The organism is Flammeovirga sp. EKP202, assembly GCF_014534745.1.
GTDB lineage: Bacteria > Bacteroidota > Bacteroidia > Cytophagales > Flammeovirgaceae > Flammeovirga.
On sequence record NZ_JACVVP010000045.1, the window covers coordinates 1 to 57,671 of the forward strand.

44 protein-coding genes (1 of these 44 running past the window's edge) are annotated in these 57,671 nt (G+C 36.2%); 17 read left to right on the top strand and 27 right to left on the bottom strand.

Translation table 11 applies throughout. The features are described from left to right. Positions 1-242 precede the first annotated feature (242 nt). The 8 genes from IC221_RS21945 to IC221_RS29780 all read right to left on the bottom strand — a co-directional run bounded on the left by IC221_RS21945 (position 243) and on the right by IC221_RS29780 (position 9,410). On the bottom strand, positions 243-1,223 hold the full coding sequence (locus IC221_RS21945; protein ID WP_188171014.1) for a pyruvate dehydrogenase complex E1 component subunit beta: 981 nt from the start codon (positions 1,221-1,223) through the stop codon (positions 243-245). 297 nt (positions 1,224-1,520) lie between these two features. Then, a complete protein-coding gene (locus tag IC221_RS21950) occupies positions 1,521-3,311 on the bottom strand; it encodes a hypothetical protein (RefSeq protein ID WP_188171015.1) in 1,791 nt (596 codons plus the stop codon). A gap of 279 nt (positions 3,312-3,590) precedes the next feature. After that, complete coding sequence (locus IC221_RS21955) at positions 3,591-4,637, bottom strand: glycosyltransferase family 2 protein (RefSeq protein ID WP_188171016.1); 1,047 nt, start codon at positions 4,635-4,637, stop codon at positions 3,591-3,593. Positions 4,638-4,728: 91 nt separating this feature from the next. Beyond that, positions 4,729-5,058, bottom strand: coding sequence for a YbaB/EbfC family nucleoid-associated protein (locus tag IC221_RS21960; protein ID WP_044206572.1), 330 nt, complete (start codon positions 5,056-5,058; stop codon positions 4,729-4,731). Between the two features lie 94 nt (positions 5,059-5,152). Then, on the bottom strand, positions 5,153-6,388 hold the full coding sequence (clpX, locus tag IC221_RS21965; protein WP_044206575.1) for an ATP-dependent Clp protease ATP-binding subunit ClpX: 1,236 nt from the start codon (positions 6,386-6,388) through the stop codon (positions 5,153-5,155). Between the two features lie 291 nt (positions 6,389-6,679). Then, a complete protein-coding gene (locus IC221_RS21970) occupies positions 6,680-7,360 on the bottom strand; it encodes a ClpP family protease (protein WP_044206578.1) in 681 nt (226 codons plus the stop codon). A gap of 193 nt (positions 7,361-7,553) precedes the next feature. Next, positions 7,554-8,696, bottom strand: coding sequence for an ATP-binding protein (locus IC221_RS21975; RefSeq protein ID WP_188171017.1), 1,143 nt, complete (start codon positions 8,694-8,696; stop codon positions 7,554-7,556). Between the two features lie 579 nt (positions 8,697-9,275). Next, positions 9,276-9,410 (bottom strand): hypothetical protein, encoded by a 135-nt coding sequence (locus IC221_RS29780; RefSeq protein ID WP_255516165.1) that lies wholly within the window; start codon positions 9,408-9,410, stop codon positions 9,276-9,278. Positions 9,411-9,605: 195 nt separating this feature from the next. On the opposite strand from IC221_RS29780, the gene trmD reads away from it, so the two are divergent. Continuing rightward, the gene (trmD, locus tag IC221_RS21980; protein ID WP_188171018.1) at positions 9,606-10,331 is read left to right on the top strand and encodes a tRNA (guanosine(37)-N1)-methyltransferase TrmD; all 726 of its coding nucleotides are present in this window, start codon (positions 9,606-9,608) and stop codon (positions 10,329-10,331) included. A gap of 76 nt (positions 10,332-10,407) precedes the next feature. Here the strand turns inward: trmD and IC221_RS21985 are convergent, their stop codons facing one another. Continuing rightward, on the bottom strand, positions 10,408-11,484 hold the full coding sequence (locus tag IC221_RS21985) for a branched-chain amino acid aminotransferase (RefSeq protein WP_188171019.1): 1,077 nt from the start codon (positions 11,482-11,484) through the stop codon (positions 10,408-10,410). Positions 11,485-11,624: 140 nt separating this feature from the next. Here IC221_RS21985 and IC221_RS21990 point away from each other — a divergent pair, with 140 nt between their 5' ends. Then, positions 11,625-12,944 (top strand): hemolysin family protein, encoded by a 1,320-nt coding sequence (locus tag IC221_RS21990; RefSeq protein WP_188171020.1) that lies wholly within the window; start codon positions 11,625-11,627, stop codon positions 12,942-12,944. 158 nt (positions 12,945-13,102) lie between these two features. Here the strand turns inward: IC221_RS21990 and tpx are convergent, their stop codons facing one another. Beyond that, positions 13,103-13,600, bottom strand: coding sequence for a thiol peroxidase (gene tpx / locus IC221_RS21995; protein WP_044206590.1), 498 nt, complete (start codon positions 13,598-13,600; stop codon positions 13,103-13,105). 151 nt (positions 13,601-13,751) lie between these two features. On the opposite strand from tpx, the gene IC221_RS22000 reads away from it, so the two are divergent. The 3 genes from IC221_RS22000 to IC221_RS22010 all read left to right on the top strand — a co-directional run bounded on the left by IC221_RS22000 (position 13,752) and on the right by IC221_RS22010 (position 15,979). Beyond that, a complete protein-coding gene (locus IC221_RS22000; protein WP_044206592.1) occupies positions 13,752-14,411 on the top strand; it encodes an HD domain-containing protein in 660 nt (219 codons plus the stop codon). 100 nt (positions 14,412-14,511) lie between these two features. After that, a complete protein-coding gene (locus IC221_RS22005) occupies positions 14,512-15,120 on the top strand; it encodes a TetR/AcrR family transcriptional regulator (RefSeq protein ID WP_188171021.1) in 609 nt (202 codons plus the stop codon). Between the two features lie 103 nt (positions 15,121-15,223). Further along, positions 15,224-15,979, top strand: a complete 756-nt coding sequence (locus IC221_RS22010; RefSeq protein WP_188171022.1) for a haloacid dehalogenase type II — start codon at positions 15,224-15,226, stop codon at positions 15,977-15,979. Positions 15,980-16,179: 200 nt separating this feature from the next. Here IC221_RS22010 and IC221_RS22015 read toward each other — a convergent pair whose 3' ends face one another. From IC221_RS22015 to IC221_RS22070, 12 genes are all read right to left on the bottom strand, one after another. Further along, entirely contained in the window at positions 16,180-17,163 is a 984-nt protein-coding gene (locus tag IC221_RS22015; RefSeq protein ID WP_188171023.1) for a helix-turn-helix transcriptional regulator, read from the bottom strand. Between the two features lie 213 nt (positions 17,164-17,376). Beyond that, positions 17,377-18,159 carry a methyltransferase domain-containing protein gene (locus tag IC221_RS22020; protein WP_188171024.1) on the bottom strand — a complete coding sequence of 261 codons (783 nt, stop codon included), beginning with the start codon at positions 18,157-18,159 and terminating at the stop codon, positions 17,377-17,379. 230 nt (positions 18,160-18,389) lie between these two features. Then, the gene (locus tag IC221_RS22025; protein WP_188171025.1) at positions 18,390-18,806 is read right to left on the bottom strand and encodes a cyclic nucleotide-binding domain-containing protein; all 417 of its coding nucleotides are present in this window, start codon (positions 18,804-18,806) and stop codon (positions 18,390-18,392) included. Positions 18,807-18,893: 87 nt separating this feature from the next. Further along, positions 18,894-19,295: a hypothetical protein gene (locus tag IC221_RS22030; protein ID WP_052444427.1), complete on the bottom strand. Its 402-nt coding sequence runs from the start codon at positions 19,293-19,295 to the stop codon at positions 18,894-18,896. A gap of 339 nt (positions 19,296-19,634) precedes the next feature. Further along, a complete protein-coding gene (locus IC221_RS22035; protein WP_188171026.1) occupies positions 19,635-23,621 on the bottom strand; it encodes a starch-binding protein in 3,987 nt (1,328 codons plus the stop codon). Positions 23,622-24,091: 470 nt separating this feature from the next. Further along, positions 24,092-25,675: an aldehyde dehydrogenase (NADP(+)) gene (locus tag IC221_RS22040; RefSeq protein WP_188171027.1), complete on the bottom strand. Its 1,584-nt coding sequence runs from the start codon at positions 25,673-25,675 to the stop codon at positions 24,092-24,094. Continuing rightward, positions 25,668-27,284, bottom strand: a complete 1,617-nt coding sequence (locus tag IC221_RS22045; protein WP_223241456.1) for a glycoside hydrolase family 43 protein — start codon at positions 27,282-27,284, stop codon at positions 25,668-25,670. Before IC221_RS22045 ends, IC221_RS22040 begins: the two co-directional genes overlap by 8 nt. 87 nt (positions 27,285-27,371) lie before the next feature. Continuing rightward, positions 27,372-28,322 carry a C-terminal binding protein gene (locus tag IC221_RS22050; protein WP_188171028.1) on the bottom strand — a complete coding sequence of 317 codons (951 nt, stop codon included), beginning with the start codon at positions 28,320-28,322 and terminating at the stop codon, positions 27,372-27,374. Positions 28,323-28,389: 67 nt separating this feature from the next. Further along, complete coding sequence (locus IC221_RS22055) at positions 28,390-29,562, bottom strand: fumarylacetoacetate hydrolase family protein (RefSeq protein ID WP_188171029.1); 1,173 nt, start codon at positions 29,560-29,562, stop codon at positions 28,390-28,392. A gap of 15 nt (positions 29,563-29,577) precedes the next feature. Then, entirely contained in the window at positions 29,578-30,468 is an 891-nt protein-coding gene (locus tag IC221_RS22060) for an SMP-30/gluconolactonase/LRE family protein (RefSeq protein ID WP_188171030.1), read from the bottom strand. Then, positions 30,452-31,252: an SDR family NAD(P)-dependent oxidoreductase gene (locus tag IC221_RS22065; RefSeq protein ID WP_188171031.1), complete on the bottom strand. Its 801-nt coding sequence runs from the start codon at positions 31,250-31,252 to the stop codon at positions 30,452-30,454. Before IC221_RS22065 ends, IC221_RS22060 begins: the two co-directional genes overlap by 17 nt. A 19-nt stretch (positions 31,253-31,271) precedes the next feature. Next, positions 31,272-32,963, bottom strand: a complete 1,692-nt coding sequence (locus IC221_RS22070) for a DUF5107 domain-containing protein (protein ID WP_188171032.1) — start codon at positions 32,961-32,963, stop codon at positions 31,272-31,274. Between the two features lie 254 nt (positions 32,964-33,217). On the opposite strand from IC221_RS22070, the gene IC221_RS22075 reads away from it, so the two are divergent. From IC221_RS22075 to IC221_RS22115, 9 genes are all read left to right on the top strand, one after another. Continuing rightward, on the top strand, positions 33,218-33,865 hold the full coding sequence (locus IC221_RS22075) for an acetate uptake transporter (protein WP_223241457.1): 648 nt from the start codon (positions 33,218-33,220) through the stop codon (positions 33,863-33,865). Between the two features lie 856 nt (positions 33,866-34,721). Next, positions 34,722-35,180 (top strand): hypothetical protein, encoded by a 459-nt coding sequence (locus IC221_RS22080; RefSeq protein ID WP_188171033.1) that lies wholly within the window; start codon positions 34,722-34,724, stop codon positions 35,178-35,180. Between the two features lie 80 nt (positions 35,181-35,260). Next, a complete protein-coding gene (locus tag IC221_RS22085; RefSeq protein WP_188171034.1) occupies positions 35,261-36,445 on the top strand; it encodes a TolC family protein in 1,185 nt (394 codons plus the stop codon). Positions 36,446-36,459: 14 nt separating this feature from the next. Then, positions 36,460-36,747, top strand: coding sequence for a hypothetical protein (locus IC221_RS29610; protein WP_223241458.1), 288 nt, complete (start codon positions 36,460-36,462; stop codon positions 36,745-36,747). Between the two features lie 152 nt (positions 36,748-36,899). Continuing rightward, positions 36,900-38,279, top strand: a complete 1,380-nt coding sequence (locus IC221_RS22095) for an efflux RND transporter periplasmic adaptor subunit (protein ID WP_367397783.1) — start codon at positions 36,900-36,902, stop codon at positions 38,277-38,279. Positions 38,280-38,296: 17 nt separating this feature from the next. Then, positions 38,297-41,377 (top strand): efflux RND transporter permease subunit, encoded by a 3,081-nt coding sequence (locus IC221_RS22100; protein WP_188171036.1) that lies wholly within the window; start codon positions 38,297-38,299, stop codon positions 41,375-41,377. A gap of 420 nt (positions 41,378-41,797) precedes the next feature. After that, positions 41,798-42,409 (top strand): hypothetical protein, encoded by a 612-nt coding sequence (locus IC221_RS22105; RefSeq protein WP_188171037.1) that lies wholly within the window; start codon positions 41,798-41,800, stop codon positions 42,407-42,409. A gap of 129 nt (positions 42,410-42,538) precedes the next feature. Then, entirely contained in the window at positions 42,539-43,528 is a 990-nt protein-coding gene (locus IC221_RS22110; protein ID WP_188171038.1) for a YhcG family protein, read from the top strand. Positions 43,529-43,625: 97 nt separating this feature from the next. Next, on the top strand, positions 43,626-44,435 hold the full coding sequence (locus tag IC221_RS22115; RefSeq protein WP_188171039.1) for a DUF5677 domain-containing protein: 810 nt from the start codon (positions 43,626-43,628) through the stop codon (positions 44,433-44,435). Between the two features lie 489 nt (positions 44,436-44,924). On the opposite strand, the gene IC221_RS22120 is transcribed toward IC221_RS22115, so the two are convergent. Continuing rightward, positions 44,925-46,358, bottom strand: coding sequence for a hypothetical protein (locus tag IC221_RS22120; RefSeq protein WP_188171040.1), 1,434 nt, complete (start codon positions 46,356-46,358; stop codon positions 44,925-44,927). 453 nt (positions 46,359-46,811) lie between these two features. Continuing rightward, a complete protein-coding gene (locus IC221_RS22125; protein WP_188171041.1) occupies positions 46,812-47,381 on the bottom strand; it encodes a Crp/Fnr family transcriptional regulator in 570 nt (189 codons plus the stop codon). A gap of 72 nt (positions 47,382-47,453) precedes the next feature. Here IC221_RS22125 and IC221_RS22130 point away from each other — a divergent pair, with 72 nt between their 5' ends. Together IC221_RS22130 and IC221_RS22135 are read left to right on the top strand one after the other, a co-directional pair. Further along, on the top strand, positions 47,454-48,251 hold the full coding sequence (locus IC221_RS22130; protein ID WP_188171042.1) for an SDR family NAD(P)-dependent oxidoreductase: 798 nt from the start codon (positions 47,454-47,456) through the stop codon (positions 48,249-48,251). Between the two features lie 361 nt (positions 48,252-48,612). Further along, the gene (locus IC221_RS22135) at positions 48,613-51,288 is read left to right on the top strand and encodes an alpha-amylase family glycosyl hydrolase (RefSeq protein WP_188171043.1); all 2,676 of its coding nucleotides are present in this window, start codon (positions 48,613-48,615) and stop codon (positions 51,286-51,288) included. Positions 51,289-51,412: 124 nt separating this feature from the next. Here IC221_RS22135 and IC221_RS22140 read toward each other — a convergent pair whose 3' ends face one another. Further along, the gene (locus IC221_RS22140) at positions 51,413-52,381 is read right to left on the bottom strand and encodes an AraC family transcriptional regulator (protein ID WP_188171044.1); all 969 of its coding nucleotides are present in this window, start codon (positions 52,379-52,381) and stop codon (positions 51,413-51,415) included. A gap of 348 nt (positions 52,382-52,729) precedes the next feature. Between IC221_RS22140 and katG the strand changes: the two genes are divergently transcribed. Beyond that, on the top strand, positions 52,730-55,009 hold the full coding sequence (gene katG, locus IC221_RS22145) for a catalase/peroxidase HPI (protein WP_188171045.1): 2,280 nt from the start codon (positions 52,730-52,732) through the stop codon (positions 55,007-55,009). Positions 55,010-55,103: 94 nt separating this feature from the next. Here the strand turns inward: katG and IC221_RS22150 are convergent, their stop codons facing one another. Next, on the bottom strand, positions 55,104-56,387 hold the full coding sequence (locus IC221_RS22150; RefSeq protein WP_188171046.1) for a carbohydrate porin: 1,284 nt from the start codon (positions 56,385-56,387) through the stop codon (positions 55,104-55,106). Positions 56,388-56,430: 43 nt separating this feature from the next. Further along, on the bottom strand, positions 56,431-57,671 hold the 3' portion of the coding sequence (locus tag IC221_RS22155) for an aminoacylase (protein ID WP_188171047.1). 454 nt of this gene lie beyond the right edge of the window; the window shows 1,241 of its 1,695 coding nt (coding positions 455-1,695); its start codon lies beyond the right edge, outside the window; it ends in the stop codon at positions 56,431-56,433.

Below are 57,671 nucleotides of genomic sequence, written 5' to 3' on the forward strand. Positions count from 1 at the left end.
AATCATTATGTTATAAGTTAAACATAATGATTATTTATTCAAATCTTAGTTTTGCGACAGCCCCTCGCGAACCACAACACACTACCATTAATCCTTCATAAAAGGAGTTATATTAATTAATGATAATTTAGTTTACAAAGTAATTAATCAATGGGTAAATAAGAAATCATATTAAAAACAAAACCTCTAATGTCAGATCAACTAACATTAGAGGTTTATTTATGCTTTAGGTAATCCTAAGATTACTTTCTGTACATTACTTTTTTCACTGCTTCAACAGTACGCTCAACGTTTGGTAAGATCTCTTCGATCAATGTTGGTGCGTATGGAAGAGGAACATCTTTAGAAGCTACTCTTACTACTGGAGAATCTAAGTGATCAAATGCGTGAAGTTGTACGTGGTGAGAAATCTCAGATGAGATTGACGCTAATGGCCAAGCTTCCTCAACTACAACTAAACGGTTTGTTTTCTTCACTGACTTTAAGATCGCATCAAAGTCGATTGGTCTTACAGTACGCAAGTCAATTACATCACAAGAAATACCTGCTTTCTCTAACTCTTCAGCCGCTTTAGTGATTACATGAACCATTTTACCGAATGAAACTAAAGTTACATCAGTACCTTCAGAAATAACATTGGCAACACCTAAAGGAATGATATATTCGCTCTCTGGCACTTCACCTTTATCAGCATACATTACTTCTGATTCCATAAAGATAACAGGATCGTTATCTCTGATCGATGCTTTTAATAAACCTTTTGCATCATATGGATTAGAAGGAACAACCACTTTAAGACCTGGAGTATTAGCATACCAGTTTTCAAAGTTTTGTGAGTGCTGAGCACCTAATTGTCCAGCATTACCTGTTGGCCCACGGAATACCATTGGTGCAGAGTATTGTCCACCTGACATCGAAAGGATTTTCGCTGCACTGTTGATTACTTGGTCTATAGCTACCAACGAGAAGTTGAATGTCATAAACTCTACAATCGGACGAGTACCATTCATTGCTGCACCTACACCGATACCAGCAAATCCAAGTTCTGCAATTGGCGTATCGATCACTCTATCTGGACCGAATTCGTCTAACATTCCTTGTGTTACTTTGTATGCTCCGTTGTATTCTGCAACTTCCTCACCCATGATGAAGACATCCTTATCACGACGCATTTCCTCTTGCATCGCCTCTCTAAGAGCTTCTCTGAATTGAATTTCTCTCATTACTTATTAAAAGTTCTGCTAATAATATATATCAGTATTTTCGTTTTCGGATGCCAAGATAAGAAGATTTACGCTATTTTTTAAGCTTATCAATAAAAGGTTTTCATAAAAAAAGAACATTTATCATTAAGCTTTGGTAAGGAAGGTGAACTTTCATCACCTCTTCCTCTTTTTAATACACTAGCACAAAAATAATTGAGGTCTACTCTCATCTACTTTTGAAGCCTCAAAACACAAAAAGCCTATCCTTAATGAAAAGGATAGGCTCTTCTATTTTAAAACTACTTCTAAATCTAATTATTTAGTAGCAGCTTGGAAATCTGCGTTTTCGAATAAAGCGAAGAACTCAAGATCTTGAGCCGCTTTAGTTTTCAACTCACCTGCAGCTTTGATTTCGCTGATAGCTGTAGCAGCATCAGATTTTCTAGCAGCAACGATTGCTAAACCGTAGTGAGCCCACTCAGTACCTGACTCATTGAAAGCACCTTGAGCTTGTGAGAAATCACTAGCACCTGATTTTTCAGCTTTTAATAAGTAAGCTAAACCTTTGTTGTAAACAACTGTAGCGTCATCTCCAGCAGAAGATAAGTACTGGATAGCACCGTCGTAATCACCATCAGTGATTGCTACATAACCTTTAACAGCGTTTGCAGTAGCAGCTACTGAAGGGTTGCTAGAGTTTGCTTTCTCTAAGTCAGCTTGAGCACCAGCAACATCACCTTTCATTAACTTCGCACCAGCAAGGTTAGCGTAAGCTTCAGGAACGTTGTTTGATTTAGCAGCTGTCTCGAAGTGAGGGATAGCTTTTTCAACTAATGCCATAACATCGCCACCTTGTTTCGCTTGAGCGAATAAAGTTGCACCTAAGTTGTTATGAGCGATTGCTGAATCATCTTTACGGATAGCAGCTTCGTAAATTTTTACTTTTGCAGCTAAATCCGAAGATAAGTGAGCAGCATATAATAATTCCTCAGAAGATAGTGAATCTAATGCCATTTGACCTTCTGCAATGCTAGCTGCACGAGCTGAGATTTCAGCGTCAGTAAGCTTTTCTTTGATCTGTAAGATCTCAGATTTAGCATTACGTAATGGAGGGTAAACGTAACGGAATAATTTTTTGTAAGAAGCAAGTGATTGTAACTTTAATTGCTTAGATACGAAGTCACCTGATCCGTTTACTACTGACATGATTTCATCTTTCTCAGCGTCAGTAAATTTATCTGAATCTTTTAAGATTGCTTTGAACGCTGTCCAGTTTTCAACTACTGGCTTTGTTACAAATTGAGGAGCATTTTCCTCTTCAACCTTATTTTTCTTTAACAAGTACTCGTAATACTTTTGTACAGCCTCAGGACGCTTGTTCGCTAATTTTGTATTTGCTTCTGTAGAACCTTCTGGTGAGTGAGAACCAGTAATTGTTACTGTTCTTGTAGGGTTCTGAGCAGAAACATAATTAGATAACTCTTTACCTTCAGCACCTCTCTTCTCAGAAGAACGTAATACTGATGATCCTTGTAAGAAGAAGAAATCCACGTTATTTGGGATATACTCTTCAGCGTTGTTATAACCGTGATCAGCAAAGTTTGCGATAAAAGTAGGCTGAACGTTTTGGGCTGTAGTGATAACACCTTGACCTTGGTTGTTTGGCATTGCTGCGAAAGCACCTTCGTTAGACTCTTTTACTTTACCGTTTTTGTCCTTAGTCGCACGACCTAAGTATTCTAATTGACCTCTTTCAAACTTATCCTCATAAGCAAAAGCCATACGCTTATGTAAAGCTGGAGTTGCCTCAGGGGAATCAGCATAGTCGTCACCTTTGAAAGTAACAACACCAACTTCGATAGGTTCAGCATCATTAGGGTTATAATTTACTATAACGTCATAAGTAAAACCTTTCTTTAATAATTTTGGAGGAAGTTTTGTGTCAATTTCGAAAACAACCGAATCACCATGTAATTCTAATGGTGAAGGATTAATTGTCATTCCTTGCTCTTGAGCCATTTTATTCACATCTACATTACCGCAGTTTGTGAATAACATTGTTCCAGCAGCAAGTACTGTAGACAAAGCATTAGTGTATTTGTTCATAATCGTCATCCAATTTTTCTATTTCTAGGTTCCGCAATTTAATCGCCTTAACTCAATTGTTCACCTACGCAGTACAAATATTAACTTTTTTTAGAAGTTTGAATTTATAAATAGTATGATATCAAATGAATATAGCATTTTAATTGCGTAATTTTTCAGTTTTCAAAGATAAGTGAATACAATTTACTAACTCTTAATGCTTATTATTATTATAAAAGATTAACAAAAAATAAGATTCAAGAGTTTACATTAATTCATTTTTTTTAAAAGACCCCCAATTTAATTATTAGGAAACCCATTTAAGTCCGTGAATTTCGTTCTTTTTTTCAAAAAAAACTCCTTTACAATCAACTTTTTATAAACTTCGGGAAAGTTAATTTTATGGTTTTTAATTTTTCGCCTTGCTTTCACTAAATATCCTATCGAAAGATAAAAATCTCTATGTGCTTTTAACACTGCCCATAGGTTATTCACCTCTCCTTTTAGTAAAAATCTCACCCCCGCAACACCGTCTAAAACCATTCTCAAAAACAGTACTAAAAGTAACTTTGAAGAAGGTAAATTTTTAAAAAGAAGGAATAGACCATTTCTAAAATTCAAATAAGTCTTTTTGGGGTTTTCTCTACTCAATGTTCCACCGCCAACATGATATACCTCAGAAGTTCCTACCGCTTTGATTTTGTAGCCTTCACTTTTCAATCTCCAACATAAATCTATTTCCTCCATATGAGCAAAGAACTTTTCGTCTAATCCCCCCATCTTGTGATACAATTCTGCTCTTATAAACAAACAGGCACCTGTTGCCCAAAAAACTTCAACGGTATCATCATATTGACCATCATCGTATTCTAGAGCATGCATGATTCTTCCTCGACAAAAAGGATATCCCATATAATCCATAAATCCTCCTGCAGCACCTGCGTGCTCAAAGGATTCTTGATCCGAAAAGAGTTTGATTTTCGGTTGACAAGCTGCAATTTGACTATCGCTTTCCATTAAAGTGAGTAATGGAGTCAACCAGTTTTCAGGACATTGAATATCTGAATTCAAAAGCACATAGTATTTGGCATCTATCTGCTCTAAGGCCTTATTGTAGCCTCCTGTAAACCCAAAGTTTTCAGATAATTCAATTAATCTTACTTTAGGATAATTTTCTTTTAAAAAGGGTATAGAATCATCAGTAGAAGCGTTATCTGCTACTATAACCTTGGCATCACAACTGCTTTGAATTACACTATCTAAAAATTCTTCTAAAAATCTTCTACCGTTATAATTTAAAATAACAATAGCTACTTCATCATAAGGAAGTCCACTTGTTGGCTTCATGTCAACAAAAAAAATGTCTCAATTTATATATAAAAAGGTTGTTGATGTTTTGACCAACAACCCTTATTCAGTTTATCTCAATAAGATTTTATTATCCTAGATTCCCAAAGTCCATACCTGGAATATTTGGCATCATTCCTTTAGTAGTCTTCATCAATCGCTCTTGTCCTTTTTGATCTGCTTCCTTGATGGCTTGGTTTACAGCGGCAACAACAAGATCTTGCAGCATTTCTCTGTCTTCTTCTTTACAAAGCAACGGATCAATTTCTAATTTGATGACCTGTTTTTTACCATTTGCAACGGCTCTTACCATTCCTCCACCTGCATCACCTTCAGCAGTTACATTTACTAGGTCTTCTTGTGCTTGTTTTAATTTTTCTTGGACTTCTTTTAACTGTCCAAACATATTACTAAAATCCATAACGATAGGTTCTTCATTAAATTTGAAACACAAACAGCAAAGCACTTAAGAGTAGTACCTTGCTGTTTGTTAGATTTATTATGTCAATTTGTGCTTATGCAACTTTTAAGTTCTTAGCATGTGATGAGCTTTCAAATTTGATTTTTGCATAAGCTCTATCAATCACAAATTCTTTAATTTTTTCTTCAGAAGAAGGTAATTCATACATAGCATCAAGCATAATCGCTTCTAAAATACTACGTAAACCTCTTGCTCCTAAGTCATATTCCAATGCCTTTTCAACGATATAATCTAAAGCATCATCTTCAAATACCAAATCAATGTCTTCCATTGCAAACAATTTCTTGTACTGCTTTGTCAAAGCATTCTTAGGTTCTGTTAGAATATTTCTTAATGCATCTTTATCCAAAGGCTTTAAGTAAGTCACCAATGGCAAACGACCGATCAATTCTGGAATGATACCAAAACGTTTCAAGTCTTGTGCTGTTACAAACTCTAAAAGCTCTTCTTTATTCAATTCTGGTTGATCTTCTTCTTTACCCGCAAAACCAATTGGTCTTGTATTTAATCGAGAAGCAATCATATCCGCGATACCTGCAAAGGCACCACCACAGATAAATAAGATGTTTTCAGTGTTTACAGAAATCAACTTTTGCTCTGGGTGTTTACGTCCTCCTTGAGGTGGAACATTCACGATAGACCCTTCAAGCAATTTCAATAATGCCTGTTGAACACCTTCACCACTTACATCTCTTGTAATCGAAGGGTTATCAGATTTACGAGCAATTTTATCTATCTCGTCAATATATACGATGCCTCTTTCTGCTTGTTCCACATTGTAATCGGCAGCTTGAAGTAGACGTGTTAGAATTGTTTCTACATCTTCACCTACATAACCTGCTTCAGTAATTACAGTGGCATCAGCAATACAGAAAGGTACTTGTAATGCTTTTGCTAAAGTTTTAGCTAATAATGTTTTTCCAGTACCAGTATTTCCTGTCATGATAATATTTGATTTTTCAATCACAATATCATCAGAAGACTGTTTTTGGTTTAAACGCTTATAATGATTATAAACAGCAACCGAGAGCACTCGTTTTGCTTTTTCCTGCCCGATAATATATTCATCAAGATGCTTTTTCATCTCGGCAGGCGTTTTTAAATCAAACGAAGAAGTTTCCATATCCTTTTTACGAGGTTTTCTTTCCTCCATTAGGATTTGATGTACTTGTTCAATACAATTGTTACAGATCTGAGCATTCTGACCTGAAACCATTAATTCCACCGTGTCTTTAGGTGCGCCACAAAACGAACAGAAATTCCCTTTCATTTATTCTCTCCTTGCCTTTACTCTACATTCAAAAATGTATAAAGAAAACTTTCTTTATACCATAATAAACTCAATAATATATTCTAGAGTTTATATTCTTTATGTTGAAAATGCAAGTTACTACAAATTTTACACTTTCTTACAATAGATAAGAGGGAAATATTAGATCATTTCCCTCTCAATACCAATGTTTTACACTTATAACAGCTTTTTTATTGATTTTTCACATAAAGTGATGGTTTGAATCTACTTTTTATGTAAAAAGGAATAAAATTACTATTAAAGTCTAGTTTAATCGTTCTTTGGGTTTCTTGTCAAAACCTCATCAATTAAACCATATTCTTTGGCTTGCTGAGCTCTCATCCAGTAGTCACGATCTGAGTCTTGCCACACTTTATCATAAGGTTGACCTGAATGATTTGCTAGAATTTCATAAAGCTCTTTCTTTAACTTTTGAATTTCTCTTGCTGTAATCTCAATATCAGATGCTTGACCTTGGGCACCACCTAGCGGTTGGTGAATCATGATTCTTGAGTGAGGTAAAGCAGATCTTTTTCCTTCAGCGCCACCTGCTAACAAAACGGCACCCATTGATGCTGCTAAACCAGTACAGATTGTAGCTACGTCAGGACGAACATACTGCATTGTATCATACATACCCAAACCTGCATATACAGATCCTCCTGGGCTATTGATGTACATCAAAATATCTTTTTTAGCATCAATTGATTCTAAAAATAATAACTGTGCGATAACAATATTTGAAATTGCGTCATCCACTTGAGTACCCATGAAGATGATACGGTCAGCAATTAATCTTGAGAATACGTCAATTTCGGCAAATCTACGATCACGCTCTTCAATAACTGTACGTGTCATATTTTCGAAATTACCAATATAGCTATCCATGTGAAGGCTCGAGATCCCCTGATCCTTCATGGCAAATTTTTTAAATTCGTTCTTTAAATCCATAGTTTAATCAATTTTATGAGTTAACGCTTATTAGTACTAGACTATATATAAGCATGTTTGAAACATGCACTTACAAAAGAGAGCAGTGTATTTTCAATCAATCACACTGCTCTCCTATACAAATATAAAATAATACTGTTACGAGAGAAGAAAAATCTTCTCTGTTTTTCGTTTTTTTCTTCAAAAATTGAAATTAATACGTAATACGACCAAATGCCTTTCCTACCTTAATGGATAAGGTTACGAATGTGATTTTAGGGTTCGCATTTCTTTCGATAAAATAAAAGGAGTCATTAAAACTTTTCACCAATTCCGGCAGGTTCTTCTCTGTGAGGACTTTAGAAAAATTATTTACAAATTCCCTCGTCTCCTCGTCCAATCGAATAACGGCTTCTGCATTGTTCTTAATTAGCATTGCTTCTCGAAAAAGCGTCAATCCAAACTTGAAAAAGTTTTTTTGACCTTCTTTCCCTAGTTTATTGAACTCTTCTGACCATTTTCCGGCTATCTCCGTAAAATCACGTTTAAAACAAGAACGCATCCAATTTTTGAATAGCTCTTCGCTTTGGTCAGGTACATCTGAAGCAATTCTTAACGCTTCACGGATATTTCCATCTGCCAAAAAAGCTACTTTTTGTGCTTTGTTGGTCTCTATACCTTGCTCTACTAACAAATTCGATATTTCGTCATCAGAAGGAGATGGCACGTATATTTTTTGAGCCCTTGAAAGGATGGTTACTAAAAGTTTCTCGGGGTCATTACTCACCATAAAAAACAATGTTTTCTCTGGCGGTTCTTCTAATATTTTTAATACTGCATTCGCGGCAGGAGCTTGCATTAATTCAGGCATCCACATCAAAACAATTTTATAACCTCCTTGATGTGCTTTAATAGACATAGATTTAATCACCTCACGACTTTCTTGTCTAGAAATGATCGCTTGTTTGTTTTCTCCTCCTACAAAGTCTACCCAATCACTTACATTCTTATAGGCTCCATTTTCATCTAATAAAAATGATCTCCAATCAGGAAGAAAACGCTCTGTAACGGCGTCTTCCCTTTTACTGACTTTCTTTGTGGTAACCGTAGGAACTACAAAATGTAAATCAGGGTGAAGTAATTTTTGTGCATTTCTACATGATTTACATTCTCCACAAGCGTCTTCTTCTCCAGGGTTTTCGCAGTTCAAGTAATTCGCATAGGCTAATGCCAATGAAAGCTGTACTCCTCCTTCTTTTCCGATAAATAATTGTGCATGTGCAATTTTATTTTGCTGTGCTGCATGGATTAATATTTTCTTTACGTCTGACGCCCCTGGTACTTGTGCAAAAAGCATGTAACTCTGATTAGTTGTTTTTTTAGATTTCCTACCTCCTATAGATAGCACAGCAAATTTCAATTTTTCGAACTTTAATGCAAATACTTTATGCACTACTTCGTCAATTTTTGTTATTAGGTAGGAAGGCATAAAAAAAGAGACCTCAAATTATGAGGCCTCTAAAGGGTAAATACATTTCATATCATACATAGAAAATCTTTATATTTTGACCTATTCATGAACTTTGTGATAAATATTGTTCATGTCATTAGGGTTATAGCCTGATGCAATTGAATCTTTATAAGATACACAACTACTTAAAGATAGCAAAAATGCTCCTATCAATATAAGTTTTAAATATTTCATAGTAGTGTAAGTTTGAGATGGTAATAATGGTAGTGTAAATTTTACATCTTTAAGTTAACATTTATTTACTAGAATCACAAAATATTGCCATATATTATTGACTACTAACAATTTCAATCACTATAAAAAGGTAAAACAAAGCTCAAAAACGTTATTTTATCATACATTTTCAGCACTTATTTATTACTACAATTACTCTAAAACCTTCTAAAAAATAGAAGGCTATCTTCACTATTCATGGACAATGTGGTAAATATTTTCGATATCATCTGGGTTGTATCCCGATACTACTGAGTCTTTGTATGAGATACAGCTACTCATGGCTAATGCAAAAAAGCCAATCAATATTATTTTGAAGTATTTCATGGTTTATGGTTTTAGTTTGTTGTAATATTTATTTATACGTAACAAGTACACTTAAAGATACTTTTTTAGACGTATTTAACAAGAAAAACAAATAGTTGTGAATCAGCAGCTAATTACAAAAAGGATTTCGATACAATGTTTGTATCTTTGTTTTTCAAATTTATTTAGATTTTCAACTCAATCGTTGTCATTATAATGCGTATTGATATTATTTCTTGTGTGCCCAAATTATTGGACAGTCCATTTTCTCACTCTATACTTCAAAGAGCCAATGATAAAGCCCTTTCTGAAGTACACGTTCATGATTTAAGAGAGTATAAAGTGAATAAACATGGTCACATTGACGATTATGCCTATGGACATGGTGCAGGAATGGTATTAATGGCAGATCCTATTTTCAACTGTATTGAAGATTTAAAGAAAGAAAGAGACTATCAAGAGGTAATCTATATGACGCCTGATGGTGAAGTTTTCGATCAACAAATTGCCAATCATCTTTCAATTAGTTGCGAAAATATCATTATACTCTGTGGACATTATAAAGGAATTGATCAAAGAGTAAGAGATGAAGTGATTACGAGAGAAATTTCTATTGGTGATTTTGTACTTTCTGGAGGTGAACTCGCAGCGGCTGTTGTAGCAGATGCTATTATACGTTTAATTCCTGGTGTATTGGGTGATGAAACTTCAGCCTTGACAGATTCTTTCCAAGATGGCCTTTTGGCTCCTCCTGTTTATACTAGACCTAGAGAATGGAAAGGACAAGAAGTACCTGCTATTTTACTTTCTGGTCATGAATCTAAAATCGATGAATGGCGATTGGAACAATCTATGGAACGCACAAAAAAAAGACGTCCTGATTTATGGGAAAAGTATTTGGATGCACACCCAGAGGTAAAGACGAAGAAAAAGAAGAAGTAAGCAGTCGCTAAAAAATAGTCAATAAAAAAGCCACTTTTCGATGTTGAAAAGTGGCTTTTTTATGAAAAAGGAAAACTTAGATTTTATAAGTCCATCCTCTTGTATCTTCTAACTCTCCTTTTTGAATTCCTTGGAATTTTTCTTTTAGCTCTTGAGCAAAAGTATAATCTGCTGGTAATTCATAATCAATACCATCATCGGCAATTGATGCGAAAGGAGCAATTGTTACAGCTGTACCAATACCGAAAGCACCGTTTAATCTACCTTCTTTAATGGCTGTAATTACTTCTTCAACAGAAATGTGACGCTCTTCTACTTTCTTACCCATTTCTTCTAGTAATTCAATTACAGTTAAACGAGTGATAGAACGTAGGATCGTGTCTTCTACTGGAATTGTAGGTGATGTAACGAATGTCCCATCAATATCGAACATTACATTCATTGTACCTGATTCCTCAATATATTTACGCTCTTTGGCATCTGTATACAACAACTGGTCGTATCCTTGCTCTGCCGCTAATTTTGCTGGAAGTAAAGATGCTGCATAGTTACCTGCTACTTTAGCGAAACCTGTTCCACCTGGAGCTGTTCTAGCAAACTCTTTCTCTACTTTAAGCCTTAATGCCTTAGAATAATATTTACCGGCAGGAGCTGTAATGATTGCAAACGTATATGTTTCCGATGGACGCATTCCTAAAAACGCATCTGTTGCAAACATAAATGGGCGGATATAAAGTGAACTATCAGGTGTATTTGGAACCCACTCTCTATCGATTTCTAAAAGTTGATGTAAACCTTCCATAAAGATTTCTTCTGGAATAGTTGGCATACAGATTCTTTCAGCAGAGACGTTTAATCTTTTAGCGTTTTCCTCTGGACGGAAGACTAATACCTCCTTAGAGTTTTGTGCGTTTCTAAAAGCTTTTAATCCTTCAAATATAGACTGCCCATAATGCAATGACGACGTTGCAGGACTTAATTGAAATGAATCGTAAGGGACGACTCTTAAGTCTTGCCATTTACCATCGCGATAGTCAGCTACAAACATATGGTCAGACATAGTCTTTCCAAATGGTATATTATTGAAATCTACTGTACTTAAACGTGAGTTCTCAGTCTTCTCAATTCTGATGTCTAATGTCAAATCCTTCATAATACTGAACTAACAATTTTTTGCGATGTGAAAAATGTGCCATAAATATAGATAGATTTGTACTATTGTGAGTTATTATTTCGAAAATTGTACGACTCTTAAGTAGATTTTTTGATATTTGTTAAAAATTTCGGAGAAAAATGAATGAAAACATAATTTACATCGGTTTATGTCTTTTATTTTCTGCTTTCTTTTCCGCCACTGAAATCGCTTTCGTTTCGGCAAATAGACTGCATATAGAAGTACAAAGACAAAAGGACTCTTTTACGGGTAGGCTGATTGATAAATTTTTTGAAAATAAATCTACTTTTATTACCACGATCTTAATTGGCAATACTTCCGCATTAGTAATGTATGGTGTGTTTGTATCCAATGTATTAGACCCTGTTTTCCAAGAGCTTTTTAAAAATAATTTCCCTGCTTTAGATGCTGGATCTATTGAGGTAGGCGTGTTGATTTCTCAAACGATTGTATCAACAGTTGTGGTATTAATTACAGCGGAGTTTTTACCTAAAAGTTTGACCATGCTCAACCCCGATTTGTTCTTAAATATTGCAGCACCCCCTATGAATATCATTTATACGGTGCTTTATCCTGTCACATGGACTGTTGAAAAACTTTCGCAGTTTTCGATTAAATATTTGATGGGAGTGAGAATGGAAGAACAAGAGACTCCATTTAACTTGACCGATTTAAGTCAATACATCAATGATATTGAATTGGCATCTCAAGATGATGATGACCCAGACAGTGAAAGTTTGGATAAAAAATATTTTGAGAATGCTTTACAATTCAAAGAAGCAAAGGCGAGAGATGTCATGATTCCTCGTAAAGAGATCGTTGCTCTTGACATTGAGGAAGATATTGAAGCATTAAGAAAATTGTTTATTGAAAGTGGACACTCTAAAATTCCTATCTATAGAGATGATTTAGATGATATTGTGGGTTATTGTCACGTTAGGCAGCTTTATAAAAAGCCACAATCTATTCAGGAAATTATACGTGAAATGCCATCTAAACCTGAAACTGCCGCTGCCGATGAGATGATGGCTTATATGATGGCCGAGCAGAAAAGTATGGTATGGATCATCGATGAATATGGAGGTACAGCCGGTATAGCCACTTTGGAAGATATTACGGAAGAAATTGTTGGTGAAATTGAAGATGAACATGATGAAGACGATCTTCCATTCTTCAAAGAGGATGAACATACTTATTTGCTTACCGCTAGGCATGAGATAGATACACTCAACGAAAAACACAACTGGAATATTGAGGAAGGAGAATATGATACCCTAGGTGGATTTATTCTTTATCACCATCGAAATATTCCTCAAGTAGACGAAGATATTGAAGTCGATCATTTACAGTTTAATATTGTCACCATGGATGGTGCAAGAATCGACATGGTTCGATTACATTTTAAACAAGAAGAAGAAGATCAAAAAGAGGAAGATTAAAATTCAGTAACTAATTTTTACATTTTTTTAACCCTAGTTAATGATTTTAAACTGAAAAAGTCTATTATTGTAATACTAAAACAAGAAAACCTTTCCACACAAGCTCTCTCAAACTTTGTGGAAAGGTTTCTTTTTTTAAAGCCTAATCAATTGAAGACTTATAAAGCTGCGATAGCTGCCTCGTAGTTTGGTTCATCTACAGTTTCAGCAACTTGCTCTGTATATTTTACTTTACCTTCTTCGTCAATCACAACGATACATCTTGAACATAATCCTGTCAAAGGACCATCGATAATTTTTAAACCATAAGCATCTTCAAATGAAGTATCTCTGAATGAAGAACCAGTGATTACTTTTTCGATACCTTCAGCACCACAAAAACGTCCAAATGCAAATGGTAAATCTTTAGAAACACATACTACTACAGTATTGTCTAATGATGATGCTTTTTCGTTGAAAGTTCTTGTTGAAGTTGCACAAGTACCTGTATCAACACTTGGGTAGATGTTTAGAATTACTTTTTTACCTTTCAAGTCTTCTAAAGTCACTTCTGAAAGATCTGATTTTACTAATGTAAAAGCTGGAGCAACTGAACCTACTGCTGGTAATTCTCCTGAAGTATGAAAAGGATTTCCTTTTAAAGTAATTTCTGCCATTTTTTTAGCGTTTAAGAGTTTGTAATAAATTCGCTTCTGAGAGCATATTAAAATACTTACTAGATAAATAATTGTTTTAAAATATGCCTTAAATTTGCAAGCTCGTTTGTTGAAAACGTAATGCATCCACAATTTAACAGTTCCATTGAAAATGAATTCACATCAGAAAGAAATAGTTGAAAAAACAGCTCAATTTATTCAAAAAAAATTCGAAGGAGAAGGTACAGGCCACGATTGGCACCATATCTACCGTGTTTGGAAATCGGCTGAGAACATTGCAAAAACGGAAGATTGTGATCCCTACGTTGTCGCATTAGGCGCCCTTCTTCATGATATTGCTGATCATAAATTTTATGATGGAGACTTATTAGAAGGTAGTAGACAAACTGCAGCCTGGCTAAAAGAAATTGGAGCGGATGAAGAAACCATTGAAAAAGTAGCCGACATCGTAAAAAGAGTTTCGTTTAAAGGAGCCAATGTCAAAGACGATATGCCGAGCATAGAAGGACAAGTGGTACAAGATGCCGACCGTTTAGATGCTATTGGTGCCATTGGTATTGCCAGAGCCTTTGCTTATGGAGGTAGCAAACATAGAGCTTTGTATGATCCCTCTGAAAATTATGAAATGCACGAAAGCTTTGATGCTTATCATAAAAGTGAATCTTCGACAATTGCTCACTTCTACGAAAAGCTTCTCTTGCTGAAAGATCGTATCCATACTGACACCGCAAAAAAAATTGCTGAGAAAAGACACCAATATATGGAAGTGTTCCTGGAGCAATTTTATGGTGAATGGGAAGGTAAAAGATAATATTAAGGATGGAAGTAAAACCTAATTTGCTTCCATCCTTTTTTATTTATTCAAAAACATACCACTTGGAATGTTTTTGGATTATATCTATGTTTGTAACATGGAACAGAAATTAAAATCCGAACAGACGCAGCAACTCATTATTGATACTTCTTTCCAACTTTTTTATAGAGATGGCTTTAAATCAACAAGTATTAATCAAATCATGAAGGCTACTTCTTTGACCAAAGGTGCTTTTTACCATCACTTTAAGGATAAGAAAGAGATTGGAGTGGCTGTCATCAATAAGATAATTTTTGACCGAATCCATAAAAACATGATTCTTCCACTTCAAAAAGAAGGAGATGCTATAGAAATATTAAAAGATATATTCTCAAATAAAATTAGAGCATTTACTAATTATGAAAAGGGAAAAGGGTGTCCTGCCAATAACTTGATCAATGAAATTGGGAGTACAGAGGATGGTTATCAAAGTGCTTTAAGGACGATCATTGATCAATGGACCTTAGCGATAGAAAGAGTCATCGAAAAAGAAAAGGAAAAAGGCTCTGTCAAAAAAAATACAGATAGTAAAGCTGTTGCTACTTTTCTAGTCAGTGCCTTTGAAGGCGTACGTGGATTAAGAAAACTATATCATAATGACATTATCCTTGATCAATATTTAGTGGGAGTAACCTCCTATCTTGATCAATTAAAATATTCTAGTTAGACCAATTTATTCACTCATTTATTACCAATTCAATTGGGGGTGCATTTGTAAAAATGTGCTCCCTACTTCCACTTTAAACACTTAAATTATAAATAACAATCAAATGAAAAACCTATTATTAATTCCATTTTTATATCTCCTTTTAGGGTTTAATGTACCTCACAAAGACGAGTATCCTTCTCAAGTAAAAGTCATTTTTCTTGATGTTAATGAGACGATTCTAGACCTCAATAATATGAAAACTTCAGTTGCTGATGCACTAGGAGGAAGAACTGACCTACTTGATATCTGGTTCTCAAAAATGTTACATTATTCTTTAGTCGCTACAGATATTAATAGATATGAGCATTTTGGAAAAATTGGAACGGCGACTTTGCTAATGGTTGCAGAAAACAACGACATACCATTAACCATGGAAGAAGCTAAAAAGGCAATTGTCACACCACTCCGTTCACTTCCTCCTCACCCTGATGTCAAGGAAGGTTTAGAAATTTTGAAAAAGAAGGGGTACAAGGTTATCACATTTACGAACTCTTCTTATGAAGGAGTAAAAATGCAAATGCAAAATGCTCAACTCAATTCCTTTATTGATCAGATGTTGAGCGTTGAAACGATTAAAACCTACAAACCTCATCTAGATAGTTATAATTGGGCTTTAAAAGAGACAGGTTATAAAGCTGAGGAAGTACTTATGGTTGCTGCACATGGTTGGGATGTAGCCGGTGCAAAAGAAGCAGGTTTGAATACCGCCTTTGTTAAAAGAAAAGGAAAAGCGCTTTATCCTTTAGTTGAGAAGCCGGATTTTATGGTCAGTGACCTTATTGAGTTAGCAAATCAGTTGGAAGATTTATTAAAATGAAAAGAAACTATACCACCTAAGTGTGTAAATGGATTTGCAATAAAAGACGGGACAAATAATTAAGCACTGTTCAACATTTTGGGTAGTAAATAAAAATAAGGACTCATGTAGCCCCGTTTTGAATGTGGCCGTTTTCTATTATACCATATTAATATGAACTCGGCCACTTTCAATTTTAGGTCAGAGTTTATACCAAAAGTTTATTTTATTTTATACTTCGTTGAAGCTTCCTTTGGGGTTATATTATAGCTTTTCTTAAAGGCAAAAGAAAATTTAGAGACACTATTGTAGCCTACCAATCTTGCAATCTCAGTAACACTTCTATTTTCATTTTGTAATAACTGCTTTGCTTTTTCAAGCCTTAAATCGGTATGAAACCTTTTAATACTACTTCCGAATACACTCCCAAAATCTCTCTTCAACTTTGACAAAGAATAACCGTATTCATCCGCAATTTCAGAAAGGGCTGGTAAAGGTTCAAAAGGATTGATCAACTTATCTTTCAAATGCATTAGTCTTTGTAGGTCGTCAGGGTGTACAGTACTATGTTCTTGAAAACCTTTATGAAGTAATCGCTCATAAAACACTCCTAAACATTCTATTATGCGGGCCAAGACAATACTATGTGTCATAGGGTTACGCTGATCCAAATCCAAGTCAAAAATATCTTTTAAAAGTAAATGTACTTCTAATGGAGCAATATCATATCTTACCCAATTATGATTATCGGGAAAAAGCCCTTCCAAATACCTTCCAAATTGAGTGAAAATATCTGTCATTTGAGGGATTGCTATACGAAGAGAAATCCATTGTTTTAATCCTCCTCCTTTATTGTGAGTTTTAAAAGAATAGGAAGTATCATAAACTGCCATACCTACCGCCTGTAAATCCATCCCTTCTTCATGATCTTCGGTATTTTTCATAATATCTGTCTTATACTCAAACCTAAAATTTAAGTAACGATCCTCTTTTTCATCTCCTATAATATTATAGTAAATGTCTTTCTCTGATTTGACAGAATGGATTATGATATCAGTTCCTTTTACTAGAGAAAACACCCTAGATATAATATGAAGACCAGGTTTCTTTACCTCATATTTAATTGGTGATAATTCTCCTCCAAGGCATTCATGAACTTGTTTTAATATATGTGCTGCACTTCCTTCTTTTATCTCTATCTCCATTTCAAATTTGATTTAGGCCACATAAGCACTAATATGATAAGTATTCAAAAATAAGTACAAATTCAAAATTATCTTTTGTGAGTACAACGCTAAAAATAAATTAGAATTAACTATGATTTATTTTTGACTTTGTACTTAAAAACTTCTTTACCATTTTCATCGCAAAGAAGTTTTTATAAAAGTCATTTTAAAGCATTTTTTCTGAATTGGTATTTATATCCTTCCCCTCACTTCATTTAGAAACATAGTCATCGATACCGCTTTCTCATCTACCCACTTGTCATAATCTTCAATAGCTCTCAAACGATCACGTTCTGACATATAACCTTCAGTAGTAATTTGTTCTAAGCCTGCGACTTGAGACCAAATCTTGACTCGTTCATAAAAATCTTTTCTTTTATGATCGTACAACTCATGAGATGGCACTACCTGAATATCTTTAAATCCCACCTCTTTCAATAAATGTGGTAAGTCTGTACCAATTGCATTATTAATTCCGGCATCTTTTCTCCAATTTAAAAATGCTTGGTAAAAACGTCTCATGGTCAAAGGAGGCTGAGGAACCCATTCTAATCGGTTATGATTGTAATCTAAAAAGGAAACTTGACCTCCTTCTTTTAAAAGTGATTTTACTTTTTGCAAAGCTTCTTTTACGGTAGTCATCCACTGCAATACCCTTGCCCCTACTATTAAATCAAACTTTTCTTCCGTTTCGAAATTAAACAAGTCTACTGTTTTGAGTTCTAAATTTGAAATATCAGCGTAAACTATATTGCCATGCTCAATCACTTCGTAAGTATTATCAATACCAATTACCTTTCCTGTTGGGCCTACAATTTTAGCGATGTCTTTTGTAATGGCTCCTGTCCCGCAACCAATATCCAATACCGTCATTCCCTCTTTTAAGATAGACTTCAAATGTCTATAATCTACGGCTAAAGACCTTCTATCAAAAACAGTTTTGGCTTCTTCACTCCTTTTAATTGTCTTGTTCATTTTAATAGTAGTTTAAGTCAAGTTTTTTGTAACTCAAATTATAATGAGTCATTATTTACACTTACAAACTTACTATTGAAAAAAAGTAAAATCAGAAGTAATATTTAAAATAAAGATGATTTGAAAACACTAATAACCAAAGAATTAAACATTAATTTAAGACCTTAAAAGAGGATTCAAAATTTATATTACAAATAAATACGACTTCTAAAGAGGTAAAATAAAAGCATTCATTCACTTTTAAAATCTTGAAAAATTCTTTTTCCTTTAAAAAACATAATCTCTGGTAATTTTTTAAATTTTCGATCATACTCACAAAGCTTCAAAAGGTGCTCTAAAGAAATCTCGATGTATTGTACATCTTCCAAAAAAATGATATCAAAAATTTGAGATTTACTTTTCAAAAAATGATAAGTACTAAAAAAGTCCCCTTTTTGAAAAAAATATTCCTCCTCCAAATCAGACGACTTTGATACTAATCGAACGCTACCTTTTTCGATATAATAAAAGCATCTATTGTGCTTTTCATTTTGTAATAAATAGTTGCTTTGTAAAGCTTTTTGGGTCAGAAAAATTTTATTGATCACTGCTACATCCGCTATTGTGATAGGAATGTACTCTGAACAATGAGTAATAAACTGATACATGAAATTGTCAAGAAGTATTGAATCAAAAAAAATCCCCTTTTCAGTAGTTTTAATTACCAAAAAAGGGATTAATATAATACGAAATACTTATTTTAATGATTTAGAAAACACTAATATTTTTCGTTGAAGTCTTGCTCTGCTGTTATAGTCTATTGAGGTAATATCTTTTAAAAGTGCTTTTTCGTATGATGCGTAAGCATTTTTCACATCTCCAACTCTTAAATAATAATCACCTAATACTTCCAATGTATTGTGATTTTCGTCAACAGTTACAGCGTGATCTATCCATTCTTTCGCAAGCTCTAAATCTGCATTCCAGTTGATTGATAATTGTGCAGCTCTTGTGTATGTAGCCCAATCATTAGCTTCAGCTTTTTGAACCATTTTCACTAATTCCGAGTTTTCATTTGACTCTGGATACTCTGGTACTTCAGCTAATAAATTTACAGAACACAACAAGCCGATAAGAGAGATAAGTAAGGTTTTCATGGTATAAAAATAATTAATTTGAACACTAGTTAATATGCCAATAGTAATTCCATAGTTATGCCAATAAATCACAAAACACTGAAATACAGTCATTTAAATACAAATAAACCAACATAACACCATTTACACTTGTTCACTTTTGAACATAAATTACACGTTTTGAACAGATTAGTGTTCGAAATTAAAAAAATAGTCTACCACAAAATGCAGCAGACTATTTCAAACACTATTCGCGTAGAACTAGTGTACTATAATAAATGAATGTAGAAAAAGTATTAAGAGAATGTTAGAACATGTTTGAAACCTCCGTTTGAAGAACTCAAACTTGTTGTACTATCATTATTTTTTGATCACTTTTTTAACTGTTTTTTGGCTGTCAAGATAAATGTTCACCAAATACATTCCCGATTCGAGATTTAATTGATCAAATTTCAATTCATACTTTCCTGCTTCAAATAATTTCCTTGATGTAGCGTAGACTTCTTGTCCACTTAAATTGAAAATCTGAAGGCCTACACTCTTGCTTTCTTTCAGGGTTAACTGAAGGAAGAAGTGATTTGCAACAATAGTTGGGTACAACTTGATTTCCTCTACAGCTTCAATATCAGAAGGGATGTTTCGTGCACTGCTTAATTCAGGATTTTCGTCGTACCATTGTCCGTCTTTATACCACCCCTCATTGTTTCTTGAGAGGTCCAGAGTTTGGTTGCCATTTCCATCATGGAATAATAAACTTGTAGATGATGTGTTTGGAATAGTATAACTAAACCAACCGTCTCCATCGTTGGTCATTGCTACTCCCGGCCAGTTAGAAGTACTTCCATTATCTGTATTCCAATAGTGGAGTAATGGATTGCTCCAAGTCGATTTAAAGTGCACTGTCAATCCTGTTGGTGTTACTGTATTGTCATCAGGATTTTGATCGTACCATTGCCCATTCAAATACCAACCGTCTTTGTTTCTTATCAAGTCAGAAGTTTGTCCACCTCCATTATTACTGAAAATAATACTTGAAGAAGTCACGGCTTCTGGGAATGTGAAAGCGTACCATCCATTCGACTGTGACATACTTACGCCCGGCCATGCTGCATTAGCCAATACTCCCGTCGGAGAGGCATTCCAATGGTAAATATGAGTATAATCTTTAGTGTACACCGTGAAACCACCACTTGGTGCGGTCACTGTAAATGATGCTGTACTTAACGTGGAGGTATTTCCAGCATCATCGACAGCGATAGCAGAGACAGTAGTAGTTTGGGAAATCGACAAAGTGACTTGTCCTTCAGCCGAAGCGGAAGATGTAGTTGGAGTAGACCCGTCTAAAGTATAATAGATCGTTGGTGATGCATCACGATTGTCTGAAGCGGAAATTGTAACATTTCCAGACCCAACAAAAGTACTGCCTAATGGGGAAATAGAAACTGTTGGAGCTTCTGTATCTGGTGTAGTAATTGGTTCACTTACCCACCCGTTATCATACCAAACGTTACCACAAATATTCATTTCATCTCCAGTGATTTTTGTATCACCGCAGAGTAATATCAAATTAGTACAAGTGCCATCAATTGTGTACTCATAGAATCCAGAGTAATCTGTTGAAGCCAACATATTTTCTCCCGGCCATGCTGTTGTCATGGTTCCACCTGTTACACCCCAGAAATAGATTCTTGGTGTTGAACAATCCGTTTTGAAATAGACTGTCATTCCTCCTTCTATTGGTTCAGGAACTGTATATGTCACTGTTTCAATGGCTGAACTTCCAACGCTATTGATTGCGATAGCTTTGAAAGTAATCACATCACCTGCGTTTCCAGACAACACTACTTCTCCATTGTATTGAGAAGATGAAGCAGTTGGAGTACTTCCATCCAATGTATAATAAATTACTCCGTTTTCAGTGACTGATGCACTTACTCTATTGCTATTTTGAGTGAGTATTAAAGTTGGTACTTGAGGTGTTACAACCGAGCAGTCAGGGCATTCATTGTGCCATATATTTCCATCATACCAACCATTTGAGTTTCTTGAAAGATCAATGGTTTTGTTACTTCCATTGTCACTGAATAATAGATTGACACTTTCCGTATTTTCAAATACATATTTATACCAATCGCCTTCATGTTGTGTCATATTTGGCCCTGGCCAATTACTTGCAGGAAGTGAACCTACAGGTGTTTCTTCCCAATAATGCACATTGACATTGTTCCAATTTGATGGCTTTTTGAAATACACTTCCAATCCTTCAATCTCACCAATTCTATATGATAAAGTTGTGACAGATGAAGAGTTTCCTTCCGAATCCACTGCAAATGCTTTGATGTCCATATCCGCATCAACTGCTATTTTAGTATTCGTATATTGGCTGCTTGAAAATGAAGGCTGAGAGCCGTCTGTTGTATAATAGATAGTATAAGGACCTCCAGCTCCTAATGAAGCGGAAAGACTTACTTCTACAGGGTTGTCATATCTTTGAGGTGCTGGTGATGCACTTACAAATGGTAAGCTTGGTCCGCCTTCTCCTGGCTGGAAGAAACCCACGCCATTGCCACCGATCATACCAGGACCATTTAAAACATAAACTGCCGCCGAACCTGATTCTACAGTACAATTCAATGTTCCATTAGAAACCACTGTTTCTGCTCCTGTTACGGCATCTCTGTAAACACCATTAGTCAAACCTGTAAAGTTGAATGATGCTGATCCATCTTTTGCCAGACCAACGGCCACTTCACTGTTTCCATGTACACGAACATAACCAACGCCGTTTCCGCCATTGTCACCATTCCAACGCCATTCTCCTTTTTGAAGTGCTGGCACTGCTGATCGCATCGCATTCAGTTTTTTGATGTGCTGATAAATCTTGTGACTTGGTGCTTGATCCATCACATCACCATAGTATGCTCTACCTGTTTCATTAATGGATTTTTTAATTCCTTCTGCATCATGAATATCCGCAAAAGCCCCTGCCATAAATCGCATTTCCGTACCATAATACACAATCGGAATACCTCTCCAAGTAAACATAAAATTCAAACAAGCAGCAAGGTTTTCATCCGTTCCACCATAACGCTTATTCCAGTCGTTATTCGGACCAAAATCATGGTTATCTAACCATAATAAGTTGGTTGACGGATCTGCATATAAGTGATCATAACGTGATGCCGCTTTTACTCCACCAAAGCCTTCTCCATATTCAAAAGGACCATGAAAACTTGCTTCCGCATAGAAATCAATCACTGCCATTCCTGAGGGTTCAGAAGCATTCGTTGCTCCTCTCCAAGTATACCAGTGTGGATTAATTTCTTCGATACTGTGTAATTCGTGACGCTTCTGTGCTACTTCACCAAAAACAAAAAGGTCTGGGTTGATCGCCTTAAAAGCATCCAAGAAATACAGTACATCTTCTTTAGACATGTGCTTGATGGTATCCCATCGGAATGCATCCACGCCCATTTCAATAAATGTCTTATAAGCATTGACTAAATACTCTCTTACAACTGGGCTTGATGTATTCAAATCAGGTGTATCTCCAGCTAATGCTCTATTGTAAAGGTTTTCTGTATCATCCCAACCTTGAGCAAAACCGTTTCCACTTTGATGATACCAATCTGGATCTGTGGTATTGACATAAGAAACAGTAGACGGCCAATTGTAGTTGGCGAGGTCTTCATTATAAGGTGCTGGTAATTCAGGAAGATTTGCTCTACTCCAAATCAAACCATCATCTGGGTTCGGAGTCATACCGTCGTACTCCCAATTAGGATTGGGTTGTAGTGGGTTCCCATTTAGATCTTGTCCCCATACTTCTGAAGTATCAGTGTTGTATTTGATTTCTGCTAAACCTTTGATACCAAAACGTCCGGCGTGATTGGTCACCACATCCAAAACGATTTTCATATCTCTGGCATGCACTTCATTAATTAGATCCTGGAAGGTAGCTCCTGGAGACTCTAACCTTGGGTCTACTTTCGTAAAATCATACGCATGATAGCCATGGTAATCCAATGGACTCCAGTTTTGAACAATTGGAGTGATCCAAATCGATGTAAAACCAAGGTCTTTGATATAATCTAGTTTTTGGATTAGACCTTTAAAGTCCCCTTTCCAAGTGACATCATTAGGATCTGTAATAGCGGGGTTAATTTCTGGATCTGGATTGTAAGAGCTCCATTCATTGGGGACGTTATTCCCCGGATCTCCATCAAAGAAGCGGGTCGTCATTAAGAAGTAAATAGTTTCTTCGCGAAAATCAGTTTGTGCGAAGAGCATATTGGCTCCAACACTCAAACATAGAGAGAGCGACAATAGCCATTTTGTAAATTTCATTTTCATACTTTTAGTTGTTTACCAAGTAGAGGACCATGCATCTTAGGGTTTCATTTTTATACCCTCTGACAAATAGTTTGCTACTTCATTCAAGTCAGTTAAATTGTTATTCTTTCCGGAAAGTCACTTCAAGCTGTTTTTACAATGTTAGTACTTTGGGTGCTGCAATGCGTTCCGATGGATAATAAATGGGTGTTTTTAGAAAGTGGTACGTAGCGGTGGAGGGAAGGGAACTTTACAAGAATTGCTTTCTAAGTACTAGAACAAAAGAAAATATGGTTTGTGAAATGTAAAGCATTTCGGCTCTACAGAGATTAAACTTTCAATGTAAAGAATAAGCAAAATAAATAGGTTTCGTTTAATGGATCCACAATGCCTTGTAGCTTACGATGCATCATAATTGACTCACAAAAAAAGACATAGCAAAAATGCCATGTCTTTCTAATTCTCATTAAATCTACCTGAATCATCTAAATTACTTTATCTGAATATTCACCGTTAAGCTTTCTGTAGAGCTGTAAAGGATTTTCGTTTTTAAGTGTATCTGGCAGTAATTTGTCTGGTATATTTTGATAGGCAACAAACCTTGCAAAACGTACTATGGCTTCACCTCCAACACTTGTAGCCCAACCAATTGAAGAAGCTGGGTAAGGTCCTCCGTGTTGCATAGACGGATTGACATCAACACCTGTTGGATAACCGTTGAAAATGATTCTACCTACTTTTAATTCTAAGATATTGATCAATTCTGATGTCAATTCATCATCCCCATCGGAGTGAATCGTTGCGGTTAATTGTCCTTCTAAATGCTTTGCTAAACGCAACATATCCTTGTCGCAAGTCACTTCAACAACCAATGTCACTGGACCAAAAATTTCTTCGTGGAGTGATTTATCATTGATGAAATGATCTATAGTAGTTTTGAATAATGCATTGGGTGGCGTTTTCTCGTTTTCATTCCATTCTGCCTCGTTGACCCACTCCACATTTGGATTGTTTTTCAAACGGACAAGTCCATGGTAATAAGAAGAAAGAATACCTTTATTCAACATCACTCCTCTGCTATTATCATTTAATTGTGAGGCTAAACCTTTGATAAATTCATCATCAATGGTCGTTACAATCAAACCGGGGTTGGTACAAAACTGTCCTACACCTAAACAAACAGAAGTTGAAAGCCCTGCAATCAATTCTTCTTTTTTATTATCTAATGCTTTTTTTCCTATAAAAACAGGATTGATACTTCCCATTTCAGCATAAACTGGAATAGGATCAGGACGGGAAGCGGCAATGTCCATCAAAGCTTTCCCTCCTTTGAAAGATCCTGTAAAACCTACTGCTTGAGTGATAGGGTGTTTTACCAATTTTGCTCCTAAATCATTTCCAACACCTTGTAATAATGAGAAAACACCTTTAGGCATATCGGTTTTGGAAGCCGCAGTTTCAACCGCCTGAGCAAAAAGTTCTGAAGTTTCAGGATGAGAAGGATGCCCTTTCACTACTACAGGGTTTCCTGCCGCCAATGCTGAGGCTGTATCACCTCCCAAAGTACCGAATGCAAACGGGAAATTAGACGCTCCAAAAACCACAACAGGCCCAATTGGTCGCATCATTCTCCTAATATCTGGTTTTGGTACTGGCTGACGATCTGGAATGGCCGTATCAATGCTCGGCTGTGTCCATTGCCCTGCCTCAGCAATACTCGCAAAGGCTCTGATTTGTCCACATGTCCTTCCTCTTTCACCGGTTAACCTTGGAATACCTAACCCACTTTCTCTATGCCCTACTTCCAATAGTATATCTCCTAAAGCTTCAATTTCATCTGCAATTGCATATAAAAATTGTGAGATTTCTTTACCACTTAGATTTCTATATGTTTCAAAAGCATCTTGTGCTTTGTGCATTGCCAATTCAATTTCTTTATCCTCTGAAGTATAAAACCTTCCTATCGATTCATCAGTGACAGGATTGATAGAGGAGAAAAGTTCTCCAGTAGGCTTTAACCATACACCTCCTATATAAGAGCTTCCCGAAATAGTTTTTTCTTTAATCATGAGTCAATTCTTTATAGCTGAAATATTCAAAATCGGCGTGCTGTCTTCTGCCTGATAGATCTTGACAGCAAACACCTACAAACGCTCCTGTAAATGCTGCTCTGTAACGTACATTTTCATCTCTTACGTACTCATCTGATAGAATACTCCCATCCAAAACAGGTCCTACTTTCTGCCATTCTCCTTCTTTGACGGCATAGTAGAATTGTAATTGAGCACCATTGTAATCCATTTTCATCCACACTTTTTCTGCGTCTGAAACATCAATGGGTTCAATTGGTTCTTGCTGATCATACTTATCACAAGTGATGATATACAATTCTTTTTTGGAGCCATCATCATTGCCCATTATGTGTAAGTAGTGGTAATGGAATGTATTGTAATACGCTACCAAACCGGCCATTTGCTGAAATGAAACAGGATCAAATTCTACACAAGTTTCCGCTATCACATGATGTTCCTGTACTCTATGAGCTACTAATGATTGTCTGAAAACGGAGCTTAACGATTCTCTGCCGTACAATCTCAAATAGCCTTCTCTATCATTTTGAGTAATCCAATCTTCCGTCATAGGGACTCTTAAGGCATGAAGATGGATATCCAATGGCTGATCTGGAGCAAAAGTGATTTTCTCTACCTTAGGCTTTGGTTTGTATTCTGGAAGTTGAGGTGCTTCTACTTCTTTTCTCGGCACATTATTATCCCCCACTTTATACAGCCAATCGTCCTCTCTCCATTCAAACTTTTCAATGGCTGACTCTCTACCTGTAATACATCTTCCTCTTTCTGTCAATGGTCTTCCTACTAAGAAGACACCGTACCACTCTCCATTTTGTGTTTCTACAAACTGACCATGACCTGATCTTTGTAAGTAGTTTTGAGGAGTATCTTTACAGGTGATAATCGGATTCTGAGGGTGTACTTCGTAAGGACCAAATAAGCTTTTTGATCTCGCTAAAGTCATGGCGTGATTAAACTCTGTTCCACCTTCAGCGGTCAATAAATAATAGTAACCATTTTTCTTAAAGATATGTGGTCCTTCTGTTCCTCCTAGTTCTGTTCCTGGGAAGATATAGTGAATATCACCGACCAACTTCTGCTCTTCTTCTGAATACTCCTGCAATACAATTCCACCGAAAAACTTACGCTTACGGTGATCCATAATCATATTGACTAACCATATTTTTCCGTCATCATCATGGAAGAAAGATGAGTCAAACCCGCTTGAATTCAAATACACTGGCTCTGACCATGGTCCCATAATATCTTTTGATGTCACTACATAGTTAGGCGTATCTTTCCATGTTGCCCCATCAAAACTCAAGACATTAGTGTATAATAAATAATAAGTCTGATTGTGCTCATTGTAACTTAAACAGGGCGCCCAAACTCCACCTGAATCAGGCACACCTCTCATGTCTAACTGTGATGCTCTATCTAATGGTCTCGTGATCAATTCCCAATTCACTAAATCTTTAGAATGGTGAATCTGATATCCTGGAAACCACTCAAACGTTGATGTTGCTATATAATAATCATCCCCTCTTCTTAGAATACTTGGGTCTGGATTGAACCCTCTAAGGATGGGATTTTGAATCATTTTTGTCATTTCTTTTTTTATTAAAATATGAATATTTTTTGCGGGTTGACACATAGGTCAACCCAACGTGAGGCGGGTCGACACGTAGGTCGACCCCTACACCACCTGGCATCGTAGTGCTTCCCCATTTAATGTACGCTCCACCTCTTCGGCAGCATAGCGTTGTAATCTCCTTACACTTGCTTCACTATAATAAGAAATATGAGGTGTCATTAAAATATTTTTTGCTGTTCTCAATGGATGATCTGTTTCCATTGGTTCCGTTTCAAAAACATCAATTCCAGCGTTAGCAATCTCTCCTTGATTCAATGCCTCCGCTAGCTCTTTTGTATGGATCAGTGCTCCTCTTGAGGTATTAATCAATGTAGCAGTTGATTTCATTTTGACCAACCTTTCATAATTGATCAAATGATGTGTCTCAGGTGTGTGCGGTAAATGCAGTGAAAGAATATCAGCCATCGCGATAGCATCCTCTAATTCTACCTTTTGAACACCAATACTTGCTAAAATATCTTTTGAGACATAAGGATCATAAGCAAAACAGTTGAATCCAAAAGACTGCATTCTCTTAATGGTTTCTCTTCCTATTCTACCAGCACCGAGAGCCACAAAATTCATATCTGAAAACGACTTTAGTTCGGTAGGAGTAGCGGCAGGCCATTGATGATCGACAATTGACTGATGCCAAAATGGGAGCTGTCGACCTAAGGAAGCAGCTAATGCTGCGGCGTGATCTGCCACCTCTGCAATACCATAATCTGGAACATTACACACTGCTATTCCATATTTTTTGGCTGCTTCTAAATCAATATTATCCACCCCTATTCCATACCTCACTATCACTTTAGCGTTGTTTAACTGAGAAAGGATTCTATCTGAATAAATACCGTACTGTACCAAAAGTGCATCTGCGTCTTTTGCTACTTCTATTATTTTATCTTCTTCTTTATGTTGATAGATCTCAAGGTTGAATCCTGCTCTATCACATACTTTTTTTTCTTCTTCAAAGGCTCCTGCAAAATTGCAGTCTGAGATTACTACTTTCATCTTGTTTGATTTAAATTCGTAAAGGAGGTGATTCATGTGGTTCGGCTACACATTATTTATTGTCTCCTTACGTTGTCAATACTCCTCTTTTGGTCAGGTTTTTCATCAATTCTGAGATACCAAAAGTCCACCTAGGAGCTTTATCAGTATGATTGACTGTATTGGTCAACATTCCCAATTTGGCTGAGGATATAGAAACAACATCACCTACTTTGTGAGTGAAACCATTGCCTTTATCACCTCTATCTTTAGTGGGAGCGAATAGCGTTCCTGTGAAAAGAGCAAAGCCATCTGGGTATTGGTGATTGTCACTGAAGGTTTGTCCTACCAAATCCAAAACATCTCTACTGATTTGTGTCATATCACTCTTATCATCGAGAATAAATCCGTCTTCTTTACCTTGTACCAACACTCTCACTTCTGCCTGACGAACATCTTCAATTGAAAAAGTTTCATCGAAGATTCTAATGAACGGGCCTATCGAACAAGACGCATTATTGTCTTTTGCTTTCCCCAACAACAGCGCACTTCTACCTTCTATGTCTCTAAGGTTTACATCATTGCCCAACGTGGCTCCGATCACTTCTCCGTTACCATTGACCGCCAATACAATTTCCGGTTCAGGGTTATTCCACTCTGAGATGGGCAAAATCCCAATTTCTGCTCCTACACCTACAGAAGACATCGGTTGAGCCTTTGTAAATACTTCTGCGTAAGGACCAATTCCTACTTCCATATATTGTGACCACATTCCTTCTGCCTGCAATACTTCTTTCAGATCTTCTGAAGCTTTCGAACCTGGCACAATCTCACGAACATCTCCTCCAATTTTATCATTGATCATTCCTCTTAGCTCATCCGCTTTCGAAGCGTCACCACCAGCTCTTTCTTCAATTACTCTTTCCAGCATTGAAACCATAAAGGTCACTCCACATGCCTTGATGGCTTGAATATCAAAAGGAGAAATAAAATGCGTTTTATCCTTTCTACCTTCAAGAGCATTTTCCATCAATTCTTCATAACTCCCTAACTTATCTAGCAAAGCGGTATTTATTGTACTTAAATCAATATTAAGGTTGAATAAATCTGAAGTTGTTGGTGCTAATGTTGTCAAATTATACACACCTTCTTTTTTAATCAATACGGGTGCTGGACCTGTTTCAATGCCCACCATCCATACTCTTCCTATTAATGTTCCCTCAAACTGATCTACTGGTAAATATTGTTTTAAATCATTCATTGTATTGTTTGTTTATTAATATTGAACTAATGGTGTAGGAAGTCCTTTTACACCAGGTTTGAAAGAAAATAAGCTTCCTGCTAAAGGATATTCCTGTTTGTCTTCATCGGTCATCAGATATCTTGCCGTTGTGATGTATAAAGTATCCAAATTTTCTCCTCCGAAAGTGCAACTAGTAATATTAGGTACTGGCATTTCATACACCTCCAATACCTCTCCTTGAGGTGAAAATTTTGTTATTCTTGCTCCCGCAAAAGAACATTGCCACAAATTACCTTCAACGTCAACAGTAAGTCCGTCGGGGTATCCTTCTGGATCGGTGAATTGATATAAGACTCTTTTATTTTTGATATCTTGTTCTTCGATATCATAAGCATAAATCAACCTTTTAATGGTATCATTATGATAAAGCGTTTTTCCATCTGGACTAAATGCAGGGCCATTAGTAATGATATAATCACTATCTAAATGTGCTACTTTTCCACCTGCTCCTAACCGATATAAACTTCCTGATTCTTTCTTTTCGTTTTCATCCATTGAACCTGCCCAGAAATTACCTTTGGAATCCACTTTCCCATCATTAAATCTATTTTCTGGAAGATGTTCTTCCAACGACTGAATCATTTTATAATCATCGTTTTCAAAATCAACCAAAGCAAAGCCATCTCGAACGGTGCCGATAAAACCTCCCTTCTCTCTAAATGCCAAACTTGTCAACTCAAAACTCAATTGCCATGACTTTTTAGATTGATTAAAAGTAGAATAACGGTGTACTTTCTTTTCTACAATATCCAGCCAATAGACCGCCTGTTCGTGTTCCACCCAAAGTGGCCCTTCTCCAAGAGTAGATGGAATGTTCCAAATACATTCCAACGTTTCTATATTTTTATTAATTACTGCCTGCATACTCTGCATCTTCTCCGATTCCTTCACCTCCTAAACCAAGGTAACCACCATCTACAGGCAGGTCTGTTCCCGTAATAAAGCTTGCTTCATCACTACATAAAAACATACACGCACTCGCTACTTCTTCTGGCTTTCCGCATCTTCTCATCATATGGAATTTCCCCCAGATAGGTTCATATTTTTCTTGATCATACCCAGCTGACTTGATCACTTCCCTTGTCCAAATCCACCCCGGGCTCACCGAGTTTACTCTAATTCCCATAGGTGCAAGATCCAACGCTGCACATTTTGTTAATTGATTTACGGCACCTTTTGCTGCATTGTATGTCCATCTTCCTGGCTGTGCTATATGTGCCGAAATACTAGAAATATTGACAATAGCTCCTTTACCTTGTTGTTGCATTAGTTTACTCACCTCTTGGATCATCTTTGCAAAACCAATAGGCCCCACTTCCAACGAACGTTGCCATTCACTACGCTTTGCGTCTATTCCTGCTGCAATAAATGAAAACGCATTATTGATTAAGAAATCCAAGCCTCCCATTTTTTCAATTGCAAAAGCGACCTGCTCTTCACAAAACTTTTCATCCAACATATCTCCTTGAATGAAATAGACCTCTCCTCCTTTTGCGCTCAACTCTTCCACGGCAGCTAACCCTGTTTCTTCTTCTATATCCGAAATAACAACGGAACATCCATAAGAAAGAAATGCTTCTACACATGCCCTTCCAATTCCTTGTGCCCCTCCCGTGACTAATGCTCTTTTACCTTGTAATCCTTTCATAATAGTAGCTTAAAAAAATTTACAATATGCCCACTTTCTTGGTGAGTCTATTTTGATTGTTGTCTTGAATATTGACGATGTAAATACCTTTAGTTAGAGAAGATATATGGACCTCCTTTTGGTGAGAATTCTGCTGAAAAACAACCCTTCCTTCTAAATCAAAGACCTGTACGAACTTTTGAGTGTTCTCCTTAAAAATCAAGTCCAATTGTCCTGTTTTCTGATTTTTAAACTGAACAATAAACTCCTTGTCTAGACTATTAACAACACCATCTCCTTTAGAAGGATCTCCTTCGTTTCCTACGATTATGTTAAAGTTTTCAGCGTATAAAACAGCATCATTATAAAGTAGCGAAAGGCTTCCTTCATAGGTATCAGAAGGTATATCTAATTCAGAAAAGATCAGCTCCTCTGAAATAGATTGGGTGGTAGAGGATTGAAGGGTAGATGTATTCTTGTAAACTTCATGACCATCATCCATCACTATTAATTGTACTTTATATCCTTTTTGAACAGGTTGGAAAGTAGAATATTGAAGTCTATTATAAGACATTTGTTTGATGTCAATTGCTATATCAGGATTGATAAAATCAACAGCACTTAACCCCACTGAGGGCATATACGTCTCCGTCCATTCTAAAACTTGATGAGCAGGCATGGTGTAATCTTCAAAAAACTGTTGAGACAGACCTGACCATAATTCAATATTAGGTCTTTCGTAATCATAAAAATTATCAATATCTACATTTTCCCCAGGCTCGCCCCAAGCCCAAAATTTCAAGCCAGGAGTAACCGACTGATCATTAGATATTCTAAAAAGCCCTTCCTCATTATCGTGATTGATCACGCCGTAAAAATTCTTTTGAAAATTAGGATAAGCATAAGCAATCCCTTGTTCTTTCCAGTTTTTGAGTAATGCCAAATTATTATATTTCTGCACTCTAGGTCCGTTAGAAACCAATTCATCCATACCCATTAGCCAATTGGCCGGACTCCACCCCACTTCATATTGATCAATAGGAACAATCATCTCTGAATTGAAAGAAGTTCTTGGGTTTTCAACAGTTGAGCCAGGAGCAAATGTGACGCATGTCCAATATTCCAAATTCTTTTCTACTGCAACATTTTCTAATCGTACATTGATCTCAAAGTTGGATGCTCCTTCTCTCAAAACTACATCAAAATGACAAGTTACATTGGTGATGCCGTTATTGTATTGTGGAGGACGTTGAGGATTAGACCTATCGTCTTTCATCCACATGGATAATTTCACACCATCTTCCAAAAGTTGTGGTTCTTCCGTATTCCAAGGAACGCACCAATATTTGCCATGCTCAGGTTCTGGGAAAGTAGGAAAAACCCCTGCATATTGCATCAACCAATCATGATAAAAAATATTATCCCCTATCAAATAAGGAACTCCCAACTCATTGGTGTAAAGTTGTTCATGACCTGTAGGTTTATAAATAAACGATACTACTCTCGCACCAAATTCAGGTACTACAGTCAATTTTACGAGCTCATTTTCCATCACAATACCCTTGAACTTTCTTTCCACAATTTCAGAAGTAGAAAAAGAGGTTATACTGTAATATTCATCTAAAGTGTAATCATAATGTTGCCATAAAAGCGTAGTATCTCTCACTTGTACTTGAGCGAAAATATTCGTCTGAAGTATTAATAATAAGAGTATTAGTAAGTGTCTTTTCATTTCATGCTTTTTGTTTGTTATCATAATTTATACAACCCAAAACATGAAAGGCAATAGGTGAGTAGTAATGACGTAGTGTTTAAAGTAGTGAAAAGCTACCTTTTAGACATCTATCATTTATTTGACGTATTCATTCTTCTTTTTTTTGAAAATATTTTTTTAGGAACCAAAAACACTATAACTCTTCGATAAATGAGAGATCCGAATTGATAATTATTATATCCTTAACCTACTGGATTACCACTCATTAACGAATGATCGATCTATATATTAGTACTTTTGCGACTGCAAAAAAAGGAGGTTTTTCCTCTGTAAAACAATTATCTATCAATCAAACTAATCAAAAAATGAAAAACGGGAATCCTGCTGTTGTAGGTTTAGCTGGCTTTGGTTTAACGACATTATTATTACAATTCCATAACTTAGGCTGGGTAGGCTTAGGTCCTGTTATGGCTATGGGTATCATTTTTGGTGGATTGGCACAATTTATTGCCGGTTTCCAAGAGCAAAAAATGGGGAACAGCTTCGGTTTTTCAGCATTCGTTTCATACGGTGCATTCTGGATGGGCCTTTGTATCATCTGGCTTTGTAACCACTACGGTATTTATGAATCTTCGCATTCTGATGTAGGATTCTTCTTATTAGCTTGGATGCTTTATACATTGATCATGTTTATCGCTTCTTTAAGAATTCATACGGCAATGGCGTTTACTTTCGGTACGCTTCTTTTAGGATTTTTATTCTTAGTTTTAGAGCACTTTGTTTCTGAAGCATTCAAACCAATTGCAGCTATTGATTTGATTATTTGTGCTATGGCGGCATGGTACATGATGGCAGCCGCTATCATCAATGAGTTGGCTGGTAAAGTAGTATTACCTTTAGGAAATAAGATTATCAAATAGTCTGTTTCTTTTTTAAGATAAATGATCCGCTATTGCTATGGGATATTCATAGTAATAGTGGATTTTTTTTACTTACGGTAAAATTGACCATATGATTTCGCTCTTCAAGTTTCCTTCTTCTTCAATTTTTCCGTTGATAAAAAAGCTAAGCAATGAACATAAAAGCTAAATTTTAATCCCTTAATAGAAGATGGCATTTGATGACGAATTCATAACAAAACACAAATTTTTATTCGTTTTATTTTATGTTGTACATTGTTTAGTTAAATTCGGACTTCCTTTATAAAACTAAAATAATAAGCGAAATACTTTAAATTTTGTTTGTTAGTTTAAGAAGGGTTATAATAAATAATTTGACATATGGTGTTTAGTACACTGTAAACTAAGTTTTCGAATTTTTTTTGGGTTTTAGAAATCAGGAGATTTCTGTTGATTAATAGGACACGAATGTCGCTTACGCTTAACATTCGCGCCAGTGGAATTCCTACCCTATTCGTTTGGTAGTGGAATCCTTGGCATTGAAGGGAAAAGCGTTAAAAATTTCATGTATTGAGCCGTTAAAAATGATTTTCTTGTTTGAGCTTTAGCGAGTTTAAAATCATTTAGGCAAGAGGAATGAAATTTAGCTTTTGACTTCACAGCCTAGATTTTTTGCTTCGTTTTTCATCAATGGAAAAATGAAGAAGAAAGAAACTTGAAAGAAGATCATAAAAGCTTATTGAAATGTAAATTGAAAAATGACGATTATTTAGTTTATAATGTATTTAGCGTTAATTGCGTTTTAAACTAACCAGCGCACAAAATCAGAATTAGTTTTCGCCATCTTTCATAAAACAATTATTATTTTTACAAAACAGTGAATCTATCAAAAAAAATATATGGATACCTATTGTTTGCCATTTACTCAATGGTATTACTACACAATGTGGTTCCGCATATTCATATAGATTCAGATGTTGACCATGTCGCTTTATTTGCGGATACCGACCACCACCATCACTCGCATGATCATTCTCACAGTCATGACCTAGACCACGAAGAAAGCGATGATATTGGTTTTTTCCACACATTAGGACATATGTTGGAAGAAGGGTATCATACTTATGAAGTCAATGATCACCTCACCAACTCCCCCACCGAGGATAAAGTTTCATTACCGAAACTCAACGTATATTATTCAGTAATACCCTCATTTGTCTTACATCTGGCAAATGAAATTTTAGAGAAAGAGCCAACTCCTTTCTATTTCCCACCGCCGTACGAGCAGCGCTTGTTTTCGGCCACACCCCTCCGTGGACCTCCCTCTATAGTTTAATCATCACTGATGGATCACTCCATCTAGGCGAACAAGTGTGTTTGCCCATTTTAATTTGATTAATCTATAAATCACATTTCATGCAAAAGAAATTAGTATTCGTACTATGCGGATGCTTGCTATCCTTTGGTGTATTTGCACAATCCAATGGTATAGACGGCATATTGCAAAGTGTGGAATACAACAATAAAGAGCTTCAAGCTTATTTAAAATATATAGACAGTAAAAAGCTTGAACTCAAGTCGAATAATAACTTACCTGACCCTCAAGTAGAAACCTATTATCTTCCATTTGGTCAACATAGTACAGGAAGTTATTCGGAGTTTCAAGTAAGCCAAACGTTAGAATTTCCTACCGTATATGGAGCTCGAAACAAGCTGATTGATGGGAAACAACAAACCTTGCAATTCCAATACGAGGAGAGAAGACAAGAGATACTTGTCCAAGCTCAAAACCAGTGTTTGGAACTCATCTACCTTGACAAACAAAAGAGCGTAGAGCAAGACCGTTTGGCCCGTTCCAAAAAAGTATATGAACAAGCAGAGGAACTTTTTAAGAAAGAGGAAAAGAGTGCTTTGGAATTTAACAAAGCAAAGATTGCCTGGATGCAACAACAATTTAAAGTGCAAGACATCGAATCTGACAGGCAAAACCTTCTTCTTTCCCTTAAAAACCTCAATGGAAATATTGACGTGAATTGGAACCTATCAGGTTACGCTACTGATGCGATCATTGTCGGCAAAGACAATTTGTGGCAGGAAAAGCTGGCTAAAGATCCGAAGCTGCAACAAGTACAGCAACAGGAGGTTTTAGCACAGCAAACCTTAAGCCTTGCCAAAAACCAATCCCTACCGGATTTGAGTTTGGGGTACAATTATCAAGGGTTTAAGGGGGAAAACTATTCTGGTATTTATGCAGGTATTTCGATTCCGCTTTGGAACAATAAAAACAAAGTGAAGTCAGCCCAATCCAACTTGCAATACCAGACGGTAAATACCCAATCTGCTACTGCAATCATTCAAGTAGAGTTTGAAAAACAATACAATGAATATGAATTGTTGTTGCTCAAATATACAGAGTATCAAAACACACTCTCTGCTTTGAGTAGTGATGTACTGCTCCTTAAAGCTTATGAAAACGGAGAGCTTTCATTCATGGAGTATTACATCGAGCTGAACTTCTACAATCAGGCATACGATACCATGCTACAAATGGAAGCTCAACTACAACAGCGTAAATCTGAATTATTAAAACATCAATTGTAAAAAATTAGAAAAAAATGAAATCATCATATATCATCATCGCAGCTCTTATCTTTTCATTAATGGCTTGCGGAGGTCAAGGATCAAACAAAGAAAACGGACACGGTCATGAACATTCAGATGAACATGGACACGATCATGGAGAACATGATCATGGCGACCACGGTCACGAACATGATGAGCACCACAGTCAGGAAGAATTTATTGTGACTGATTCGGTAATGAATCAAGAACACAAGGGACATGAAGAGCATGAGGGGCACTCACATGACGACAATGACCAACAACATACTCATAATCACTAATCAAAAGATTGAATATTATGAAGTACTATATTTTAATGGTAACAAGTTTGATTTTATCAGCCTGCTCCCATTCAAAAGATGCTGTTCACGCCCATGATGCAGAAGGCAACCACGTTACTTCAAGTAATGAAGTTCCAAGGGTAGACTATACGGTGTGGACCGATAATATAGAATTGTTTGTGGAGTTTCCAGTACTGGTAGTTGGAAAACAAAGTCGTTTTGCGGCCCATTTTACCGTATTAGACAAGCACAAATCCGTTACCGAGGGAAGCGTAACTGTAAGCCTAATTCAAGGTAAAAAAGGAATAAGACAAACCGTAGATGCCCCTTCTTCTCCGGGGATTTTCTCCCCAACGTTGCAACCGAATAAGGCAGGTAATTTTCTATTGGTTTTTGATATCAAAACACCAAAACTTACAGAACGAATTATCTTAAAAGATATAAAGGTTTATGCTAATGTAGAGGAAGCGATCGGGGAACTTAGTGGTGAAGAGGGTGACGATGGTTCCATTACCTTCCTAAAAGAACAGGCTTGGAAAATGGAATTTCAAACCAAACCGGTATACCGCAAAGAGATTTTCGATGTGGTGCATACTTCTGGCAAATGGAACGTAGCACCATCTGATTACCAAAATCTGGTAGCTACCACTAACGGACAGGTGTCTTATAAGAAAAAGAGTCTTACAGAAGGAAGCAGGGTGAAAAAAGGACAGGTACTACTACGCATACAAAGTGCTAACCTGACTGACAATAACCTGAAGGCCGAATACGAAAAGACCAAAGCGACCTTTACACAAACCAAATCAGAATATGAACGCAAAAAGGATTTGTACGAATCTAAAGTGATTGCCAAATCTGAATTTGAAAAGGTTGAAAGTAAATATCTTGTAGCAAAAGTGGAATACGAAACACTTGCTGCAGGATACACCGGTGGCAGTAAACAGGTGGTAGCTCCTTTTGATGGTTTTATTAAATCTATTCACACACGCAACGGAGACTTTGTAAATCAGGGAGATGAATTACTGGTAATTACAAGTAGCAATAGCAGTGTATTGGAAATTGATTTAAGCACCCGTTATTTCAATCAGGTGAAGGAGATACAAAATATCTGGTATCAACCTTCAGAAAATCAATGGTCTGATTTGAAAACGCAAAACGGAGCAATTCTTTCTAGCAGTAAAGCGGTTAATGCCAAGCAGCCCTTACTAAAAGTGTTTGCGCAAATCAACGAAGGAATTGAAATGCCGGAAGGAGCATTTACCAAAGTGGATGTGGCTATTGGAAGTAACGGAACCGGGCTAGTTATTCCTGAATCAGCTTTACTAGAAGATTATGGTCAATACACTGTAGTAGTGCAACTCTCCGGAGAGAGTTTTGAAATGCGAAACATCACTATTGGAAAACGTAATGGTAGTGAAGTGGAGGTTTTGAGTGGATTGAAAGAAGGAGAAGTGGTTGTCACTACAGGTGCATTTCAGGTGAAAATGGCTTCGATGTCAGGTAATGCACCTGCACATGGCCATGCCCATTAATCATTAATCGAAAAGTTATGTTGAATAAAATATTAACTGTTTCGCTGCAAAACCGTTTTCTGGTACTTATGGGAGCAGTCTTGTTGAGTGTTTCGGGCTTTTTCATTGCCCGAAATATGAACGTGGATGTATTTCCCGATTTAACAGCGCCTACGGTTACCATTTTGACTGAAGCGCACGGAATGGAATCAGAAGAAGTAGAAAAGCTGGTTAGCTACCAGTTAGAAACTGCAATGAACGGCTCGCCCAATGTGCGAAGAATCCGCTCTTCTTCTGCAGCAGGAATCTCTATCGTATGGGTAGAATTTGAATGGGGAACCGACATCTACAGAGCAAGGCAGATTGTAAGTGAACGCATCCCTATGGTTCAGGAGAAATTACCCGAAGGTGTAGGAATACCAACTATGGCCCCTATATCTTCCATTATGGGAGAGGTCATGTTGCTGGCTGTTCGCTCTGATAGTTTATCTCCAATAGAAATACGAACACTGGCTGACTGGACCATTAGTCCTCGCATTAAATCTATTGGCGGTATTGCAAATGTGATCGTCATTGGAGGTGAGTTCAAACAGTATCAAGTTATGGCTAACCCTGAAAAGTTAAAGCACTATAATGTAGGTCTGGAAGAACTGTTAGAAAAAGTAAAGGCTAGTAATGTAAATGCTCCCGGTGGGGTAATGAACCAGTATGGGAACCAATACATCATCAAAGGAAACGGACGTGCTTATTCAGTAGGTCAATTGGAAGAAGCCGTCTTAAAACAAGTGAATGGTCAAACCATTAAGATCAAAGATGTGGCTACTGTTCAAATTGGGGCTTCTGATAAAATTGGCGATGGCTCTTTGAATGGCGAACCGGCAGTGGTCATGACTATTTCCAAACAGCCTGGGGTAAATACATTGAAACTTACAGAAAAACTGGATGATGTTGTCGCTGAATTAAAGAGTAGCTTACCAAAAGGAGTACAAATAGAAAACCATATATTCCGACAATCTAACTTTATAGAAGCCTCCATCAACAACCTTCAGCAAACCCTGTTGGAAGGAGTGTTTTTTGTCATGATTGTCTTGTTTATTTTCTTAATGAATTGGCGAACAACGATAATTTCTTTGTTGGCTATCCCCGTTTCTCTTTTGGCTTCCATTATCGTACTAAATCTATTGGGCTATACCATCAATACCATGAGTTTAGGTGGATTGGCCATTGCCATTGGTGCATTGGTTGATGATGCAATCATTGATGTGGAGAATTGCTTGAGGTGGTTGAGAGAAAACATCCGAAAACCCAAAGAGGAGCGCTTACCTTTTCTTACAATAGTAAAAGAATCTTCTATAGAAATTAGGAATTCCATCATTATTGCCACCTTAATCATCATCGTTTCTTTTGTACCGTTGTTCTTCTTAAGCGGTATGGAAGGAAGGCTATTAAAACCTTTGGGAATTGCCTTTATTACTTCGGTATTAATGTCATTGTTAGTAGCGACTACACTCACCCCAGTCCTCTGTTCATATTTACTCAAGAATGAAAAATCCTTGAAAAAACAAGCAGAAGGGACTAAAATGGAAAGAGGATTACAGAAAATCTATCATGCTGTTTTAGATCGAGTGCTTCAATTTCCCAAAATGGTTATCGGTGTAACCGTGGGTGCATTCCTAATAAGTTTGATATTCCTCTCAGGATTAGGGAGGAGTTTCTTACCGGAGTTTAACGAAGGTTCACTCGTGATCAGTGCAGTGGGTATTCCAGGCATGTCATTAGAAGAAAGCAATAAAAGTGGGCAAATGATTGAAAAGCTTTTATTGGAAATGCCAGAAGTAGATTTTGTAACCCGTAGAACCGGACGTGCCGAGTTGGACGAACACGCCCAAGGGGTAAATGCAGCGGAGATAGATGTGCCTTTTACGTTGGATGGAAAATCGAAAGAGGAATTTTTTGAAGAAGTACGTACCCAATTAAGCGTTGTACCTGGCGTAAACATTACCCTCGGTCAACCTATTGCACACCGAATCGACCACATGCTTTCAGGTACCCGTGCTAATATCGCTATAAAGATATTCGGAGATGATTTGCAACGCTTGTTCCAATTAGGGAAAAGCATCGAAAACAATATCAAAAATATTGAAGGAATTGCAGATGTAGCCGTAGATCAGCAAATTGAAGTTCCGCAACTCCGTATAGTACCGGACAGGCAGAAATTAGCAGCATACGGTATGACGGTGGAAGCATTGATGACGCAAGTAGATATTGCCTTTGCCGGTGAAAAGGCAGGTGAGATTTACGAAGGTCAAAAGTACTTTGACTTGGTTGTAAGGTTTGAGAAAGATGCCCGAAACTCAATTGAAGCCATTCATTCAGCATTGATCAGTCTTCCCAACGGAAGCAAGTTGCCCTTAAATCAACTAGCCGATGTCCTTTCGGAAAGTAGCCCTAACCGAATAAGCAGGGAAAATGTACAGCGTAAGATTGTGGTAGCGGCCAATGTTTCAGGACGTGATTTGTTGGGTGTAGTCAACGATATCAAACAGGTCGTTAATTCCGAAATTGAGATACCAGAAGGTTATCACGTTCAATACGATGGTCAGTTTGAAAGCGAAGCCAAAGCCTCTCAATTATTGCTAGTCGCAGCTATTGCAGCTATCCTTATCATTTTATTGTTGCTGTACTTTGAGTTTAAAGACTTGAAGTTAGCCTTTGTGGTATTGATCAACCTGCCTTTAGCTTTGATGGGAGGAATTATGATTGTGTACTTCACCTCAGGGATCATCAGCATCGCTGCTACCATTGGATTTATTAGTCTGTTTGGTATTGCCACCCGAAATGGAATACTGTTGGTCTCCCGATACAAGGATTTGAAAAAAGAAGGCATGAAAGGATTAAAGCTGTTAAAGCAAGGTGCAATAGACCGTTTGAATCCAATTCTAATGACTGCCTTTACTACAGGTTTGGCCTTGGTTCCACTTGCCTTGAAAGGCGATGAATCAGGGAATGAAATTCAAAGCCCAATGGCGGTAGTAATTCTTGGAGGATTACTTTCAGCAACCCTATTGAATTTGATTGTCATACCCTGTTTGTATAAACTGGTGATGAAGGAGAAATAATTATAAACATTAAGGCTGTTTCGGTTGAGACAGCCTTAATGTTTCAAAAGAGTATAACTTTTTAAAAATGAAGCGATAATATCAAGGTTTCCACTCTCTTAAAAGAAAATTAAATTTGCTCACGAATGGAAAACGAAATACAAATTTTGAATCCGTTTTATTTTATGTTATTCATAAATTATTTAAATTCAAGCACCTCTTACAAAAACTAAAACAGCAAGCGAACTTACTTTGAATTTTTGCTAAAGACTTGGTGTAGTGGTGTAAAGGAGGTTTTTATTATGGGTAGATGCCATTGTCAAATTATTGGGATAAAGTGAAGGTGGTGTTTATTTGATGTTAGGTGTAATTTGATCCAGCTAATGCTGAAATAATAACCTCAAAAAAGTCAAAAAGCAACTTTACAAACTTAAATCATATATGACGCAAAAACCGCTTCAAATTTTAATTGGAATATTACTGATTGTGGGGTGTTCTCAAAAAAAATCTAAAACTGAAAAAGCAATGATGAAGAAAGTTACGACCAATGAATATGAAAACTCAAAAGAACTTAGATTTTTTGGTTCTATTAAATTGGCTCAATATGATGAATATATTAAGGAAGTTGAAATTGATTCATCAACAATAGAATTGGTTCTCTATATCGATGAAGTTGGTAATAGTGAATCCGATTTTACGCTAACAAAAAGACACCTAAACGAACTTGAGTCTCGTATCAAAACAGTTCAAAAAAATGTTTATCAGGATTTTGCCCGCAAGGGCGAAACACATAAATACATTTTGCATTTTCTTGAAGGAATGACTGATGAAGATTATAATATTTTAATGATTGACAAAACAATTAGTGAAAAAGAAAAGATTACATCGATTCTAAATAAATTGAATTGCTACAGGGCACAAATCAATTTTGGCTATAATGAAAGTTTCTTCACCTACGATTTTACAATCGGCACTGGCCATCTTACAAATTATGTATTAAATGTTGTATATAATTCAGAATTAGAGTTGAATTATATTGCAGAAGAAAGTTAAGAAAAATACACCTAATAGTATATATAAAATCATAGCCGCCTATCGTCAGGCTGCGATTCATATATTAACCGTTACACTGTATTTATCTTAACCAAAAAAAAAGTAGCATTAAATTTTTAACTTTGCTTTATGTCAGACAAAAATAATGAATCACGATCATTCGAAGAGTTTCTTAAGTTAATTAAAGTCTCAAAAGATAAAGCAATAAGAAGTGTAAATAAAGATTTGATAGAACTATATTGGAACCTTGGTGAATATATTTCAAAAAAATGTACACTTGACAATTGGGGAACAAATGTAGTAAAACAACTATCACTATATATCTCTAAATCTATTCATAACAATAAGGGCTTTTCTTCTCAAAACTTATGGAGAATGAAGCAATTTTATGAACATTACTTGGATAAACAAAAACTCTCACCGCTGGTGAGAGAAATTAGTTGGTCAAATAATTTACTTATTATTTCGCAATGCAAATCAATAGAAGAAACAGAGTTTTATCTTAAAATTACTCAAGAAGAAAAGTATTCTAAACGAGAACTACAAAGACAATTAGAAAGTAGTTTATATGAACGGTCAATGTTATCTAAAGAAAATATCTCACCAGTGGCGAGAGAAGTTTACCCTGATTTAAATCAACATATTAAAGACAGTTACATATTCGAATTTCTAGACTTAAAAGATCAATATTCTGAATATTCCTTTCAAAAAGAAATCTTGAAGAATTTAAAAAGTTTTATACTTGAGTTTGGCAAAGATTTTCTATTTATCGATGAAGAATTCAAATTACAGGTAGGAAATCAAGATTACAAAATAGATTTATTATTCTATCATAGGGAATTACATTGCCTTGTTGCAATTGAATTAAAAATAGGAGATTTTAAACCAGAATATATGGGTAAAATGGATTTTTATTTAGGAGCCTTAGATAAATATGTCAAAAAGGATCATGAAAATCCAAGTGTTGGAATAATCTTATGTAAAAGCAAAGATGAAAGTATAGTAGAAATCTCATTAAATCGAAGTACCTCTCCAACTGTAGTTAGTCAATATGAAACAAAACTATTAGGAAAAGAGATTTTGAGAAATAAATTGGAAGAACTATTTAACAAGAAGTAAATTTAAACAGAGTGTTACAGCAACTAAACTTCAAACAGGGTTGACGCAACTGCTCACAAGTTTAGTCATCACGTTAGAGGTTATTTGGTAGAATGAAATGATAGAAAGACTAAAATATTTAATTAACAAGAGTGTTTATATAATTGATCAAATTGCATTAAGCCAATCTAAGGTATCTGATTATGATATTCTTGCATTTTCGTTTTTAAAGAAAAATACTATAAGTTGTATTTCTATTTTAAATATCATATCACCTATTAAATCTCAAGATAATTTATCATATAAATATTCCATCTATGATATCAATAGTAGCTTTATATTAATTAGGGCATTATTTGAATCGTATGTAAACATGTTTTATTTGCTGGATACTAACCTAACTGAAGATGAGAGAGAACTAAGATATCTATTATGGAAACGTCATGCTTTCGTGGAAAGACAAAAAATCTCAGAATACAAGGGGCTTAAGGATAAAAAGTTAGATTTAGAAAAAAATCTTATTGAAGATTTGAATATTAGAATTAAATCAAATTCTTTTTTCAATAACTTTTCAGATAAACAAAAAAGTAAATATTTAGAAAAAGAATGGAACTGGGATTTACTCGGAGATTTTAGTACTAAGACAACTAATATTGGTATTAATAAAAAGAGAGTAGATTATTTATATAAATTCTTATCAAATTATTCTCATTCTCAATCTTATGCTTTTATGCAGGTTTCAGAATTGACTCAAGAGGATGCAAAATCTTTAATAAATGGAACACCTCTATTATATACAATATCTTTTTTAGCTAAAACTTTAGAATTATTTTTCCAATCTTACAGTGGAAACGTTGAAAAGTTTAAACAGGATGCAAAGCTGAAATTGGAAATTAATCATTGGATTAATTGGTTACAAAATATATAAGTAACCTCTAACAATCGCTGAAACTTCAGTCATCTGTTGACACACCCGCTGACCACAGTTTAATGTTCACGTTATGCACTGTACAACATAAGAATTGGAGAAATTCAAAAAGCTCAAAAGTATATCTTTTTAAGTGGTATCGAAAAAGAAGAGACCATCAGTTATAACACGATCTTTTTCAATCAGTTAAAAAATGGACATGGAAACCAGATTGTTGGAAAGAGCAACATACCATTTGTAGAAAAAAGAAACAGGAATAAAATCCCAAGACAACTTAAGCAAAGACTTAAGGAGTTAGATGCTCCTGAATGGCTTACAAGGGATGATATCATAAAATTAAAGTAATGAGTTACAAACTCATTCAATAAACAAGTTCTGAGTGATGCTATCGCTTAACACACAGAACAGTGAAGAAAGTAGTCCACAAGAACGTTATAACGCAACATCCTTGTGGACTACACTCTAATCAATAACTGCAAAAACTCCCTCCTACTGAATCGTCCTCAAAATATTATCCACATCAATTTTCAAAGGCGTCCCCGCTTTTAACTCCAACGGTATACTTTCACTGTAGTAGTCTCCCTTTCCGGGGATCATGTCTTGGTTATTATCTACCACAAAAGTCAAATAGCATTTTCCCTCATGCAGGTAAGTCAGTTGGAAGTCATTTTGACTTTTGGAGATTTCTGGGAAAAGAAGTATTTCGTCCATCATCTTTTTGGCGATGTAACCGTACTCCGTTTTGAAGTTGCCTTGACTGTCCGTAAGAGGTGTTCTCGATAAGTAAACACTGATTTTGTTGTCTTTACTGAGGTCTGTTCTTTTGAAAGAGAGATCTACAGTGACAATGTTTTCGATATCATTGATCTGAATGGGATCTTGGGCGAGCGTTCCTAACTCTTCATAGCTCATATCCCCTGCCTGCATCATATAAGTGGCTGAGGTGACGATAGGATATTGCTCTCCCCAGTCGGCCAAAGGCATTCCATTTGGAAAATGCTTTACGACTTCCTTTGTGGGGAAGTTATATTTTTCGGATGCCTTTTGTGCTAAGTCAGAATGAGCCAATTGTCCATTAAATTCCATGTGCTTACTTGGTTTGTTAGAGCCCATTCTACTGGTATAAGAAACCATTTTTATTTTGTTTTCCTTAAAACTCACCTTTACCCACATGATATCTTTTCCACCATAAGCATCAACAAAAAGGTATTCGTTGTTTTCAGCTTCGGTCAATACAAAATAGCTTGTACGGTAAATGTCGGCTAGAATTCCCCCGTTTCTAAGCATAATGGTTTTTACACCTTTATACTCCGCCACAAAGAATGTATTGAATAAATTGCCCATGGTACCACCCTCAAAAAGGCCATGCACTTGTGAGGTATTAATGGCTCTAAAATCAAAGGCAAACCAAGGAATATTCTGACCAAGCAAAAACATATCTCCTACCCAATGTCCTTGCATTTTTTGCATAAAATCAAATCCTTCATGATCTATATTGATGGCGGTAATTTCTGGGGCTTTATAATACATGGTAGATGTTTTTACAGTGGTATTTGGATTCGTGTTACCTTCTAATGGGAAATTCTTCTCTGCCCATTCTTTCAACTTCAAACGATCCTCTTTTGTCATCAGACCACTTTGAGGCATTGGGTTAGAAGCGTTGTTGATTCTATTCAAAAGCCCTCTATTTTTTACGGCTTCCACAAGGTTATCATACGTCGTTAAATCCATTCCGGCACTTGGAGTTTCCCCCGAATGACAGTAAAAGCAATTGTTATCCACAATCTGCTTGATATTCCCATTGTATGAAACGGCTGCTAATTGAACCTCTATATCTTGATCCTGCGTATTCATCGTTTTACAAGAAGAAACGCCTAGTCCGATCAGCAAAAAAGAGAGTAGCTTTTTATTGAATAATTTCATGTTTTGTCAGGTGTATTTTGTTGATGATGTAAAGGTAAGAGGAGAAAATGCGGGATTTTTTGATCTAAGTCAAAAAGTAAAAAATTGATATAACGTGCACCACGACTGAAGTCGTGGGCTATTGATATTGACTCCGTAAACACTAAAGTGATGTTTCCGCAAGAAACCTTCAAGACTTCAGTCTTGAAAAGGTTTAAGTATCACCTGAGGGGCTGTCGCAAAACCATCAAAAATTCCAAATACTTTTTATATCGCAAGTGTTAAGCCGATAGGCGCCACTTGTGATGACTTATTGGCGAAGTCTCCTGACTTCGAAATGAATGGAAATGTGGTATTTATACTCGAAGTCGGGAGACTTCGCCAAAGATCAGTTCCAAGTGACGCTAGCGCTTAACACTTGAAACATGGTGATTTCTTCCCTCTTCCCTCTTCCCTCTTCCCTCAAAAAAAATCTTACTTTTCCCTCCTCCCTCTCAACCTACTCAAAGTCTCCTGAGAAATCCCTAAAAAAGAAGCGATCAAGCCCAGTTTTACCCTTAATTCTATCTGTGGAAAGTAGCTTTGCAAGACCTCATATTTCTGTTTTGCGGTGAGGAAGGACCAATTTTTTGACATCTGATCTATGATCATCAACATCTCTTCAGATAGTAATCGGGCAAAAGTATTGAATTCGGGAAATTCAAGAATCAGTTTTTGATAATCCGTATAACTAATGCGGTATAACTCACAATCTTCTAAACATTCTATGGCTTCAAAACTAGGTTGCTGTCCATAGAAACTGTACCAAGCAGTGATAAAGTGGTTTTCTGTATAGAACCAAGAACTTATCTGTTTTCCATCATGATAATAATAATTATGTAATACCCCTTTATCTATAAAATAAAGAAAACGTGCAGTGGTGCCCTCTTCCAAAATTATTGTCCCTTTTTGTATTATCACTTTTTGAAAAGATGTTTCAAGAGCTGTTTTTAGAGGTGGAGTTATTGTAATTTTTTCAGCTATTGTGTTGAGTAAGTTTTGCATGAGTAGAAATCAATAAGATTTAGACGCTAGAACAGAAGTAATTTATTAAATTAGACAAACTATAATTCAAAAATGAAAAAAACTATTCTTATCACCGGAAGTACTGATGGTATCGGTAAACTTGCTGCTTTGAAATTAGCGAAAGATGGTCATTCTGTATTTATACATGGCAGAAGTGCATCAAAAGTAAACGCAGTCATTGAAGCTATTCAAAAAGAGAGCCATAATCAAAATGTAGAGGGTTTTGTCGCTGACTTATCAGAACTAGATCAAGTGGAGCAATTGGTGACTGCTATTTTACAAAAAGTGCATCACCTTGATGTTTTAATCAATAATGCTGGTGTTTATAAAAGTCCTCAACCCACCAACTCCAAAGGATTAGATCTCCGTTTTGTGGTTAATTACCTCTCTCCTTACCTACTTACAGAAAAGCTGTTACCTATTATAAAAGGAGAAGATGCACGCATTATCAATCTCAGTTCTGCAGCACAATCTCCTGTTTCGTTATCGGCATTGGAGGGAAAAGAAACCTTATCTGAAAATACCACTTATGCTCAAAGTAAATTAGCACTAACGATGTGGAGTTTTGACCTTTCCAGAAAAGTAAATGACACTACGGTTATTGCGGTTAATCCGGGGTCTCTTTTAAATACAAGAATGGTGAAAGAGGCTTACGGTAAGCATTGGTCACCTGCAGATAAAGGTGGAGATATTCTTTATGATTTGACGATGAAGGATGAACATAAACAACATTCAGGGGAATACTTCGATAATGATGCAGGACGTTACGGAAGAGCACACTCAGATGCTTATGATTCCGTAAAAATTGAGGCTTTAATTGTTCTCACAAAAACAATTCTAGCTTCTTAAAGAGCTCCGGAAGGTGAAATTTATCACAATATTTCAAATTAAATTGCTACACATATTGTATTAATTTATTAAAAGATTGAAAAAAAAATAGAATTTAAAGTATTGCATTCGGTTGCGATACTTTTTTTATTTGTTGCCCCCAAAATAGTCGTCTTTTATTCATCATTTTCACTTAACTTTAAGTATCAAGTCAAGACTAATGTGAAAGAAAAATCTACTATTGTTCTAGTGACTATTCGCCTAAAAAACAAATTGATAGTTGCCTATTAAGGCTGTAAACGTACAACAATAAGCGGTGTTTATGTGCAATAATTTTGTCTTGGTACTTATTAGCACAATCTCAATATTTATACATTCGAAAATGAAAAAAAACGTACTTATTTTTGCTTTCCTTGTAATGTCAATCCTCGGATATGGACAATCATTTACAGGACAGCAGGTGAAGCAAGGCTACGCGGTTTTTAGTGATGAAGTTTCCTTTATTTTTGATGAAGGCATCTACAATAAAAAACCAAATAAAGTAGTCGTTACTGGTTCTTTTAGAGGTTGGGATACTAACATGGATAATGAAGAGTGGCAACTTAAAAAGATTGGTGGTCAATGGATTCTAACATTCAACAACAAAGACTTTAAAGTAATTTCTCCTCAAGCTGAATTCAAGTTCAGAATCAATGAAGGCGAATGGCTAAGTCCTACTGATGTATCTCCAAACATTAATGCCGGCAACTTAGTATTCATGCAAAATACTATTCTTCCAGGCCTTAAAGCAGAACTAAAAAATGAAAGATTAATCTGGGCAAATGTAGTCGGTGAAAGGCCTTTGAACCCTGAAGCCTATGTTATCACTTCTGCAGCAGGTGATACCATCAAAGTAAAAGGTGTTTTACCTAACGAAGCAACAACAACATTGATTATTCCTGAAGTCCCTTTGGATAAAAAGAGAGTGTATTACTTACATATTCCTTCTCAAAAATTATCCGCTTTATGTTCTTATGATGGGTGGTTTAGAGAAACTTTCTCAACAAAAGAGCTAGGTGCTAACATCGATGATGGCAAAACTTCAGTACGCCTTTTTGCCCCAAGAGCTACTTTAGTAAAACTTTATTTATACAAAGATAAAGATGACACCAAAGCGTATGAAGTGATTGACATGAAAGAAGATGAAGATGGCGTTTGGGAAGCGTTCTTTGATAAAGATCTTCATGGTGTGTGGTATGATTTTACGATTCACGGACACCAAGATCCGGGTAACTTATTTTATGAAACAACAAAAGCACACGTTTCTGACCCTTATACTCGTGTAAGTGATGATACTTGGGGTAAATGTAGAATCTGGCATAGAACAACTCCTGCTACTCCTTTGGCAAGCGGAATTCCTGCCATGGAAGATGTAATTGCTTATGAAGTACACGTACAAGATTTTACAGACCGTTTGCCGGTAGATGAAAGCATCAAAGGACGTATTCCAGCGGTTACAAAAAGAGGATTGAAGAATTCAAAAGGTCAGAAAATTGGTTTTGATTACTTATTGGATTTAGGAATCAATGTGGTTCACTTAATGCCGATTCAAGAGTACCTACACTACCCTACTGATGACTGGAAAGCTTCTTTTGAGAATGACGAGTACATGATTTCGCAAGGTGTAAGTGAAGAGAATTACCAGTGGGGTTACAGAACTTCTCACGCTATGGCGGTGGAAACAAGATACCGTACTGTAGGCAAAGAACCTGGTGAGGAACGCAATGAATTCAGAGATCTTGTTCAAGCATTCCATGACGAAGGTGTAGCGGTAATTATTGATATTGTACCAAACCACACTGCGGAGAACATGGACGGCAATGCCTGGACCTTCAACTTCAACGGAATCGACAAACAATATTATTATAGAACAAAAGATCTTGAGCATATTGGTGATTACGGTAATGAAGTGAAAACTGAAAACCGTCCAATGACGCAAAGATGGTTGATCGACCAATGTCAGTATTACATTAAAGAATTTGGTATTGATGGTTTCCGTATCGACTTGGCTGGTCAAGTGGATCAACAAACTTTGATTGCTTTAAAAGAGGCAATCGGTCAAGATAAAATCGTTTATGGTGAGCCTTGGATTGGTTCTAATGATCCTGAATTTGAAGCAAACCCTTCATGGGATTGGTACAAAGAAGACTCTCCTATTACATTCTTCCAAGATGATTCGCGTAGTGCTTTTAAGGGTCCTGTATTTAAATTGACAGATCCTTTGACAGACCGTGGATGGGCTGGTGGTAAAACTAGCGACCGTGAAGGTGTGATGAAAGGATTAGAAAATTCAAATAAAGAAGATAAAACACCTAACTCTGGTATCACTTACTTAGATATCCACGATAATTTCACTTTATCAGATCAGTTTGGTGGTGAGAAATTCGATGGTCGTACAAGCGTAGATCAAGACAACTACAAGATCGCCGTAACGCTTTTATATACTTCATTGGGACCATTGGTAACCAATGGTGGTTCTGAAATCATGCGTTCTAAAGCTGATGCTCCTTTGAAAGAGGTGGTGAAAACTACGAACAAAGGATACAAAGTGTACATGCACGGTTATAGAGACACTTACAACCACCGTACAGCCAATCAGTACGCTTGGGAAACAGTTGGCCAAACACCGCAAGCTGGGAATACAAACGACTACAAAAACATGTTTGCATTCTGGAAAGGCATGAACGAATTCAGACTTTCAGAGTATGGTAAAGTATTTAGAATTGCTGAAAAAGCTCCTGAAGGCTACTATCAGTTTATCACTCCTGAAGATGAACATCAATTGGGCTATATTGTAGATCAAAAAGTATTTGTATTGTTGAATACAGGTGATGCTGAAGCTACGTTCAAAGACGTTCAATTACCTGCGGGTAACTGGAAATTGGTAGCCAACAATGATGCTGTCAACATCAAGAAAGGTGTGAAAGATCAAAAGAACCTTCGTAAATTAAAAGGTGGATCTTCAGCAGATATTACTGTTCCTGCTGTTTCATTGAAAGTTTGGGTGAAAGTGGACTAATTCACTTTTATCAGCTCATAAAAAACTCCTTTCCTGTTCCGGGGAAGGAGTTTTTTTTATGATCAGAACCGACATCATTTTCATACTTACTATCTAGCAATCTATGTTACTACGATTCAAAATACTAATCCTTATTTCTTAATTCTGATGGAGGAAAACCATAAGCATCCTTAAATATCTTACTCATATAACCCACATTGGTAAAATTGAGATCCATAGAGATTTCAGTCATGCTTTTGTTGGTTCTGTTGATTTGTCGGTAGGCTTCTTCTATTTTTTGTTGATTATAAAATTGTAAAATGGGTTTATCGAAAATAGATTTAAATACTCGGTTCAACTTAGAAATGCTCATTCCATATTTAAAACTCAAGTCTGACAAGTTGGGTTGTTGAGTGAAATCGGAGAGGTATTGTTCTTTCAATTGCATCATGATTTTCAAGTCATCCTCGTGAATATTTCTTTTGAAACCACTCGCTTCCTTCTCCATTTTCTCGCGGATCAAACCTATTATCTCCAAAGGCTTGGTAAAAAAGTGGATAGGTCTTCTTCGCTTTTTATCTAGATTAAAAATGATGGCATTGACTAAATTTTCTATTTCTACATCCAAAGGGAAATATTGAAACCACGGTGTTTCATCATGAATCAATTTTGAAATTTGACTGGTCTGTTTTCCCATAAATTTCTCATACAGACTTAATGAAAATACAATTGAAAGCCACTGACATTTGGTATTCAACGGGTACTCCACTTCAAAATTTTGCTTTGAATTATAGAAAAAAACACCCAAATTATTGAAATCGTGTTTTTGTTCATCTCCTAAAAAAGAACCTGTAAAGCCTATTTTTAATGCGAAATAGGGTTCTTCATGATCTTGACGTACGCTCTTAAATAAAACAGGTTTTTGGAAATTTAAAGTTGAGATAGAGATATACAAATCATCTAAAAAGTTAAAAGAGTGTATATCTACCTCTGCCCAACTATTTTCTATTTTCAGGTTTTCACCATCCCATTCTCCCTTGAGGTCTTTGGCTACTTTTTGGTATGAAGATTCTTGAACTAATTCGTTTCCTTCAATGATGTAGTGATAATCCATAGTTACTTTTTATTATTTTAAATATACTGTTTTCTAGTGATTTTATTTGGGTGTTTAAGTACTTAAAAAAGATGAATGAAAAGAGATAGGACTCCTATTTAAGTAAATTATATCTCAGTTTCTTCAATTTATACATTGAGATAAACCGAAGAGAAGGAAGTTTAGAAGCCGCACCCTTATAGTTTGACCAATCATCATCTTATAGTTATTACTTTATCTTATGACTTCATAAATAATATCAATTTTACTTATAAATATCTACCGCTACCTTTGTAATACATTTCAGTCAAGGCAAGAAATTATCTACTAAAGCCTAAATTTTATTACATAAAACTTTAACACATAGGTATGAAAAAAATACTTAGTTTATCATTATCAATACTTGCAATTACGGCATGCACCAGCAATAATAAGTCGTCAGAAGAAAAAGTCAGTGGAGGTTGTCCTTTTGGTTTTGACAAAGGACATAAAAAAGAACAAATTACAACGGCTAAATCCAATAAGGATTGGTGGCCCAATCAACTTAATGTAAAAATTCTAGCTCAAAACTCAGAGAAGACCAATCCGATGGGTGAAGAATTCAATTATGAAAAAGAATTTAATACACTCGATTATTATGCTTTAAAAGCAGATATTAAAAAAGTACTGACAACTTCCCAGGATTGGTGGCCTGCAGATTATGGTAATTATGGACCACTATTCGTTCGTATGGCATGGCATAGTGCCGGTACCTACCGTACAGGAGATGGACGTGGTGGTACTAGAATGGGAATTCAAAGGTTTGCTCCTCAAAATAGCTGGCCTGACAATGGAAACTTAGATAAAGCAAGAAGACTTTTATGGCCCGTAAAACAAAAGTATGGTGATCAAATCTCTTGGGCCGATTTAATGATCCTTACAGGTAATGTTGCTTTGGAGTCTATGGGTTTTAAAACGATAGGTTTTGCCGGTGGAAGAGCAGATGTATGGGAACCTCAAAATGATATTTACTGGGGTTCAGAAGGTGACTGGTTAGAATCAAGACGCTTAAATGAAGAGGGTGAATTAGACTTAGAAAAAGAGAATCCATTAGCAGCGGTTCAAATGGGATTGATTTATGTAAACCCAGAAGGGCCAAATGGAGTACCTGATCCGTTAGCATCAGCAAAAAATATTAGAATTTCATTCGGAAGAATGGGGATGAATGATAAGGAAACAGTGGCATTAATTGCGGGCGGACATACTTTTGGTAAAACTCACGGTGCTGGTGATACTAAACATGTTGGAGCAGCACCTGAAGCGGCAAAAATTGAGGAACAAGGTTTTGGTTGGAAAAGTACCTATAAATCGGGTAAAGGTAAAGATGCTATTACTTCAGGCCTTGAAGTGATTTGGACCCCTACACCTACTAGATGGAGTCATTCGTTTATTAACTTATTGATGAATAATGAGTGGGAACTAACAAAAAGTCCTGCCGGACATCACCAATGGGTGGCCAAAGATGTAGGAGAAATAATACCTGATGCTTTTGATAAATCGAAAAGACATAGACCTACTATGCTTACATCAGATCTGGCTTTAAAAGAAGATCCTGGATATAGAAAAGTAATGGAAGAATTTATGGATGATCCACTTTCATTCGATAAAGCATTTGCAGAGGCATGGTTTAAATTAACACATAGAGACATGGGTCCTAAAACAACTTACTTAGGCCCTGAAGTACCAAAAGATACATTTATCTGGCAAGACCCAATTCCTGCAAGAGATCATAAACTCATCTCATCTTCTGATATTAAGAAATTGAAGAAAGAGATTCTAAAAGCAGGCATTCCTAATAATGAATTAATTGAAACTGCTTGGGCTTCTGCATCATCCTACAGGGGTTCAGATAGAAGAGGCGGAGCAAATGGTGCTCGTATCCGATTAGAACCTCAAGTCAACTGGGAGAGTAACAACCCTGCTCAATTGAAAAAAGTATTGGCAAAATACGAAGCTATTCAAAAGCAATTTAATAAAGGGAGTAAGGAAGTTTCTATTGCAGACTTAATTGTATTAGGTGGTAATGCTGCAATTGAACAAGCTGCCAAAAAAGGTGGATATTCTATTGAAGTACCGTTTACGGCAGGTAGAATGGATGCAACTCAGGAAGAAACAGATGTCAATTCGTTTGCAGTATTAGAGCCAATGGCGGATGGCTTTAGAAACTACCAAAAGAAACAATATACACTGACTACAGAGGAATTATTAATTGATAAAGCACAACTTCTTACCCTTACTGCTCCTGAAATGACAGTATTACTTGGTGGTATGCGTACTTTAAATGCCAATTACGGTGCTTTAAACTATGGTGTTTTTACAGATCAGCCGGGGGTTTTATCTAATGATTTCTTCGTTAACTTATTAGATATGGATACTGAGTGGTCACCTGTAGATGAGCAAAATGTAATCTACGCTGGAATTGATAGAAAAACGGGACAGGAAGTCTACAAAGCCACAAGAGCTGATTTAATTTTTGGATCAAACTCTGAGTTGAGAGCTATTGCAGAAGTGTATGCTAGTGAAACTTCTAAAGAGAAGTTTATCAGAGATTTTGTAAAAGCATGGACAAAAGTAATGAACCTAGATCGCTTTGATCTTCAACAATCATAGTCTATCGTTTTGTTTTTAAAATAGAGAAGGCTGTCTCATTGATTTATGAGACAGCCTTTTTATGTAAAGTCTGATAATAATTTGACTTTTTATTTTACAAAAAAGCTCTAAATCTTAATCCAAATACTGAAGTGAAATCAGTATTCATATTCAAAGCGGGGTTGGCGACTAATTGAACACTCGGTGTGAGTTCTGTATGATGCGTCAATTTGAATTTGTAGAATATCTCAGATACATATTGATCTCTTAATTTCTGCCCAAATGTACTTTCACTTGGTCGGTTCCAGTTCAAACCTACGCCTAATGTGTTTGGTCCCATGATATTGTAAGTAAATCCTGCACTCACTGATGCTTCGTAAAAACTTCCTCCATCTTTGGCCCAGCCTCCTCTTACGAAAGGCATAAACTTAGTACCGATCAACCAACTTGCAGAACCGATCACACCAAAACCACTTTTTGTTCCTAGTGTTTCACTGGCGTCAACTTGCCAAACGGTAGCATGGATATTTTTCAAGAAAGCCGATTTCATTCCTGGAGTATACCCCACTTCAAACGTTTTCAAAGTTTCAAACTTGGTGAAGAATGTTTCTGCACTTTTCCAAAACTCAGTGGCTTTACCGTTAATATCGATCATACTTCCCACCAAATACACATTGTCATTTACCCAAACATTGAGCATCGCTCCCATAGATCCATCAGGAAACATACCGCCCATAGTTCCAGATCCCGTTGCAAACAAAATGTTATTGAAACTTGTCCAAGGACTTGCTGCTGCATGAACATCTGCCCAATCTGTTACATCTACAAAACCTGTATAGAAAACGATTTTGCTGTTATTGAAACTCTGTCTCCAATATAAGTTGGTCATCCTCCATTTTTGATCATTATAAACGGACTGCATAAAACCTAGAAAGCCGACATCCAAGGGACCAAACTCTCTCAAGGCATTATCAGTGTATTTATGCCTGTTTTCAAATTTAAAAACTAGAGCTCCTTCTGAAGTGCCTTTTTTATTACGAACCATATTCCATTTACCGTACACTCTAAAAACTCCACTCGCTCCCACATTATTATTGACTGCAGAAGTTGCTCCCATCACTTGAGAGTTGTAATCCATATTTACTATGAATCCTGTTTTATTATAAAGTCTCTCTTTTGCATTATCCATGGTATCTAATGCATTCCAAAGGCTTGTTTTTTCTGTTTCTTTTAAATCATTTTTTAGTTGATTTTCAACAGATGCAGGACTTGTTATACTTTTTTCATTTTGACTATAACTTGAAGAGATATTGAAGAGTAGTAACAACAATAAGAAATATAGTCTTTTAGAGATCTCCTTTGATTGTAAAGGAGATCTTTTGATTATCAGGTTAATCATTTTAATAGTATTTTGATTGTTTTTTATTCAGAAAGAAGACTATTTATTTACCTTCATGATGGTCGTGATTATGATCATCATGGGTGTGATCATGTTCGTGGTCGTGACTATGTACTGAACAATCGTCTATAGAAATATTGTTGATTGCATGCTTCTTTAACCAATACTCTTTGCTTAATGGCTCATGCTTACTTTTATTCGTCTCTGGATAACGAATTGGTTTACCCGCCCATACTTTTTTAAATTCAGAGTTATCTACTACACACTCTCCACTCACAATCACATATGGAATTCCAACTGATGGTAAACCTTGCTGCTTCATTTTATAAGTAGCCTGATCTGCTACATTTTCAGGATCGAAGATTGTAATATCAGCAACCATACCTTCTTGAATTCTTCCTCTTACTTGCATCGCTTCTAAACCTGCATCTCCTAGATGTTTAGCTGGCCAATATGACATTTGTGCAATACTAAACATTAATGGTACTCCATTTTCTCTGGCTAACCTCAATACCTTTGCTCTTGTTCCTGCTGTTCTTGGGTGACCTTTATATTCTTCAAATGGAACATCCCATGAGTCGACACCTAAACCTGAGTAAATGGCATCTGAGGCAACAGTCATATGCGGCATTTTTAACCAGTCTGTCATCCATAATTTTCTATTCTGATTATAAATCACAACCAATCGACTTGGATCTTCTTTTTCTGTTTCTAAAAACTCATCCTTATTTAAATATTTATCATTGATTGGATCATAAATATCTCTCTCATAAATACCACCGAAAACATTTTCAAAAATCTTAGGCTGTAAGAATGAAGAAGAAATTGACGTAGAGGCAGCAGTATAAGGGTAATATTCAGACCACATATTGTGTCCTTGGGCTCTTACTTTTTGTAATTTATCTTCATTTTCCATCCAACCGAAGTCGTTGTTATGTTGTAATAAAAGAGGTCCATTTAAGACTAAAGCATTCGCAAGAATCTCTTCAAAACCGATGGGTGCTTGAGGATTTTTAGGACTACCATGATAACGAACATGAGCTGTAGATACACGTCCATATTTTGCAGCTACTTCTTGAAGTTTATACATTTCCAAAGTACTTACACCATCAACCATATACCCTACTGTAGAGTTAAAACCAATGGCACCTTGTTGCATTCCTTCATCTGCCAATCGCATAATTTCATTCAGTTGCTCAAGGTTACTTTCAGTATCCTGCCATCCACAATCACCATCCGCACAAGCGTCAGCTCTTAGTTTTCCTAATAACACAGGAGCATCGG

Coding starts and splice junctions, on each gene's coding strand:
- IC221_RS29610 (WP_223241458.1), top strand. CDS start 36,460: ATGAAATCATCATATATCATCATCGCAGCTCTTATCTTTTCATTAATG.
- IC221_RS22120 (WP_188171040.1), bottom strand. CDS start 46,358: ATGAAATTATTCAATAAAAAGCTACTCTCTTTTTTGCTGATCGGACTA.
- IC221_RS21945 (WP_188171014.1), bottom strand. CDS start 1,223: ATGAGAGAAATTCAATTCAGAGAAGCTCTTAGAGAGGCGATGCAAGAG.
- IC221_RS22085 (WP_188171034.1), top strand. CDS start 35,261: ATGCAAAAGAAATTAGTATTCGTACTATGCGGATGCTTGCTATCCTTT.
- IC221_RS22105 (WP_188171037.1), top strand. CDS start 41,798: ATGACGCAAAAACCGCTTCAAATTTTAATTGGAATATTACTGATTGTG.
- IC221_RS22025 (WP_188171025.1), bottom strand. CDS start 18,806: ATGTATCAGTTTATTACTCATTGTTCAGAGTACATTCCTATCACAATA.
- IC221_RS22060 (WP_188171030.1), bottom strand. CDS start 30,468: ATGCAGGCAGTAATTAATAAAAATATAGAAACGTTGGAATGTATTTGG.
- IC221_RS22125 (WP_188171041.1), bottom strand. CDS start 47,381: ATGCAAAACTTACTCAACACAATAGCTGAAAAAATTACAATAACTCCA.
- IC221_RS21975 (WP_188171017.1), bottom strand. CDS start 8,696: ATGCTTTTTGCACAAGTACCAGGGGCGTCAGACGTAAAGAAAATATTA.
- IC221_RS22010 (WP_188171022.1), top strand. CDS start 15,224: ATGAAAAACCTATTATTAATTCCATTTTTATATCTCCTTTTAGGGTTT.
- clpX (WP_044206575.1), bottom strand. CDS start 6,388: ATGAAAGGGAATTTCTGTTCGTTTTGTGGCGCACCTAAAGACACGGTG.
- IC221_RS22030 (WP_052444427.1), bottom strand. CDS start 19,295: ATGAAAACCTTACTTATCTCTCTTATCGGCTTGTTGTGTTCTGTAAAT.
- IC221_RS22050 (WP_188171028.1), bottom strand. CDS start 28,322: ATGAAAGTAGTAATCTCAGACTGCAATTTTGCAGGAGCCTTTGAAGAA.
- IC221_RS22140 (WP_188171044.1), bottom strand. CDS start 52,381: ATGGATTATCACTACATCATTGAAGGAAACGAATTAGTTCAAGAATCT.
- IC221_RS22150 (WP_188171046.1), bottom strand. CDS start 56,387: ATGATTAACCTGATAATCAAAAGATCTCCTTTACAATCAAAGGAGATC.
- IC221_RS22110 (WP_188171038.1), top strand. CDS start 42,539: ATGTCAGACAAAAATAATGAATCACGATCATTCGAAGAGTTTCTTAAG.
- IC221_RS22055 (WP_188171029.1), bottom strand. CDS start 29,562: ATGAATGATTTAAAACAATATTTACCAGTAGATCAGTTTGAGGGAACA.
- IC221_RS21985 (WP_188171019.1), bottom strand. CDS start 11,484: ATGAAGGATTTGACATTAGACATCAGAATTGAGAAGACTGAGAACTCA.
- IC221_RS29780 (WP_255516165.1), bottom strand. CDS start 9,410: ATGAAATACTTCAAAATAATATTGATTGGCTTTTTTGCATTAGCCATG.
- IC221_RS22070 (WP_188171032.1), bottom strand. CDS start 32,963: ATGAAAAGACACTTACTAATACTCTTATTATTAATACTTCAGACGAAT.
- IC221_RS21970 (WP_044206578.1), bottom strand. CDS start 7,360: ATGGATTTAAAGAACGAATTTAAAAAATTTGCCATGAAGGATCAGGGG.
- katG (WP_188171045.1), top strand. CDS start 52,730: ATGAAAAAAATACTTAGTTTATCATTATCAATACTTGCAATTACGGCA.
- IC221_RS22015 (WP_188171023.1), bottom strand. CDS start 17,163: ATGGAGATAGAGATAAAAGAAGGAAGTGCAGCACATATATTAAAACAA.
- trmD (WP_188171018.1), top strand. CDS start 9,606: ATGCGTATTGATATTATTTCTTGTGTGCCCAAATTATTGGACAGTCCA.
- IC221_RS21960 (WP_044206572.1), bottom strand. CDS start 5,058: ATGGATTTTAGTAATATGTTTGGACAGTTAAAAGAAGTCCAAGAAAAA.
- IC221_RS22045 (WP_223241456.1), bottom strand. CDS start 27,284: ATGACAAAAATGATTCAAAATCCCATCCTTAGAGGGTTCAATCCAGAC.
- IC221_RS22075 (WP_223241457.1), top strand. CDS start 33,218: ATGATCGATCTATATATTAGTACTTTTGCGACTGCAAAAAAAGGAGGT.
- IC221_RS22020 (WP_188171024.1), bottom strand. CDS start 18,159: ATGAACAAGACAATTAAAAGGAGTGAAGAAGCCAAAACTGTTTTTGAT.
- IC221_RS21950 (WP_188171015.1), bottom strand. CDS start 3,311: ATGAACAAATACACTAATGCTTTGTCTACAGTACTTGCTGCTGGAACA.
- IC221_RS22000 (WP_044206592.1), top strand. CDS start 13,752: ATGAATTCACATCAGAAAGAAATAGTTGAAAAAACAGCTCAATTTATT.
- IC221_RS22005 (WP_188171021.1), top strand. CDS start 14,512: ATGGAACAGAAATTAAAATCCGAACAGACGCAGCAACTCATTATTGAT.
- IC221_RS22040 (WP_188171027.1), bottom strand. CDS start 25,675: ATGATTAAAGAAAAAACTATTTCGGGAAGCTCTTATATAGGAGGTGTA.
- IC221_RS22065 (WP_188171031.1), bottom strand. CDS start 31,252: ATGAAAGGATTACAAGGTAAAAGAGCATTAGTCACGGGAGGGGCACAA.
- IC221_RS22035 (WP_188171026.1), bottom strand. CDS start 23,621: ATGAAATTTACAAAATGGCTATTGTCGCTCTCTCTATGTTTGAGTGTT.
- IC221_RS21955 (WP_188171016.1), bottom strand. CDS start 4,637: ATGAAGCCAACAAGTGGACTTCCTTATGATGAAGTAGCTATTGTTATT.
- IC221_RS22115 (WP_188171039.1), top strand. CDS start 43,626: ATGATAGAAAGACTAAAATATTTAATTAACAAGAGTGTTTATATAATT.
- tpx (WP_044206590.1), bottom strand. CDS start 13,600: ATGGCAGAAATTACTTTAAAAGGAAATCCTTTTCATACTTCAGGAGAA.
- IC221_RS22130 (WP_188171042.1), top strand. CDS start 47,454: ATGAAAAAAACTATTCTTATCACCGGAAGTACTGATGGTATCGGTAAA.
- IC221_RS22100 (WP_188171036.1), top strand. CDS start 38,297: ATGTTGAATAAAATATTAACTGTTTCGCTGCAAAACCGTTTTCTGGTA.
- IC221_RS22135 (WP_188171043.1), top strand. CDS start 48,613: ATGAAAAAAAACGTACTTATTTTTGCTTTCCTTGTAATGTCAATCCTC.
- IC221_RS21990 (WP_188171020.1), top strand. CDS start 11,625: ATGAATGAAAACATAATTTACATCGGTTTATGTCTTTTATTTTCTGCT.